The organism is Geoalkalibacter ferrihydriticus DSM 17813, assembly GCF_000820505.1.
Lineage (GTDB): Bacteria > Desulfobacterota > Desulfuromonadia > Desulfuromonadales > Geoalkalibacteraceae > Geoalkalibacter > Geoalkalibacter ferrihydriticus.
In genome coordinates this window covers 1-56741 of record NZ_JWJD01000010.1, presented here as the reverse complement: position 1 = coordinate 56741, position 56741 = coordinate 1, and the positions used below count along the sequence as shown (strand labels likewise).

Annotated in this window: 56 protein-coding genes, 2 pseudogenes and 1 riboswitch (1 of these 59 running past the window's edge); of the genes and pseudogenes, 14 read left to right on the top strand and 44 right to left on the bottom strand. The window is 51.7% G+C overall.

Features of this window, described 5'->3' with window-relative positions; translation table 11 throughout:
- The 3 genes from GFER_RS19250 to GFER_RS16275 all read left to right on the top strand — a co-directional run.
- Positions 1 to 569, top strand: partial view of a hypothetical protein gene (locus GFER_RS19250; RefSeq protein ID WP_200889359.1) — the 3' portion only. The gene continues 76 nt to the left of window position 1, outside the view; the window shows 569 of its 645 coding nt (coding positions 77-645); its start codon lies off the left edge, out of view; the stop codon is at positions 567 to 569.
- Entirely contained in the window at positions 524 to 661 is a 138-nt protein-coding gene (locus tag GFER_RS19245; RefSeq protein ID WP_200889358.1) for a PEP-CTERM sorting domain-containing protein, read from the top strand. Before GFER_RS19250 ends, GFER_RS19245 begins: the two co-directional genes overlap by 46 nt.
- 132 nt (positions 662 to 793) lie before the next feature.
- On the top strand, positions 794 to 1543 hold the full coding sequence (locus tag GFER_RS16275) for a PEP-CTERM sorting domain-containing protein (RefSeq protein ID WP_040101076.1): 750 nt from the start codon (positions 794 to 796) through the stop codon (positions 1541 to 1543).
- A gap of 86 nt (positions 1544 to 1629) precedes the next feature.
- Here GFER_RS16275 and GFER_RS16270 read toward each other — a convergent pair whose 3' ends face one another.
- Positions 1630 to 3384 (bottom strand): S8 family serine peptidase, encoded by a 1755-nt coding sequence (locus tag GFER_RS16270; protein ID WP_200889357.1) that lies wholly within the window; start codon positions 3382 to 3384, stop codon positions 1630 to 1632.
- A gap of 60 nt (positions 3385 to 3444) precedes the next feature.
- Positions 3445 to 3531: riboswitch (cyclic di-GMP riboswitch) on the bottom strand.
- A 391-nt stretch (positions 3532 to 3922) separates the two neighbouring features.
- On the opposite strand from GFER_RS16270, the gene GFER_RS16265 reads away from it, so the two are divergent.
- Positions 3923 to 6178: a GAF domain-containing protein gene (locus GFER_RS16265; RefSeq protein WP_040101073.1), complete on the top strand. Its 2256-nt coding sequence runs from the start codon at positions 3923 to 3925 to the stop codon at positions 6176 to 6178.
- 69 nt (positions 6179 to 6247) lie between these two features.
- Here the strand turns inward: GFER_RS16265 and prsR are convergent, their stop codons facing one another.
- The 13 genes from prsR to GFER_RS16200 all read right to left on the bottom strand — a co-directional run bounded on the left by prsR (position 6248) and on the right by GFER_RS16200 (position 19783).
- Positions 6248 to 7636: a PEP-CTERM-box response regulator transcription factor gene (gene prsR, locus GFER_RS16260; RefSeq protein ID WP_040101072.1), complete on the bottom strand. Its 1389-nt coding sequence runs from the start codon at positions 7634 to 7636 to the stop codon at positions 6248 to 6250.
- 46 nt (positions 7637 to 7682) lie between these two features.
- The gene (locus GFER_RS16255; protein WP_040101071.1) at positions 7683 to 8054 is read right to left on the bottom strand and encodes a GxxExxY protein; all 372 of its coding nucleotides are present in this window, start codon (positions 8052 to 8054) and stop codon (positions 7683 to 7685) included.
- Positions 8055 to 8119: 65 nt separating this feature from the next.
- Positions 8120 to 10141 carry an XrtA/PEP-CTERM system histidine kinase PrsK gene (gene prsK, locus GFER_RS16250; protein WP_040101070.1) on the bottom strand — a complete coding sequence of 674 codons (2022 nt, stop codon included), beginning with the start codon at positions 10139 to 10141 and terminating at the stop codon, positions 8120 to 8122.
- A complete protein-coding gene (locus tag GFER_RS16245; RefSeq protein WP_040101069.1) occupies positions 10141 to 10767 on the bottom strand; it encodes an exosortase C-terminal domain/associated protein EpsI in 627 nt (208 codons plus the stop codon). The genes prsK and GFER_RS16245 overlap by 1 nt, the downstream gene beginning before the upstream one ends.
- The gene (gene xrtA / locus GFER_RS16240) at positions 10760 to 11611 is read right to left on the bottom strand and encodes an exosortase A (RefSeq protein WP_040101068.1); all 852 of its coding nucleotides are present in this window, start codon (positions 11609 to 11611) and stop codon (positions 10760 to 10762) included. The genes GFER_RS16245 and xrtA overlap by 8 nt, the downstream gene beginning before the upstream one ends.
- Before the next feature lie 1018 nt (positions 11612 to 12629).
- Positions 12630 to 13892, bottom strand: coding sequence for a TIGR03790 family protein (locus tag GFER_RS16235; protein ID WP_040101066.1), 1263 nt, complete (start codon positions 13890 to 13892; stop codon positions 12630 to 12632).
- A 44-nt stretch (positions 13893 to 13936) separates the two neighbouring features.
- Entirely contained in the window at positions 13937 to 14311 is a 375-nt protein-coding gene (locus GFER_RS16230; RefSeq protein ID WP_040101065.1) for a helix-turn-helix domain-containing protein, read from the bottom strand.
- A complete protein-coding gene (locus GFER_RS16225) occupies positions 14308 to 14565 on the bottom strand; it encodes a type II toxin-antitoxin system RelE family toxin (RefSeq protein WP_040101064.1) in 258 nt (85 codons plus the stop codon). The genes GFER_RS16230 and GFER_RS16225 overlap by 4 nt, the downstream gene beginning before the upstream one ends.
- A 225-nt stretch (positions 14566 to 14790) precedes the next feature.
- On the bottom strand, positions 14791 to 15390 hold the full coding sequence (locus GFER_RS16220; protein ID WP_235264114.1) for a transposase: 600 nt from the start codon (positions 15388 to 15390) through the stop codon (positions 14791 to 14793).
- Positions 15391 to 15527: 137 nt separating this feature from the next.
- Entirely contained in the window at positions 15528 to 16877 is a 1350-nt protein-coding gene (locus tag GFER_RS16215; RefSeq protein ID WP_040101062.1) for a phenylacetate--CoA ligase family protein, read from the bottom strand.
- 263 nt (positions 16878 to 17140) lie between these two features.
- A complete protein-coding gene (locus GFER_RS16210) occupies positions 17141 to 17443 on the bottom strand; it encodes a CcdB family protein (RefSeq protein ID WP_040101060.1) in 303 nt (100 codons plus the stop codon).
- On the bottom strand, positions 17443 to 17676 hold the full coding sequence (locus GFER_RS16205; protein ID WP_040101059.1) for a type II toxin-antitoxin system CcdA family antitoxin: 234 nt from the start codon (positions 17674 to 17676) through the stop codon (positions 17443 to 17445). Before GFER_RS16205 ends, GFER_RS16210 begins: the two co-directional genes overlap by 1 nt.
- A 355-nt stretch (positions 17677 to 18031) precedes the next feature.
- The gene (locus tag GFER_RS16200; protein WP_459542346.1) at positions 18032 to 19783 is read right to left on the bottom strand and encodes an asparagine synthetase B family protein; all 1752 of its coding nucleotides are present in this window, start codon (positions 19781 to 19783) and stop codon (positions 18032 to 18034) included.
- 206 nt (positions 19784 to 19989) lie between these two features.
- Between GFER_RS16200 and GFER_RS16195 the strand changes: the two genes are divergently transcribed.
- From GFER_RS16195 to GFER_RS16180, 4 genes are all read left to right on the top strand, one after another.
- On the top strand, positions 19990 to 20226 hold the full coding sequence (locus GFER_RS16195) for a DUF6364 family protein (RefSeq protein WP_040101057.1): 237 nt from the start codon (positions 19990 to 19992) through the stop codon (positions 20224 to 20226).
- Entirely contained in the window at positions 20223 to 20624 is a 402-nt protein-coding gene (locus GFER_RS16190; protein WP_040101056.1) for a type II toxin-antitoxin system VapC family toxin, read from the top strand. Before GFER_RS16195 ends, GFER_RS16190 begins: the two co-directional genes overlap by 4 nt.
- 235 nt (positions 20625 to 20859) lie before the next feature.
- Complete coding sequence (locus GFER_RS16185; protein ID WP_040101055.1) at positions 20860 to 21255, top strand: HEPN domain-containing protein; 396 nt, start codon at positions 20860 to 20862, stop codon at positions 21253 to 21255.
- Complete coding sequence (locus tag GFER_RS16180) at positions 21236 to 21589, top strand: nucleotidyltransferase domain-containing protein (protein WP_040101053.1); 354 nt, start codon at positions 21236 to 21238, stop codon at positions 21587 to 21589. The genes GFER_RS16185 and GFER_RS16180 overlap by 20 nt, the downstream gene beginning before the upstream one ends.
- Positions 21590 to 21646: 57 nt before the next feature.
- On the opposite strand, the gene GFER_RS17975 is transcribed toward GFER_RS16180, so the two are convergent.
- Positions 21647 to 22411: a class I SAM-dependent methyltransferase gene (locus GFER_RS17975; protein WP_052446517.1), complete on the bottom strand. Its 765-nt coding sequence runs from the start codon at positions 22409 to 22411 to the stop codon at positions 21647 to 21649.
- A 198-nt stretch (positions 22412 to 22609) separates the two neighbouring features.
- Entirely contained in the window at positions 22610 to 24139 is a 1530-nt protein-coding gene (locus tag GFER_RS17970; protein WP_161807424.1) for a right-handed parallel beta-helix repeat-containing protein, read from the bottom strand.
- Positions 24140 to 24637: 498 nt separating this feature from the next.
- On the opposite strand from GFER_RS17970, the gene GFER_RS16165 reads away from it, so the two are divergent.
- Positions 24638 to 24925, top strand: a complete 288-nt coding sequence (locus GFER_RS16165) for a type II toxin-antitoxin system Phd/YefM family antitoxin (RefSeq protein ID WP_040101052.1) — start codon at positions 24638 to 24640, stop codon at positions 24923 to 24925.
- The gene (locus GFER_RS16160) at positions 24922 to 25380 is read left to right on the top strand and encodes a type II toxin-antitoxin system VapC family toxin (RefSeq protein ID WP_040101051.1); all 459 of its coding nucleotides are present in this window, start codon (positions 24922 to 24924) and stop codon (positions 25378 to 25380) included. The genes GFER_RS16165 and GFER_RS16160 overlap by 4 nt, the downstream gene beginning before the upstream one ends.
- Positions 25381 to 25550: 170 nt before the next feature.
- Here the strand turns inward: GFER_RS16160 and GFER_RS16155 are convergent, their stop codons facing one another.
- Positions 25551 to 28385 (bottom strand): beta-L-arabinofuranosidase domain-containing protein, encoded by a 2835-nt coding sequence (locus tag GFER_RS16155; protein WP_040101049.1) that lies wholly within the window; start codon positions 28383 to 28385, stop codon positions 25551 to 25553.
- A 279-nt stretch (positions 28386 to 28664) separates the two neighbouring features.
- Here GFER_RS16155 and GFER_RS16150 point away from each other — a divergent pair, with 279 nt between their 5' ends.
- Complete coding sequence (locus GFER_RS16150; RefSeq protein ID WP_040101048.1) at positions 28665 to 28949, top strand: nucleotidyltransferase family protein; 285 nt, start codon at positions 28665 to 28667, stop codon at positions 28947 to 28949.
- A 165-nt stretch (positions 28950 to 29114) separates the two neighbouring features.
- Here the strand turns inward: GFER_RS16150 and GFER_RS16145 are convergent, their stop codons facing one another.
- The 4 genes from GFER_RS16145 to GFER_RS18400 form a co-directional block, all read right to left on the bottom strand.
- Positions 29115 to 29375 (bottom strand): DUF2442 domain-containing protein, encoded by a 261-nt coding sequence (locus tag GFER_RS16145; protein ID WP_040101047.1) that lies wholly within the window; start codon positions 29373 to 29375, stop codon positions 29115 to 29117.
- 232 nt (positions 29376 to 29607) lie between these two features.
- Positions 29608 to 30543 carry a D-alanine--D-alanine ligase gene (locus GFER_RS16140; RefSeq protein ID WP_040101046.1) on the bottom strand — a complete coding sequence of 312 codons (936 nt, stop codon included), beginning with the start codon at positions 30541 to 30543 and terminating at the stop codon, positions 29608 to 29610.
- A gap of 146 nt (positions 30544 to 30689) precedes the next feature.
- Positions 30690 to 31877, bottom strand: coding sequence for an ATP-grasp domain-containing protein (locus tag GFER_RS17965; RefSeq protein WP_052446515.1), 1188 nt, complete (start codon positions 31875 to 31877; stop codon positions 30690 to 30692).
- Positions 31878 to 31921: 44 nt separating this feature from the next.
- Positions 31922 to 32857 (bottom strand): polysaccharide pyruvyl transferase family protein, encoded by a 936-nt coding sequence (locus GFER_RS18400; RefSeq protein ID WP_074669606.1) that lies wholly within the window; start codon positions 32855 to 32857, stop codon positions 31922 to 31924.
- Positions 32858 to 32988: 131 nt separating this feature from the next.
- Between GFER_RS18400 and GFER_RS16120 the strand changes: the two are divergent.
- A pseudogene (locus tag GFER_RS16120) lies at positions 32989 to 33981 on the top strand (IS30 family transposase).
- Positions 33982 to 34040: 59 nt separating this feature from the next.
- On the opposite strand, the gene GFER_RS16115 reads toward GFER_RS16120, so the two are convergent.
- The 8 genes from GFER_RS16115 to GFER_RS16080 all read right to left on the bottom strand — a co-directional run bounded on the left by GFER_RS16115 (position 34041) and on the right by GFER_RS16080 (position 42447).
- A complete protein-coding gene (locus GFER_RS16115) occupies positions 34041 to 34997 on the bottom strand; it encodes a glycosyltransferase (RefSeq protein WP_052446513.1) in 957 nt (318 codons plus the stop codon).
- Positions 34998 to 35264: 267 nt separating this feature from the next.
- Positions 35265 to 35876: a M15 family metallopeptidase domain-containing protein gene (locus GFER_RS16110; RefSeq protein ID WP_040101041.1), complete on the bottom strand. Its 612-nt coding sequence runs from the start codon at positions 35874 to 35876 to the stop codon at positions 35265 to 35267.
- On the bottom strand, positions 35876 to 37405 hold the full coding sequence (locus tag GFER_RS16105; protein WP_052446512.1) for a UDP-N-acetylmuramoyl-tripeptide--D-alanyl-D-alanine ligase: 1530 nt from the start codon (positions 37403 to 37405) through the stop codon (positions 35876 to 35878). Before GFER_RS16105 ends, GFER_RS16110 begins: the two co-directional genes overlap by 1 nt.
- Positions 37406 to 37457: 52 nt before the next feature.
- Positions 37458 to 38540: a sugar-transfer associated ATP-grasp domain-containing protein gene (locus tag GFER_RS16100; protein ID WP_040101040.1), complete on the bottom strand. Its 1083-nt coding sequence runs from the start codon at positions 38538 to 38540 to the stop codon at positions 37458 to 37460.
- 20 nt (positions 38541 to 38560) lie between these two features.
- Positions 38561 to 39730 carry a carboxylate--amine ligase gene (locus tag GFER_RS16095; RefSeq protein ID WP_139172196.1) on the bottom strand — a complete coding sequence of 390 codons (1170 nt, stop codon included), beginning with the start codon at positions 39728 to 39730 and terminating at the stop codon, positions 38561 to 38563.
- 7 nt (positions 39731 to 39737) lie between these two features.
- Positions 39738 to 40325, bottom strand: coding sequence for a GNAT family N-acetyltransferase (locus GFER_RS16090; protein ID WP_040101038.1), 588 nt, complete (start codon positions 40323 to 40325; stop codon positions 39738 to 39740).
- On the bottom strand, positions 40322 to 41440 hold the full coding sequence (locus GFER_RS16085) for a glycosyltransferase family 4 protein (protein WP_074669607.1): 1119 nt from the start codon (positions 41438 to 41440) through the stop codon (positions 40322 to 40324). Before GFER_RS16085 ends, GFER_RS16090 begins: the two co-directional genes overlap by 4 nt.
- On the bottom strand, positions 41440 to 42447 hold the full coding sequence (locus GFER_RS16080; RefSeq protein WP_040101035.1) for a polysaccharide deacetylase family protein: 1008 nt from the start codon (positions 42445 to 42447) through the stop codon (positions 41440 to 41442). Before GFER_RS16080 ends, GFER_RS16085 begins: the two co-directional genes overlap by 1 nt.
- Positions 42448 to 42681: 234 nt before the next feature.
- Here GFER_RS16080 and GFER_RS16075 point away from each other — a divergent pair, with 234 nt between their 5' ends.
- A complete protein-coding gene (locus GFER_RS16075) occupies positions 42682 to 42957 on the top strand; it encodes a DUF2281 domain-containing protein (protein WP_200889353.1) in 276 nt (91 codons plus the stop codon).
- The gene (locus GFER_RS16070) at positions 42954 to 43355 is read left to right on the top strand and encodes a type II toxin-antitoxin system VapC family toxin (protein WP_040101033.1); all 402 of its coding nucleotides are present in this window, start codon (positions 42954 to 42956) and stop codon (positions 43353 to 43355) included. Before GFER_RS16075 ends, GFER_RS16070 begins: the two co-directional genes overlap by 4 nt.
- On the opposite strand, the pseudogene GFER_RS19820 reads toward GFER_RS16070, so the two are convergent.
- The 15 genes and pseudogenes from GFER_RS19820 to GFER_RS16000 form a co-directional block, all read right to left on the bottom strand.
- Positions 43306 to 43473: pseudogene (locus GFER_RS19820) on the bottom strand (helix-turn-helix domain-containing protein); the annotation flags it as partial. The gene GFER_RS16070 and the pseudogene GFER_RS19820 sit on opposite strands and share 50 nt — an antisense overlap.
- A gap of 55 nt (positions 43474 to 43528) precedes the next feature.
- On the bottom strand, positions 43529 to 44131 hold the full coding sequence (locus GFER_RS16065; protein ID WP_040101032.1) for a transposase: 603 nt from the start codon (positions 44129 to 44131) through the stop codon (positions 43529 to 43531).
- Positions 44132 to 44309: 178 nt separating this feature from the next.
- Positions 44310 to 45407, bottom strand: a complete 1098-nt coding sequence (locus GFER_RS16060; protein ID WP_074669613.1) for a glycosyltransferase family 4 protein — start codon at positions 45405 to 45407, stop codon at positions 44310 to 44312.
- A gap of 167 nt (positions 45408 to 45574) precedes the next feature.
- Positions 45575 to 46897, bottom strand: coding sequence for an O-antigen ligase family protein (locus tag GFER_RS16055; protein WP_052446510.1), 1323 nt, complete (start codon positions 46895 to 46897; stop codon positions 45575 to 45577).
- Between the two features lie 4 nt (positions 46898 to 46901).
- Entirely contained in the window at positions 46902 to 47873 is a 972-nt protein-coding gene (locus GFER_RS16050) for a polysaccharide deacetylase family protein (protein ID WP_082048137.1), read from the bottom strand.
- Between the two features lie 3 nt (positions 47874 to 47876).
- Complete coding sequence (locus tag GFER_RS16045) at positions 47877 to 49355, bottom strand: oligosaccharide flippase family protein (RefSeq protein ID WP_040101029.1); 1479 nt, start codon at positions 49353 to 49355, stop codon at positions 47877 to 47879.
- A gap of 15 nt (positions 49356 to 49370) precedes the next feature.
- Positions 49371 to 50606 (bottom strand): DegT/DnrJ/EryC1/StrS family aminotransferase, encoded by a 1236-nt coding sequence (locus GFER_RS16040; protein WP_040101027.1) that lies wholly within the window; start codon positions 50604 to 50606, stop codon positions 49371 to 49373.
- A gap of 167 nt (positions 50607 to 50773) precedes the next feature.
- The gene (locus GFER_RS16035) at positions 50774 to 51088 is read right to left on the bottom strand and encodes a hypothetical protein (protein ID WP_040101026.1); all 315 of its coding nucleotides are present in this window, start codon (positions 51086 to 51088) and stop codon (positions 50774 to 50776) included.
- Between the two features lie 41 nt (positions 51089 to 51129).
- Positions 51130 to 51903 (bottom strand): class I SAM-dependent methyltransferase, encoded by a 774-nt coding sequence (locus GFER_RS17960; protein ID WP_052446509.1) that lies wholly within the window; start codon positions 51901 to 51903, stop codon positions 51130 to 51132.
- Positions 51904 to 51917: 14 nt separating this feature from the next.
- A complete protein-coding gene (locus GFER_RS16025) occupies positions 51918 to 52754 on the bottom strand; it encodes a ThiF family adenylyltransferase (protein WP_040101024.1) in 837 nt (278 codons plus the stop codon).
- A 522-nt stretch (positions 52755 to 53276) separates the two neighbouring features.
- Positions 53277 to 53762: a ribonuclease toxin HepT-like protein gene (locus tag GFER_RS16020; RefSeq protein WP_040101023.1), complete on the bottom strand. Its 486-nt coding sequence runs from the start codon at positions 53760 to 53762 to the stop codon at positions 53277 to 53279.
- On the bottom strand, positions 53759 to 54133 hold the full coding sequence (locus GFER_RS18390; RefSeq protein WP_082048135.1) for a nucleotidyltransferase family protein: 375 nt from the start codon (positions 54131 to 54133) through the stop codon (positions 53759 to 53761). The genes GFER_RS16020 and GFER_RS18390 overlap by 4 nt, the downstream gene beginning before the upstream one ends.
- Positions 54134 to 54609: 476 nt before the next feature.
- Positions 54610 to 54819, bottom strand: a complete 210-nt coding sequence (locus GFER_RS16015) for a DUF2283 domain-containing protein (protein WP_040101021.1) — start codon at positions 54817 to 54819, stop codon at positions 54610 to 54612.
- 924 nt (positions 54820 to 55743) lie between these two features.
- The gene (locus tag GFER_RS16005) at positions 55744 to 56160 is read right to left on the bottom strand and encodes a HEPN domain-containing protein (RefSeq protein ID WP_040101017.1); all 417 of its coding nucleotides are present in this window, start codon (positions 56158 to 56160) and stop codon (positions 55744 to 55746) included.
- The gene (locus tag GFER_RS16000; RefSeq protein ID WP_040101016.1) at positions 56153 to 56473 is read right to left on the bottom strand and encodes a nucleotidyltransferase domain-containing protein; all 321 of its coding nucleotides are present in this window, start codon (positions 56471 to 56473) and stop codon (positions 56153 to 56155) included. The genes GFER_RS16005 and GFER_RS16000 overlap by 8 nt, the downstream gene beginning before the upstream one ends.
- Positions 56474 to 56741 lie beyond the last annotated feature (268 nt).

Genomic DNA, 56741 nt, shown 5'->3' with positions numbered 1-56741 from the left:
GCGGCAGCCATGAAAGTGGAACCGGGTCGGCCGTGATGGAAATCAGCATCATCGGCAATACGCTTTCCCTGGCCCTGCAAAACACCTCTCCGCTCGCTCTCGATGATAATTCGGGGGGGGATAACGCACCAGGCATCGCAGGATTCGGGTTTTTTCTGGAAAACCTCGTTGACTACAGCTCCTGGTCGCTCATAGCTCACACAATCGCAGGGGATCCGGTTCAACTGGGCGGCACTTCGGAAGACCTGGCATTATGGGGCTTGATGGATGGACAGGCCGGCGCCTCCCCAGACTATCACGCAGCGTCCCAGGGTGGCAGTCAATATGCTCTTTACAATCCTCTCCAACGCGACGGATTGGCTGCAAACGCTTACTTCACAACCGCGTATTTTGACATGATTTCACGGACAACATCGCCTTGGCGCCAAATGACCAGTTCATCACCAACGACCATGACCCCACGCACGGCGTCACCTATGTGCGCTTTCAAAACGTCGGCAAAGATGGCGAAGGAAGCCTTAAGTTGTTTGGAATTTTTCAGGAAGAGGACGAAAGCGGCGGCGGCGTGATTCTCGATCCCATCCCCGAACCCAGCACCATCATCTTGCTCGGCGCGCAACTTCTCGGCTTGGGCCTGTGGCATCGCAGAAGAAAAGCTTGATTGTCGGATTTTTTTACAGTGAAATGGCGGGATTTATGTTTTTCCTTGCAAATTTGAGCACTTGAAGATTGGCCGCAATCTTGCACCACTGTTCTGAAATACTTATTCTCACGAGAGAAGAGAGGCATTCTTATGAAAAGTTTTGTTATTGCCGTTTTGGTCGTTCTTTTTTGTGCGGGCCAGAGCTGGGCTCTGACCTTCAACTTCAGCGGCAGCAATGAGGGCGGAACCGGATCCGCCACGATGGAAATCAGCATTATCGGCAACACCCTTTCCCTGGCTCTGAATAACACCTCTCCGACCAGCCTCGATAGCGGTTCGGGAGTAAACGCACCGGGCATCACGGGGTTCGGCTTTTTTCTGGAAGAACTCGTCGCCTACAGCTCCTGGTCTCTGGCAGCTTTCACAGCCACAGGAGATCAGGTTCAGTTGGGCGGCACCTCGCCTGACCCGGGCAATCTGAACTATTGGAATTTAGCAAATAATCAGGCCGGCGTTTCCCTGGATTATCTCGCCGCGTCCCAAAGCGGCCAGTATGCCCTTTACAACCCCGCCCCCGACCAAAGCGGAGGATTTGCAGCCAACCCTTACTTCACCACGGCGTATTTCGAAATGATTTTTGTAGAGGACATCGCCCTGGCGCAAGACCCGCGGCACATCACGAATGATCATGCCCCAAGCGACGGCCTCACCTATGTTCGCTTCCAGAACGTGGGCTTAAACGGCGACGGAAGCCTTAAACTTGTCGGCACCTTTCAGGAAGAAGAAGACGGCGGTGGCGGCGGCGTAATTCTCGACCCCATCCCCGAACCCAGCACCATCGTCCTGCTCGGCGCCGGCCTGCTTGGTCTTGGGCTTTGGCATCGGAAGAGAAAAGCCTGATCGTCGGAGAACTTTACACCACAAAATAAAAGGGGCGGCGTCATTGACGCCGCCCCTTTTATTTTTAAGAAGTCTAATAAAGTCAACTACTTGTAAACAGTAATCGTATCCTCTGAAGCATTTCCAGCAGCGTCGTAGGCCTTGACGCTCACCTCAAAAACACTCGAGCGCTCCTTATGGGTCATCCAGCGCCATGCAAGAGTGTCGGAATTGTTGACAGTCATCAAAGAACCGTTGATATACAGCTCCATTCGAACCACACCCACGTTGTCCGAGGCTGCGGCACGCACCCATTCCTGCTTGTTGAGCTTTGCGCCCGGCAGAGGGTTGCTGATGGCAACCTGCGGGGGCACCAGATCACTCGCCTGCTCGACGTACACCATGATTTCTTGCGAAACGCCGACATTCCCCGAGGTATCAACCGCCTGAGCGTTCAGACGATGCCAACCGGCGGGTACCTGATCGGCATCCCAGGAGAACATATAGGGGGTTCCGGTATCCTGACCGAGGCGATTGCCGTTCACAAAGAATTCCACCCGGTCCACACCCTGGTCGTCCTCAACCTCGGCGACGAGCGTCACCAGGCCCGCCACAGCGGAGCCGTCGGCAGGGGAAGTCAGTGCGACAACCGGCGGCGTTACATCGGTTTCGGCAACAATTTTTTCTGCAAGAGACAGAGAGCCCAGCACGTTGATGCGCCCATGACCGAACATGGGATCGAAGCCGACCGCACCCAAATCATCGGCGCCGGCTTTTAGGATTTCAAGAACCTCAACGTGCGACAGGTCGGGATTGAGTGACCAGATCAATGCGCCGAGCCCAGCGGCGATGGGCGAGGCCAGTGAGGTGCCGCTGCGTGCGCCGTATCCGCCGCCGCGCAGCGTGGTGTAAATGGAGGACCCCGGCGCGGCAATGGTGATCCAGTCGCCGTAATTGGAATAGGACGCCTTGTTGTCGTTCTGGTCCGTGGCCGCAACGGCGATGGCGTTGGGCAAGGCGGCCGGATAGAAGGGATCATCGGTGTTGTTGTTGGCCGCCGCGCAGAACACCAGGGCGCCGCGATTCCAAGCATAGTCGACGGCGTTTTGCAGCGTATACGAGAAACTCGTGCCGGCAATGCTGACGTTAATGACTTTCACGCCACGGTCCACCGCGTAAACAATGGCCGAGGCAATGTTGGAATAGCTCGCCGAATTACTGCTGTTGAGTACCACCAGGGGCATGATGGTGTTTTCCCAGGCCACCCCGGCAATGCCTCGGCTGTTGTTGGTGATAGCGGCGGCGGCCCCGGCCACCGCGGTGCCGTGCCCCTGTACATCGTTGGTGTCGGTGTTGAAATCCAGCCAATTATAGCCGGGCAGCAGTTTGGCACCAAGATCCGGATGGTTGGGATCGACTCCGGAATCAACAATAGCGATGGGGATATCGCTCGAGCCCGTGGTCAGTTGCCAACCGTTCGGGGCGTTGATGCGCGGCAAATGCCATTGGCTTGAATAGGAGGTATCGTTGGGTACCAGGGTTCCTTGCCCGATAAAGTTGGGCTCGACAAACTCAAAGTTCGGATTGCGCGCCAGAGCGGTTCGCACCTTCTCAAGAGCGTGCTCAGGAACACGAATTCGCTTGACCTTGATGCCGGGAATCTCTTCGATCTCTCCTGCTCCTTGGGCCTGGAGAGCAGCACGCACACTTGCGGCGGAAGCCCCTGCTTTTTGTCGAACCAAGAGTTCACCGGAAACAAATCCTTTACCCTGCGCTGCGTCAATGGGTCCACCGACAAGCATCACCCCAAAACACAGGGCAAAGGCAGCAACAATTTTTGTTCGCCATGAAAGCCTTTTCACGATTATCCCTCCGGATTAATTTTGTGGTGAAACAGGTCGCCCGAAGGGTGAGCCCGTTTCTTCGGTAACCCGGCCCTCCTGAAGCCGCATACCCAGGAGCCGTAGGCTTTGTGCCCCCCGGTCACCCGGGGTTTACCCTTTCGAAAACAAGAGACTTAACCGATTGTTATCAGAGAATCAATGAATTACTTAACAACCTCCTTTCCATAATCCAGTTTTGTATGCATAGAGTCTTGGCAACGTCCCCCATCTCTTTGTTTTTATCAATTAAGCAAATCCCATACCTGAATTTAATATTTCGACATTTACTGTCGAAATATTTTACATAAAAGAGAAAAACGACTTTTTAAAAAGCGTCATTTTTTTAAGGCAAGCAATATTTTTTCAGCCTATTTAATATTAAAAACAAACACTTAAAAGCTCTGCCCAGCCAAACAAAACCGTAATCAGGCATGTGTTTTGCAGCCTTACTCGTGTAGTACCTTGCGTCGCCAGAATAATCGCGGGGCCGTCGCCACTTCAAACCTCCGAGTAACCTATGGCTGACTTCGCCTCCAAAGACCTCTGCGAAAAAAAACTGGAGATCCTGCAAGAGATCTCCAGCGCCATTATTCTTTCCGACAACATCAGTGCCATCGCCAACATCATGCTCGACCTGGCCATCAATCATACGGGGGCCGAAAAAGGTTCGCTGATGCTGGCCAACGATCAACAGCAGCTCTCTATCTTCACCTGTCGCGGGCTGGATGAAAATCTGGCGCGCAGCTACCGCGCAGCCATCGGCGAAGGCATCGCCGGCCAAGTGGCCCAGACACGCGAGGCCGTACTGGTTGCCGACATCGCCAGCGATCCGCGCTTTTCCAAGACGCGCGACCGCTACAAAACCCGCTCCTTCGTCTCCTGCCCCATCATCGGTAAAACAAAACTGCTCGGGGTTCTCAACATCAACGACAAGAAAAGTGGCGAACCCTTCACCGAAGAAGAGTTCATCCTTATCCAGATCATCGCCAACCAGGCCGCCATTGCTTTGAAAAACGCCTTTCTCGTCAATCAGCTCAAAGCCAAGGCCGCCGAGCACGAAGAGGTCAATCGCAAACTCATCGAAGCGTCCCTGGCCAAAACCGAATTCCTCACCCGGGTGAGCCACGAATTGCGCACCCCCCTTAACTCGACCAAAGGCGCGGTCTATTACCTGCGCAACTCAGACAAGCTCGACGGCGGCGACTTTCGCGAGTTCATGGATATTCTCACTCTCGAAATCGATAAAATGATACATATCGTTGAGAACCAACTCGATTTCCTGCGCGTTGAAGACGAGTCACGCGTCATGCACCGCACCATCATCAACATCGAACGGGCGCTGCGCGAGACCCTCGAATCCCGATTGCTCAAGGCCAAGTTCAGTCGCAAGGACATCAAGGTTCAGGTTGATTTCGCGGCGGACATTCCCGATGTTGCCGGTGATAAGGTCATGGTGGCGCAATTTTTCATCAATCTTCTCGAAGGCATCCTGCCGCACTTGGAGAGCGGTTGTCACCTGAAATTCACCGGCCGACAAAACAGCCATATTCTGCTGACCATGACCACCGACCGCAAACTTCCCGAGGAAACAGCCGATTACTTTTTCTCCTCGCGCACCATGTTCGATCCTGAGCGCTCCGATGAAAACCTCAAGCTCTATCTGGCGAAGAAATCCGCCGAAGTCCACAACTGGCAATTCGAGGTCGCCAATACCGCCGAAGGGTTTTCCGTAAGCATCCATATTCCCCGAGGCGCTCGCCAGCGTATCGAGGCGGCCGTCAATACAAGCATGGATCTGTTTCTCGATTTCATCTCCGAATTGCTCGCCGTCAACACCTGCTCGATCATGCTCAGCGACGAACTCACTCAGGATCTGATTATCCGCAGCGCCCGAGGACTCGACGCCGATATTATCAAAAAGACCCGCATCCGCGTCGGCGAGCGCATTGCCGGCTGGGTTGCCCACGAAGGCAAACCCCTGCTGGTCAAAGATATCCGTGAAGATCCCCGCTTCGCCGCAAGCCCCCTGGCGGCTCAATACACGACACCCTCTTTCATGTCACTGCCTCTTATAATCGGCGGAAACACCGTCGGGGTCATCAATCTCAACAATAAAAAGTCAGGCGATCCCTTCTCGGAAGCCGACCTTCAGATTGCCTCGGTACTCAGCCAACGCATTGCCCACCTAATCGAGACCTTACACGAAGACGGTCATACCGAAGAAGATCTGCGCCGCATTATCGCCTCTTTTGACAACCTGGTCGGCGCCGAGAAAAAATCCATGGGGAAAAATCTCCGCCGGCAAGAGCTGATGGGTCAGCTGCTCGACAAAATCGGCATCGGAGAAGAACAGCGAAGTGTGGGGCTTTATCTGTCCCTGGTCTATGACCTCGGATTGATGCTCATCGATGACAGCGTATTGGGAAAAACCAAGAAGCTCTCCGCCTCTGAAGTCAGTACCCTGCGCATCCATCCCCACGCCAGCGTCGATCTGCTCAAAGATATTGAATACGCGCAGGAGGTGCGTACCGCCATTCTGCACCATCACGAATGGTATGACGGCAGCGGTTATCCCGAAGGGCTCAAAGGCGAGAGAATCCCACTGTTCTCGCGTGTTCTCGCCATCATCGACGCCTGGTGCGCCATGACCGAAGATCGTCCTTACCGAAAAAAGATGTCTGAAGAAAAAGCTCTGGAGGAACTACGCAGAAAGGCAGGCAGCCAGTTTGATCCAGCCTTGGTGGAGGTCTTTGCAGAGGTGGTTGAACCGTAGGGGCTACGCATGCGTCGCCTCGGGCAAGGCAAGGGCGAGGCATGCGTCGCCCCTACGGGATGCATCGCGTCATTTCCCCGCAGCACCCTGCAAATTATGTTTTTTCAGCAGGTCATAAAGAGTCGGACGACTCACGCCGAGGATATCGCTGGTCTTGGCGATATTGCCGCCCTCGCGATTCAGAGTGCTCAACACCATGTCTCGCTCCACCAGGTCCCGCGCATCCTTGAGAGTCATTCCCTCAAAATTGAGCTCACCCAGTCGCACCGCTCCCCCCTCGCCTATGCCCAGATTCAGATCGCCCGGTTCAATCTGGCCTTTCTCGGCCATGATAACCGCACGTTTGATCTTGTTCTCCAATTCCCGCACGTTTCCCGGCCATTCGTAAGAGCGCAAGGCTTTTTGAGCCTCACCGCTGAAGCTCTTAACCGGCCGACCATACTCTTCGGCGTAGCGATGCAGAAAAAGACTGGATAGCAGCAAAATGTCCTCGCCCCTTTCGCGCAGGGGCGGCAGATTGATGGTAATCACGCCGATGCGGTAGAACAAATCCTCGCGGAACTCGCCTTGGGCAATAGCCTGATCCATATCGATATTGGTCGCGGCAACGATGCGCGCATCAACCTCTATGGTGTCGCGACCGCCGACCCTCTGAATGGTGTGATCCTGCAGAAAACGCAGCAGTTTCACCTGCAATAGCGGCGGCATTTCCCCAATTTCATCAAGAAAAAGCGTTCCCTTATGGGCGAATTCCACCTTGCCCTGAATGCGTGCCTGCGCTCCGGTGAAGGCGCCTTTTTCGTGGCCAAACAATTCGGATTCCAGAAGATTTTCCGGAATCGCCCCGCAATTGATCGGGACAAATGGTCCCTCTTGCCGCAGGCTTTCCCCGTGAATGGCCTTAGCCACCAGTTCCTTGCCCGTGCCGCTTTCACCCAGCACCAGTACCGGCACGTCGGCCGAAGCCACCTTGCGGATGGTGGTGAACACCTGCTGCATCTGCAAACACTGACCGAACAACCCGGCCATGACCGGCAACCCATGCACGGCGGATTTCTGCAGGCGGCGATTTTCCTCTTCAAGTTCGGCCAGATGAAAAGCGCGGCGCAAAATGACCTTGATTTCAGCCAGCTCGATGGGTTTCTGGTAAAAATCGTAAGCGCCGATCTCGATGGCTTTCAACGCGTTTTGGCGCTCCTCGTTGCCGGTGACCATGATCACCTTGGTACGAAAATTCTCTTTGAGAATTTCCCCCAGGCAACGCAGCCCTTCCGTCGCTCCATCGGCATCAGGCGGCAACCCCAGATCAAGAGTCAACACCCGCGGCCGATGCTTACGAAACAGCCCCAGCCCCTCCTCGACATCACCTGCAAGAAAAACCTGGTAGTCCTTACCCAGGCCCCATTTGAGCTGCTTGCGAATTTCTTCGCTGTCATCAATAATCAGTAACTTTTCCATTATTTTTCACCGCTGAGAGCGCAAAGAACGCTGAGCAAACCTGAGTTTAAAAATTATTTACCAAACGACGTATGCCTTGCTTGAGCATAGTGACGTTAAAGTTGATCAATAAGCCAATTTTACACCCTGACAACTTCAAATATGAGAGAATCTGAGCCTGATGGATAGGCAAAATAGCATCAACGGATTTCAACTCGACGACAACCTCACGATTTACTAGGATATCGATTCGGTAACCACATTCAAGATTTACCCCACGATAAAAGACAGGCAACTCTTTTTGCACCTCTACAAAAAGCCCTTCTGCCAAAAGCTCATGAACAAAACATTTTTCATATGTGGATTCCAAAAGGCCAGGACCTAATTCCTGATGCACTTTAATTGCGCACCCAATAATCTTTTCCGTAATATTTTCCATAAAAAATCAGTTTCCCCCTCCAGGTTTTTCTCCGCGTACTCAGCGCTCTCCGCGGTGAAAAAAATTCAAAACATTACAGTAAACTCCGTACCCTCACCCTCCGCGCTACGCACTTCGATTCGTCCGCCGTGGGCTTCGACGATGTGCTTGCATTGATAGAGGCCGATGCCGAAACCTTTTTTCTTCGTGGTCTCGAAAGGTTTGAAAAGGCGGGTGCGGATGAATTCCTCGCTCATGCCGCAGCCTTCGTCGCGCACGCGGATGCAGGCCTGGTCGTCGCCGACTTCGACCCATACGGGTTGGTTTTTGCCGCCGGCTTCAATGGCGTTCAGGACCAGATTGAGCACCACCTTCTGGATCTCTTCGGCATCGATATCGGCTTCGACACCGTTGCCGCTCACCCTGACATTCGATAAGCTCAGGCTGCCCAGCGCCTCATCCACGACTTGGCGTAGATTGCATTTGCGCCGCTCCAACAGGGGTTTTTCCTGCAAGGTGCGTAGATGCTGAATCAGTCCCTTCATCTTGCCCACGGTGCCGCGCAGGGTATCGAGCATGTCGACCTGGAACTCCGGATCATCCAGATAGTTTTCGGCGTTATCCACCACCATTCCCAGGTTCGACACCAGGTTTTTCAGATCGTGCATGACAAAAGCCGAAACGCGGCCCATAAGTTCCATTTCGCGAGCAGCTGAAAGTTCCGCGGACAGGCGCAGGTTCAGGATGGCAGCCGTCGATTGGCGAGCCAGAACTTTCATCAGGTCATAGTCTTCATAGGTCAGCACTTCGTCCGGATTTATTCGCCCCTCCAATGCAATAAATCCCTCCAGACGATGTTCGGACAACAGGGGGACAAGAAAGGCCAAACCAGAATCGATCAGAGGCGAAGTCACCCCCTCAAGGCGGATTTCGCCCAAAGCGACGATCCAGTCACCTTCTCTCAGCCGCTCAATCACCGGCCCATCCCCTGCAACCTTTTCACGCCAGGCGGCACGTTCAAAAAACCCGACAAGATCGAAAAAGCGCCCTTCATCGTCCGTCAGAAACAGGCTTGCCCCGCGAAACCCAAAGGTTGCACAGTAAAAACCCAATATGGCCTGGTGCAATTCGCGCGCGTCACGCGGTTGGGTCAAGCACTGAGTAAAATCCAACCATTGCTGCCGATAGTCGAATTTGCTGCGATAGAAATGCTTGTGCAGAAAAACGCGGATCTTGCGCCGGGCCTTCTCCGAAAGCAGGATAGCCAAAACCGCTACGCTGCCGATCAGAGTGACCGTAATGAAAAAGTTGCGCTGGGTAGATTCGCCGAAGTAGCGCAGTCCCTCGCCCAGCAGAGCGATAACGAGAAAATAAACACCGATGATAAACACGACCACCGAGCGATAGGCCATGTCGGGTGAAAGGCGAAGGCTAGGTGCCTCGCCGCGCCGCAAACGCGAATAAGCAATGAATCCAATGGCGGAGATGAATAAAACCGCCCGCGCCGGCGCAAGACTCATGTCGATGGAACGATACAGCAGGCTCTGGCTGTAGTAGACGAGGAAAAAGGCGATAACCAGGCCGGCGCCGATGATTTCGTACTTGATCTTCCAGCGCTCGGGCCGCGGCGAACTCATCAGAGTCACTTCGAGATTGACCAGAGCAACGATCAGAAAAAGCAAAATGCCGATAAAAAAGTAATAACCCGGATTACCCAGAAACAGGATCAATTCATCGCCGAAATCGGGAGAATAGAAAAAGTCGCCCACCGGCAGCAACAAAACCGGCAGCGGCATGAATGCCGCTGCCGCCAGCACAACGCGCTGCAACCAGGAGATATTGCGCCAGCCCGGCAGACGCCCGAATTTCAGGGTATACAGAAGCCAGGTAAAGGGCAGCAGGGACTCAGCCAGCAATCCCCAACGCTTATAGCTTTCAAGATTTTGCGGATCACGCAGGGCGAGCAGGTCGATGACTTCAACAGTCAGCGCCACGCAAAGAGCAGCGATCAAGGCGATGATCGCTGCTGAGGGCTTGCGCCGCAGCAGCAGACCGAAAAGAATCAGCGCAACGGTGATGGAAGCAATGACGAGAAGAAGATGGGACATCACTCGGGCAGATAATCATCCAGCAGGGGCACGAAATCCGCCATGAACGTTTCCATGGTGGCGACCGTATCCTCCAAGGTGGTGCGCACCGGTGCCGAAAGGCGAATAAACGCAGCATCATTGCGCCGGTATTTTAGTGAATTGAACACCATCTGAGCTTTAAGCAGATACTCGTTGGTGATGGTGGCATCCTTCATCTGATACCAGTAAAGAAAAACCTCGTGAAAGGAATCCTTCTCATAGACCGCCTGCACTAGATGGATGGGCCGCTGCCCTTCGATCTCAAAAGTGCGCGTCGTATGACTTGTCGGCACCCAGCCGCTGCCGGGCAGACAATGTCGAGGCGAATGGATCTGGGCGCCTTCGCGCTGAGTTTCATAATAGCCGATGTAGACATTGACCGATTCGTTGTCGCGGCGGTAGTCGCGCATCAGATAATTGGTGACGCGCAGTTGCTCCAAAACTCCCGGACTCAGCGAGAAATCAGCGGCCCGCCAATCCTCTATATGCATGGGAAAGGTGGCCAGATCCTGCTTGATCGGCACCCGGTCGTGAAAGGGGCGCGCCTGCACGTAAAGCGCAAAACCCAAAACAAGCAAACCCACCAGCAACAAACGCTTACCCATTGCGTGACCTCCCGATCCAACTCAATATCCCGGCGGCCCCAACCAGCATCGCCATGGCCAGGACAAACACCGCCAAGCCGGCGAATTCGTGAAAAAATCCCTGCGCCACCTCGGGGCCGAAACGGCTGGCGAGCACCCCGGTTCCGACCACGCGCACGCCATTGGCGAAAATCGCCATGGGGATAGCCAGAGCCACCAGGACGATGCGCTTCCACATGGGCTTGAAAAACATGTAGGCCATGGCCGTCGCCAAGGCCAGCAGCGAAATGATCGAACGAATGCCACTGCAGGCATCGGCCACTTCCAGCGAGGTGTTGGTCAGATGGATGATATTCCCCTCGCGCATCACTGCGATGCCGAGAAACTTTATGATCTCCACTGAATAGTTGGTAATCATCATGCGCAGGGGAAAAGCGACGCTGTCATAAAGAATGTAGGGCAGCGGAACCATGAACACCAGAAACCCCAGGGGAAATGCAAGCTCTCGAAAAATCGACCAACCGCAGGCAAAGAGCAAAGCGCCGCTCAAAACCACGAGCATGGACATGCGGATCGTAAAGGACTCCCCCGCCACGCTGCCCACCAGGAACATGGCCAGCCCGCCCAGGGCGACCAGCAAACCAAACAGCGAGCGGCGCGGGGTCATTTCCAGCAGGTGCTCACGCTTCATCCACAGGAAATAGCCCGAAATCAGCGGCACCAGAAAACCGTGGGAATAGTTGGGATCGATGCTCCAGTCGTTAACCATGGAAGCAATGGCATGGTGATACAGCAACCCAAAAGCCACCGTAAACAAACCTGCCCCTACCAATGTCGTCAAATCAATACGTCGAGCAATTGTCATGAAATTCTTGTCCGTTGTCAGTTGTTGAAAACCTTCAAACCCAAAGTATTCTTTACCGCTGAGAACGCCGAGGACACAGAGAAAATCCTTGAGATTTTTTCTTGCTTCTCTCTAGGCCCATTCTCTGCGATCTTCGCGTCCTCTGCGGTGAATTAAACTTGATTTGTAAGCTGTCCTTGGTCAGTTGTAGAAAACCTTCAAACCCAAAGCATTCTTTACCGCTGAGAACGCCGAGGACACAGAGAAAATCCTTGAGATTTTTTCTTGCTTCTCTCTAGGCCCATTCTCTGCGATCTTCGCGTCCTCTGCGGTGAATTAAACTTGATTTGTAAGCTGTCCTTGGTCAGTTGTAGAAAACCTTCAAACCCAAAGTATTCTTTACCGCTGAGACCGCCGAGGACACAGAGAAAATCCTTGAGATTTTTTCTTGCTTCTCTCTAGGCCCATTCTCTGCACTCTTCGCGTCCTCTGCGGTGAATTAAACCTGATTTGTAAGCTGTCCTTGGTCAGTTGTAGAAAACCTTCAAACCCAAAGCATTCTTTACCGCTGAGAACGCCGAGGACACAGAGAAAATCCTTGAGATTTTTTCTTGCTTCTCTCTAGGCCATTCTCTGCACTCTTCGCGTCCTCTGCGGTGAATTAAACCTGATTTGTAAGCTGTCCTTGGTCAGTTGTAGAAANAAACCTTCAAACCCAAAGCATTCTTTACCGCTGAGAACGCCGAGGACACAGAGAAAATCCTTGAGATTTTTTCTTGCTTCTCTCTAGGCCCATTCTCTGCGATCTTCGCGTCCTCTGCGGTGAATTAAACTTGATTTGTAAGCTGTCCTTGGTCAGTTGTAGAAACCTTCAAACCCAAAGCATTCTTTACCGCTGAGAACGCCGAGGACACAGAGAAAATCCTTGAGATTTTTCCATGCTTCTCTCTAGGCCATTCTCTGCGCTCTTCGCGTCCTCTGCGGTGAGTCGCCCTTGATCTCAAAACCTGTCCCTGGTGGTTGTCATTATTCGCCCACCTCACTCACCCCTGCCTTCTGCCCCAAAGGGCCGGTACAGGGGGTCGCCCACCATGACCATCTTCCATGAAAGCCAGGGAAGACTCATCATATAACATTCGGCCAGAGAATAGGAGCCCTCCACAAGCAGTCCGAAAAATATTTCCGGTACCGGATAAGCCTGCACGTAGGGCTCGCCAACGGGGCCGATAGTGACGGCCACCCCTTCATCGAGCATGCGCTTGCACCAGTATTGGCCGCGCCGCAGCGACTGGCACTCCTGACTGGCGATGTGGTAGCCGACAGCACCCCGCGTCCAGGTGAAGGCGTCCACATAACGTGCCAGACTGTACCAGCCCGCGTAAAGAGCCGCATCGGGGGCCTCTCCCGGCTGAAACAACTTCTGGGTATCTTCGACAATGACCGGCATCTGCGTTTTTTGGCGGACCCATCCGGCGGCCAGATGCAGGGATTGGTCATAAAAGGCATAACCGCTGGCGTTGTCACTTTGCGGCTTGGGCCAGCGTGCATCGAAATAGGCCTTGCCCGAAAGCCCGTGTTCCTCGGCATAGAGCGTATCGTCGATGACGCGCCGCACGATGTCTTGAGTCGCACCATCCAGGCGACTCACTGCCAGCACCTCGTCCCGGCCGACGGGCATCTCGGCTTGCTTGCTGCGGTTACCGTAGAAATAGGGATTGGGAAGCATGCCCGCCAAGGGATAGTCGCCGGCCATGACCAGGGAAAGCTCCGAGTCGACCGAAGCCGAAGACCAACCGGGGCTGAACCCCTTTAATGCCTCATCGATGACCTTGATCTGCCCCGTAATGGTGCGCTCGCGGACTTTAGGATCCTCTGTGGCTTCCTCATCCGTCAACTCTTGCAAAGCGCGCCGTTCCGCGCGCAGATCCTCACGCGCCTGTTCAAGCTGCGCTTTTTCCCGTTCCTGCTCGCGGGTAAGCACTGGTGCGGAAACTCGCAGGGGCATACCCCACATAAGCACAACGGCGCCCACCGGTTGTGCGGCGCCGCGTTTTTCCAGGAATTTGCGCACCGGCTTGGCGATTTCACTGTCGTAATGCCGACGACTAACCGTTTCTTTATCCGTAGTGCGCACACGGATCAGGTTCTCTGCGGGAATACCACGCTGCTCCATGTAATAACGCGCCAGCGGCACACTGCCTTCGACGAACCGATTGGCGACAACCACAACCTCCGCAGGAGCCAGGGCGTGGGCGGTCAAAGGAAAAAGCAGAACGAAAAGCAGCAAAAAAAACCTTGGCATATATCTCCTTCGTCCCCGTAGGGGCGACGCATGCTGCGCCCTGGTTAGTCAGTCAGCAATTCCAAAGACACATCAAGCGCGCGGGCAATGGCAGACAGGGTTTCTATGGTACCTTGACGTTTGCCGGACTCGATCTGGGAGAGATACGGCTTGCTGATACCAACCCTGTCGGCGAGTTCCTGCTGAGTCAAGCCACGATTCTCACGCCAGAGCTTGATGGGCGATTCACCCTCAAGCTCGCGCCGGAGAATTTCGGCGGGGACAAGCTGTTCGCGGCCGGCGACATAATTTTCGTGAAATTCAGCAACGCCCTGTGCATCCACCTTATCTTCCATGTGCGCAAGCATACGAAGGTAGTCTTCATAGGGAATGACCGCGTATTCCGGCTTACCGTTTTTTTCGATAATCTGTGCTTTCATTGATACACATCTCCCCGTGATGCGATACGCACGACGGCAATCAACAACGCCTCTTCCTGCACGAGATATACGACTCTCCAATCGCCGACCCTGAGCCGATACCCCGGATGTTGGGTCAATTTGCGAACATTATTGTTCGCAGCGAAAGGATCAACCGCCAAAGCCTCGATCTTTTCAAAGATAAGTTTGGCCGAATTGCGCGGCATGGCTTTCAGCGCCTTTCGCGCCGGCTTCGAATACTCAACGGTAAACATATGCAATGTTAGCAGAAAGCAAACCGGAATTCAATGAAGGGCTCCCGTTATAAGGTGCACCCACGGGGCAGGTGATCCAAAAAATCGCGTGAACCTGATTCGGCATCACGACAAATTCATCCAATTCGACGTAGGGGCGACGCATGCGTCGCCCTGGTTTGCGTACCCGATCAGGCCGGACTGATCGACCCAAGATCGGGCGACGCATGCGTCGCCCCTACGGGGTCAAATCCGCGCTGGATGATTGGTGTCCAATTCCCATTTTGCCGGATTGTCGGCGATATATTGCCGCACTGCGTGCAAATCACGTTCGTCTCGAATAACGTGTTCGTAATAATTGCGTTGCCAGACCGGGCACCCGACGTCATCGCGCATTGCGTTGATGCGTTTGGTGGCGGCGGATTTGAATGAACCGACAATGGCCCCAACGGAACGACGTTTCGGCCCGGGTCGCCGTAGGGGCGACGCATGCGTCGCCCTGGTTAACGCGCCCGTTTCGGCTGGATTGATCGACCCAAGATCGGGCGACGCATGCGTCGCCCCTACGGGGGAATTGTCATTCACAATCCAAAATACCCCATGTATGTGATTCGGCATGATGATGAATTCATCTAATTCGACATGCGGGAAATGTTGTGGAATGGCGGTCCAGCAATCCCGCACCACCATCCCCAATTCGTTCAACCTTACCAACCCATCGACCACATCGCCAAACAAACATTCGCGCCGCCAAGCGCATGCAGTCACGAAATACGCCCCGCCATCGTCATAATTAAAATCGCGCAACCGGATCGACCGACGATTGTGAACGTCGGGGTTGTACATAATTCCCCCCCTCCCGCAAACAAAACGAAATCAAAACCAATCCGACGTAGGGGCGACGCATGCGTCGCCCTGGTTTGCATACCCGATTCGGTCGAATTAATTGATCGACCCAAGATCGGGCGACGCATGCATCGCCCCTACGGGCGTGCAACCTTCGACACCACGTAGCGGAATTTGCCCGAGGCCTCGCGGGGAATGTCGGTCATGTGTTCCACGCTCACCCGCACGTCCTCACCCATGCGTTTGTGGAAACCGGCGACAATGCGGGCATCACCGTCGGCGGGGTACATCTCGTTGGTCGTGAGCAGCACCCGCACCTCATCCACCGCTTCCTGCACAATCTTGAACTGCTCGACGCCGCTGATATCACGCACCACGTAAATAACCGACAGGGCGTGCTGCCAGCGGCCGTCGGGAGTCACGATAAAATCCGTGGTGCGACCCTGGATTTTCTGCATGGTCGCAAGCCCTCGCCCGCAAGCGCAGCCGGCGGGTCCGGGTTGCGCCACATCGCCGGTGCGGTAGCGGATAAAAGGCATGCCCCAGTTGTCCAGGTGGGTCAAGACGATTTCGCCGTCCTCGCCCTCTTCCACGGTGCGGTCATCCTGCAAAAACTCGACGACGAAATTAGGGTCCAGGAGGTGATGGCGACCTTCACGGCATTGATGGCTGACAAATCCGCCCTCGCGGCTGCCGTAACCATCCACCACCGGAATTGCGCCGAATCCCTGCGATATCGCCTCGCGCTGATGGTCGTAGAGCACTTCGGCGGTAGAAAACACCACCTGTACGCCAAGTGCTTTGAGATCCACATTCTGTTGTGCGGCCATGTCGGCAAACAGGGCAATGGTGCTGGGATATCCGAAAACGCTCTTGGGCCGGAACTTTTCAAACGAAGCGTAAATTTCAGGAACCTTCTGCGCCGAAATCTCAAAAGCGCTGATCAGCAACTCATTGGTCAAGCGGTCGCGCAGATCCTTCATGCGATCCTGCTTTTTCACCTCCAGAGGCGATCCCCACAGATAAAGTTCCGGATCGCCGACATCGCAGCCCCACCAGCGATGCGTCAGCATACGCGCCGCTTTGTCCATGGCCTGGCGCCGCCGATCGAAATAAAAAATCAGCGGCTCACCCGATGAGCCCCCCGTATTGTACCGATACAGCCCGCCGGGGCAAGCCGCCCAGGTCATTTTATCGAGATTACGTTTGATCTCGGCTTTCGACAAGGGCGGTATCTTTTTAAAATCATTCAGATCCTGCATACGCGCGGGATCAAAACCGGCTGCAGAAAAACGCTCGGCGTAAAAGGGAATGTTGGCCTGGGCATGCAACAGCAGATCGCGCAGCTTGCGAAAACGCAAATCCTCCAGCTGGTTCGGACTCAGCCACTGTTGCTGTTCCAACTCCTCAAGATAGGCAAAGGTTTTGCGGCCGAAGACCTTCTCATGCAAAGGATAAATTATTTTTTTGACCAGCAATGGGTGCATGGATGGCGTCCTTTAAATCTACGAACCGTAAACCTCAATGGGACACGGATCAAGTCTGATATAAGCGGATAAAACGACACCGTCGTCCGCGCCGAGAAAATCACTGCCGCTTCATCATAACCCGCAACAGCAAGGATTTCACGCACTCAAGCGTCCCGGCAGCGACACCGGCAGAGTTTCTGGCCATGCAGTAAATAACCCCCCCCATGGAACATAGATTTTCAGGATAAACGCGGATTTCATGACTGGAATCCGGCCAAGTCTCAAATCCCGATAAAAAGAAAATCAATCGCACCGATGATTTCGTTTCTTTGGCCTTTTACGGAACCGGCAGGTTTTCCCAGAGATGCAATGGGGATAGCGGCCAGAAGATGCGTCAGCAAGACATAATCAACACCGCCGACGGAAATCCGAGGATTGACAGTTTTCATCGCAGGCCCCAGATTTTCCGGTAACACAAGGGGCGCGACCACCCGTGTCGATAGTTGCTCCAGCATGTCATCCTGAAGAACCAGAAGTAAATCAACGCCACCGCCCCTCGCCTCATAGACATCGAACTGTGCCATCAGAACTGCCTCAGACCGTCACTCCACAGACCGTTCTCAGCAACAAACCGATTCGCCGCATCCATGGCATCCCGGTTCTGCTCCAACCAGGTCTGCCGATCCTGCTCCTTCAGCAGTGTCTCAAGACTCTCCTCAAGGGTGCGCGACAGATTGATGTTCCGGGCTTTTGCCTGCCGCAAAAGATCGCTCCTGATACTCAAATTCGTCGCCTGTTTCTTCGCGGGTCTCGTCATCATCACCTCCTATGCGCACCTCATGCGCATATCGTAACGCCGCAGCAGGCTGGGGTCAAGGTTGTGATTCGCCTCAAGGTTTTGCTCTACGCGACATTGCAATCAGAGGCAGTGTATCCCTCTTGATGCATTAAATTTTCTCTTGTTTTTGCCTTTTCAAAAAGGCAGTAATGAAACATCCGGGCACGGCACGCCGTGCCCCTACGGCCGCGTCGGGTGGGTTTTATCTACCGGCAAACCGTGATTGACCAGGGCGACCCAGCGGGTCGCCCCTACATCCAATGCATTTCCGGCGCTCCCCGTAGGGGCGCACCGATGTGCGCCCTGTCCCCGTCATGCACCCCGTTTCGGGATTTCACCCCGAATTCTTAACCATTTTACGCCACAGGCCCAGCATCACCAACCCCCACAGGGGGGTGGCATTATCATGCCGGTTCGACTGATGCCTTTCCCATAAATCCGAGACATAATTCATATCGAACAGCTCTGCCAGATCCGCAGCACGTCCGAACAACGCCTCATGCGCCTTGTCCTTAAGGCCGCCGCGCAGCCATGCGGCCAGCGGCACGCAGAAGCCCTGCTTCTTGCGATAAAGGATGTCTTGGGAAAGGCGTGACTCGTTCATCTTCTTAAAAATGTATTTGCCTTCACTGCCGCGCAATTTCAGATTTGAAGGCAGGCGCGCGGCGTATTCCATCACTTTGTGATCCAGTATCGGTGCGCGTACCTCCAGGGAGTGGGCCATGCTCATGCGGTCAACTTTAACCAGAATATCCTCAGGCAGATAAGATTTGATATCGACATACTGCACGCGGCTGGTCACATCGGGGTTGCGGTTACGCGCAAAAGGCTGCGCCATGAAACCTTCAGCCCCGCCCCGCATCCGCTCGGCTATGTCCGGCTTCAGCAGGCGAGCCTTGGCCTCGGGCTTGAAGTAAAAAGACATATCGCGAAAATACGCCTGTTCGACCGGCAGCGACAGATTGGTCATGAACGATTTCAACCGCAGCGGCCGCGGCAGAGAATCGACCTGGGGATAAACCTTTGCCAGCGGACCCAGTAGGCCCCTGCGAGCGAAGCCCGGCAGCCGCCTGCGCCACTGGTCCTCGAAAAGGTTCATGGAGTAGCGCTGCACATAGCCGGCAAACGTCTCATCGCCGCCGTCGCCGGAAAGAGCCACCGTTACCTGCTGCCGCGCCATCTGCGAGACATACCAGGTGGGAATCGCCGACGAATCGGCGAAGGGTTCGTCAAAATGCCACACCAGCTTGTCCAGGATCCCAAGGGCATCGGGCTCTACGACAAACTCCTTATGAGCCGTATGGTAGCGTTCGGCAACCACGCGGGCATATTCAAGCTCATTGAATCTCTTTTCGGCAAAGCCGATGGCCGCCGTGCGCACCGGATCATTCGTCATCCCCGCCATCGCCGCAACCACAGCGGAAGAATCCNGCAGCTCTTCCACCGCACGCTCTTCGGAGATCGATTCGCCGCCATGGCTCATATCGAGATCCCAGTACGGCCGGATCTCCAGACGGTCTCCCGCGCACACGGCCAGGTGGGCCGGAGGCAGTTTGCGGATGGCCGAAAAGATCGACAGCGGCGAAGGCACATAACCAAAGCTCAAGTAGGCATCCAGCGCCTGCAGATCCATCTCCCGAGGGATCGAATCATCCGCCAGCAGCGCCTTCATCTCCGAGCCGAACACAAGACGACGGCCGTCAAAATGGTAATACAACGGTTTCTTACCCAATCGGTCGCGAACCAGAATCAGCTTACGCTCACGGCTGTCCCACAGAGCGATGGCAAACATGCCGCGCAAACGCTCAACAAATCCAAGACCCCACTCACGATAACCGTGCAGGAGGGTTTCTGTGTCACTGTGGGTGCGGAAAACATGTCCCCGGGCCTCCAATTCACTGCGGAGTTCAAGGAAATTGTAGATTTCCCCGTTGAACACCACCTGCACATCGCCCTCGGGCGTCGCCATCGGCTGATCGCCGGTATGCAGGTCGATGATGGAAAGGCGCCGATGCCCCAGGCCGATATTTCCATCCACGAACAAGCCGCTGCCGTCGGGACCGCGATGGATCAGAGTGTCGTTCATGCGCCGCAGCAAATCGCCGTCGACGGGACGCTGGTCAAGATTATATATACCGCTGATTCCGCACATTAAAAGAAGACCTTATTCGTCATTGTAGGGGCGACCCGTTGGGTCGCCCTGTTTCCGTCATTCAACCCATTTCCGAAAATTGACCTGGCCATACATTTCCCGTAAAATAGCCGTATCAATTCAATAAAAGGAGTTTACCGATGGCAACCCGCAAACTCACCATTCGGTTACCGGAAGAAGACATTGAATTTGCCAAAAAATACGCGTCTAAACACGGAATTACCATGACCGAGTTGATTGATCGCTACCTCAAACAATTACGCAGAGGGCCCGAAGGGGGTATACATCCTGATATTCTGCGTTTCAGCGGCATTGTCCCCGAAGAAATCGATACGAGCAAAGAATATCATGAGGCCATGAAGGATAAGCATCAATGAGACTCCTGCTTGATCTCAATATTTTTCTTGATGTTGTCCAGAAAAGGCAGCCCCACTATGAAGCTTCTGCCAGAATTCTCGATTTCGCGTTGAAAAAAAACTGCGGCTGCATCGCGGCGCATGCCCTGACCACCCTTCACTACCTCGTTCAAAAATACTCTGGTAAACAACAGAGCGATGAATTGATCGACTGGCTGCTACAGAATTTTTCAGTCATACCGGCCGACAAGGCAATTTTTCTCCGCGCCAGGAATTTACAGTTCTCCGACTTTGAGGATGCGGTCATCTGCGCATCAGCAGAAAAGAAAGCCTGTGATTTTATCATCACCCGCAACAGCAAGGATTTCTCAGGTTCAACAATCCCCGCTCTGACACCCGGTGAATTTTTTGCCCTATAGAGCAGGGCGACGCATGCGTCGCCCCTACATTCGATGCATTGCCGGCATTTCCCGTAGGGGCGCAGCATGCTGCGCCCTGCCCTCGCCGTCTATTTCGTCCCCAGGTGGAATCACCGGTTTCCGTACCAAGGTTGTTCCAAATTCACCCGGGTATCGTTTTTGACCAGTCTCTTTGACAATGGCCGGGAGTTCAAGTAAATTTACAATCTAACTGAAACCAAGGGATTTCAAGAAGATGAACAGGCACATTGATTGGCTTCGCCAAGCCGAAAACGATCTTTTATGGGCTGAGCATAGCTTAAACGGAAAATTCTATGCTCAAACGTGCTTTATCGCCCAGCAGGCCAGCGAAAAAGCACTCAAAGCCTACTGCTTTCATAAAGGCTTCGATACTGTTCGGACGCATTCCCTTTTCCAAATCGTCAAAAGTCTCGGCGAAAATGGAGACCTGGAAAAAAATTGCCGTGAACTCGATCTCTATTATATCTCCGCACGATACCCCGATGCTTTCCCCTCTGGGGCTCCTTTTGAAATCCTGACCGAGGAGCAAGCTCAGCGGGCCCTGAAATCTGCTCACGAAATTTTCAGTGCCATTCGAAAGCGACTGCAGAATGATGACGAAAATTCTTGATCAGAGTCGCCCCGCCAAAAGCATCCTCGATTATTCCAAGCAGGAAATTGAAGATTTTCTCCGCGAAAAGCTCATCCATCATGAAGTTAAAGAGGCTTATATCTTCGGTTCGTATGCCCTAAACAAGCTGACTGTGTGGTCCGACCTTGATCTGCTGATCGTGACAGAAAGCCAGCAATCGTTCATTGAACGGCCACGCCGGTTTTTCGATCTTCTGGATCTCGGCATTCCTATTGACATCCTTGTCTACACGCCTGAGGAGTTCCAACAATTACGGCACAGCGGTTCGGCGTTCTGGAGAAGTTTTCAAGAAAACCATCTGGAGATTTTGTGACTTAGCCTCTATTTTACCGGGGTGCCGTGTTTGACCAGGGCGACGCATGCGTCGCCCCTACGGGGGTTTTGTCCCTGTGATCATAAACGAACGGGCGGTCAGGTCGCCCAAAGCCGGCACGCGGCTCCATAAATCGATGACGGTTGACACGGGATTCAACCATTCCGGATAAATCTGCACCGGCCTTCGATTCAAATCAATAAAACCCACCTCAGCCAACTCGTCCTGAAACACTTTTGGGTCATAGGTGTTGAGCCGCGCCTGGGATTGACCTTCAACGACGATGATTTCCTCGCGGCCCAGCTTGCGATCCAGCACGGCCTTGAGATTGCGCCGGTTGAGGGTGATCAGGCACAGCACCCCACCGGGTTTGAGCACGCGATGAATTTCCGCCATGGCTTCGCGGTGCTTGTGCAGCGACTGAAACAGTCCGATACACACCACATGGTCGAAAAGGTTATCCGCAAAAGGCAGGCAGGTCGCGTCACCCGAGAGAAAATCGACGTTTTTAAGCGTCGTGCGCCTGCGCGCCTGCCCCGCCACCAGCCAGGCATAATCAACACCCGTCACGCGAAAGCCGGCTTCGCCCAAAACACGCGAATACGCCCCGGCGCCACAGCCCAAATCGAGCACCAACGCGCCCGGCTTCAGATTCAGCGACGGCAGCGCCTGCACATACGATTTCATGCGAAGGCTCAGCCCCTGGGGCGACCAGCCGGAAATGGCGTGGTCGGACTCCAGCGCCGAAAAGTCGTTGAACATTTCTCGCCAATAGGCCTCGCGCGAAGAGGTTTTTCGGCGAGGGGGAAGCGGTTTGCTCATTGATCAAAGCCTTGTTTATATAAATGAGAGTCGGACACGGATCAAATCTGATAAAAGCGGATAAAATCGTGAAATCCTTTTCACCGCAGAGAGCGCCGAGGCCGCTGAGAAAACTTTTCAAGCCACTCTCCGCACCCTCTGCGCTCTCTGCGCTCTCTGCGGTGAGCCAAGGTTTTATCAGACTTTATCAGTCTTCCTTCACCTTCTTACTGAATCACCCATAAAAAACGGCCGGCAGTCGGATTCGAACGGTCCCAGATTGGGCACGCCCTCGCGTGGCTGGTCGCAGAAATCGAAGCGGACATGTTGATTGGGAACACCCTTGTCCTGAAGCGGTGCGCTGTCGACAAGGGTAAAATCACCCTCGTGGGGGTTCTGAAAAATATCGTCAAAATCCTTCTTCAAAAATCCACCGGTAAGAATCAGGTTGTTTTCCATAATCGCCGTGCCGCCGTCGCGCTCGCGAATTTTGCCGTTGAGCACGTTGTTTTTAATGACGGCTGTCGAAACCGGGAAACGTACGTCAATGCCCATTGTCTGAAAAAGCAGGTTATTCAAAACCTGGGTATCTCTTGCCTTGTTAAGATAGACGCCGACATCACGGGTGTACATCACTACATTGTTACGCATGATGCCGCCAGTGCTTTCAATGGAATTGTCTTTGTGACGCGACGCACCCTTGCTGGTTCCCCCGCCGCCAAAAGACAGCCCCAGGCGCACTCCGCCCGAATGATTATACTCGCCCACCACCAGATTGTTCTCGAACACCCCGCCCGAGGCATTGCCCTTGATGAAAGCCGCCGTACTGATCTGATCGCCCAGCCCCTTGCTGTAATCGGCAATGAAGTTTTCGCGGATGATCCAGTCATCGGCGCCGACGACATCGATGGGGACCACCGGCGAGCGGGTCTGGCGAATCTCCGAATTAAAAAAACTGTTCCCTTCGATCAGCGCTCCGTCGGGAAAATTTCGGCCCCCGTCGCGGCTATCCAGCCCATTGGCCTTGATCATCGCGTTGAATTCGTGCAGACGGCTGTTTCTCAGCACAAACCCTCGGCCCACACCGACCACATGAAAGGCATGCTCACAAGAGCTATGGTTGCTGCATACGCCCTTGATATCGAGATTTTCAAATACCCAGAAGGGCGCATTGACCAGAAAACCCTCCAGGCCGTTCAACTCAATCCGCACCTGGCCGAGTTCCGCCGCCCGCACCTGGATGGGATGCTCGGCCGTTCCGGGTCGACTCACCCCGATGCTGCGCGTGTTAAAACGGTAAGTCCCCGGCGCCAGAGAGATCAAATCACCAGGCTCCGCACTGCGGATCGCCTGCAGTACCTCTTTAGGATTTTCCACCGCCACCTGCCGAAGCGCCTGCGGGCGCACATAAGCAAAGCGTTGCGCCTCGTTCAGCCAGACTTGCGGAACCGGCAGTCCATCCCGGGAATAGTAAAACGGAGCCAGCGTACGCGTCTTGCGCGCGCCCTGCCCCTTCCAGCCGGGATCATCAAGTGCCGGAAGGCGCACGTCTTCGGGTTTCAGCGGTTCAGCCTGCACCAGCCCAACCAGAAAAGAAGACCGATCAAGCCCGGTCTTCGCCAACACTTTTTCCGCAAAAACCCGCGGCGGCAGATTGTAGGATTTGGCCACCACAAACGCCCCGATTCCACCCGCCACCAGGCATAAAAGGCCAAAGACTGCCAGAAGATTGCGCAACAGATAAAACATTTTACGCCAAAACACCATCAAGAACCGCCTATCGTCTCTCGTAGGGGCGCAGCATGCTGCGCCCGGTTTTGCAATTTGTCATCAATACAATCAAGGCACACAACCAGGGCGCAGCATGCTGCGCCCTGGGCAAGGCATGCCTTGCCCCTACGACACCATTAAACCATAAACGATCAGGGGGCGCATGACAACCAGAGCGCAGCATGCTGCACTCCTACGATCAAACATCCCCGTGCATTGCGGATTCACACAACCCACCCATGTAGGGGCGACGCATGCGTCGCCCTGGGCGAGGTAGCCACGCCGGCGCGCTCGTCTCCTCCCGAGGGCGCTCCCCCGCCCTCGCCGGCCTTGGGCGCAAATCCCCACGTCAGCCCGTCTCGCTGCAATTTCTTCCGCAAGGTACTTTGAGTCGTACGCCACCCCACCCCAAGAAGAGGTATTGACAGGTCTTTTCAATAAGACCATAATGGTCACAAACGCAAGGAGGTGAACATAATGGAAAGCGCATCGGTGAGCGAACTGAAAAAGTCTCCGAGTGGATATTTCAGGAAGGTCAAATCGGGCGAGGAAATCCTGGTGACAGATCGTGGCCATCCATTCGCAAAGATCGTCCCGTTGCGACGAGACGAGGCCGGTGAAGGGACGAATATAGCGAAGCTAGAAGCCGCCGGCCTGGCACGGGTGGGCAAAGGCTTCCAAGCTGACTTTTGGGCACAAAAGGGGCCTGCCGACCCGGAAGGGGCTGTACGTACAGCGCTGATTGAAGAGAGGGAGGAGAGGTGAGATTTTGGGATAGTTGTGCGATCATCCCGTTGTTGGTGGAGGAGGAATTTTCGACCGCAGCGCGCCGGATGTTCGCAGAAGACAGGTCCATGATCGTTTGGTGGGGCACATCGGTTGAGTGCACCTCGGCTGTTGCAAAAGCGCGTCGTACTGGGAAAATCAGTCACGACGAAGAGAGAAAAGTCCGCGAACAGCTTGATGCGGCAGCAGAGAACTGGAACGAAATGGCGCCATCTAATGAGGTTCGCGATACGGCGCGACTCCTGCTCCGGAGACACCCCCTATCTGCTGCCGATTCTCTGCAGTTGGCCGCGGGTCTGGTTTGGTGCGAAAACAAACCACAGGGGGCGGTTTTTGTCTGCCTCGATCAGCGGCTGCGCGATGCAGCGGATGCCGAAGGTTTTACCGTGATCCCCTCTGCAACGGAGTTCGCATCCATAACCGGAAAAAAGTAGTCTCTACAACCCAAACAAAGGCTGCGGCTGAGATTTTTAATCAATTTATCAAGAACGTCCCCTTCTGGGGAGCCTAAAACCCTTTGGGACGCAGATATTCAGGATGATCGCAGATAGATATCATGGAGGGGCAAGGCGTTGGGTGGCCTTGGGCGAGGCATGCTGCGCCCCTACGGATTATTATTCTGTTGTAACCAGTACTCAGTGTGCAGATAAACATGGTTGGTGCGACCAATCCAGCCGTGCGCCTTGGTTTCGCTGCCGGAGTACATACCGTCGATAAAGCTGATGCGCGAGCGATGCCCAGGATTGACATAGCGATTGCCACCTACAGTGTAGTAAAACATGGCATCGCGAAAACTGTGCCTGGCCCAGCGCAGATATTCTTCATCGCCCGTAAGGCGATAAACGTAGGCAAAGAGATCAGGCCAAAAAACATTCCTGAGTAAACCGCCCTTTCTGTCTGCCTCGGCATCAGTTTCGCGCCAGGCATACGGACTCTGTAAAGGGCGATATTTGCCCTCGTCATCCATATCGCCGCCAAACAACAGCATATCTTTGGTAAAATCGGCCATACGGATCAATAAACCGGCAATGTCCTCATCTCCAGTTTCCAAATGAACCTGAATCAAAGGATCAATGGCATAGGAAAACATTACGCTGGACTGGCGCCCTCCGTCGATGTCATCGCAATCACGCCCCGCACCAAACAGCCCACGGCCTCCAGCCTGCTGCTCCCGATACACCACCCGATTGACGGCAATGTTGCGTGCGACTTCCAGGTATCGCGGATCACCATTGACCCGGTAAAGGTTCACCAAGTTGAGAATCGGCCATGTTTCCTGGCGTGTCTCATGGCTGGCACACCCCTGCGTTTGTGAACGTCGTTCCAGCCTGCTTAAAGCCGCCTGCCCATTGGCGACTGCCGCTTCCCAAGCTTTACGATCACCCGTCAGCAAATAATACAGCACCAGGCCGCCATTCCAAGTGTGGCTGTTCATCGACACCCGCGCGGGATTATGGGTATTAATACTCGGATCGGAATGCCGTTCGGACTCATAAAACGCCATGTGATTGGTCCACACATGATTGCCGCGACTGTCGCGTCTCTCGCCGTGATATTGATCGATGTCGTAGCGGTGCTTCGCCATCTCGACGCCGGCATCAAACAGGCCGCGATGTCCGGTTCGCAAATAATGCAGCAGCATGCTAAAAGGCCAGTCGTAATGTAGAGCACTCGGCGCCTGCCCCGCCCAGAGCAGATCGCCAAAACCCATCCAGCCGAAGTAGCGATATTGGTAGCTAGAACTCCAATGTGCAGGACTACGCGTCTTCAGGGTATTGATGGTCCATTCGTTTTGCGAAACTTCTTCATCCACCATAGCGATCTGCAAACGATCGTAGCGATCCATTGCCTCATCAAGTTCGGCATTGTCCATTGTCAAACCGCTCGGTGCCATCAAGCCCAGACCGCCGGTATCGCTGTACCAGGCGGGCGGCGCCAAGGCCATGAGTGGGTGTTCCACAGCTGCATGCAAGCCTTCTGGGTCAGGATTTTCTCCTCGCACGGAAAAGGCCAGCAACATTTCATGTGTTTTATGACGCCCCCCGTCAAAGAGGTACAATCCGGCATCCTGACCCGCCTCATGGCAATACATGGCAAATCTCTGGTCGAGAAAATCGTCACGACTGCAATGAGGGTAATACCCCTCCTCGGGCCATAAAACCAGGTTCAAACCCTGAGGAGCGGCAATAATTTTTTTGGGAAAATTCTGCCAGAGATGACGAAACGCGACACTCACGCCCCCCCTGTCGCCCTGCACGCTAAGCCATCCCGGATGGGTCCGCCCCTCGGCAATTTTCTCATCGTTTTGGAGCAGGACATAAAATGCTCCCTCGGCAAATGTGGGCACCAAGGTACCGTTTCTGGTACTTTCAGCTGCGTCCCGCCAGTTCTGCAATAAGCTGATGGATCCCTGATCCAGCCGCTCATGCAAATCTGCGCTGATTACAGTCGCCTGTCGCTGATTTATCAAATTCAATCCGAGGCTAACACTGTCAAAATACACCGACTGAATGGGCGCAAAATGCTGCTCCGGATTCGTGCGACCGTTAGCACCGTTGTTCTCAAGGGTGAAAAACACCCGTACATAATCTTTCCCGGCATAAAAATGTATGCGACAGTTGTAATAGACGAAGGAATGTTCGTAGGGCTGGCTGAAACGCGGCCAATCTTTACTATTGTTAACCGGCGGGGCAAAATAGGTGCCGTCATCGGCGCGCAGCACGCCACGCACCCGTATCACCGAACGCAACGGCCCGTACTCTTCGATTTCGATGGATTCCGGGGGCGCATTCAGCGATGAAAAACGTTTTCCGTTCCTATCAACCAACACCACGCCGCCGCGTTCCACCTGATCCACCACCAGTGAACCTTCTCCCTTACCGGCCCATACCTGATCGAACAGGTTAAAATAACTGCGGCTGATAGAAAAACGCGCAGCACCCGTATCTACGAGAAACCGATCGGCGCGTTCGATAATTTCAACCGGACTCTCAAACCCACCCCCAGCATGTTCGGTCTTGCTGAGTTCATACTCACTTGTACCACTCGCAGAAACATCCGCTTGAAAATCCACCAACACCCAGCGAATCGGAAGGGTTTCATCTGCAAGCGGCCCGTTCCAACGCGCCAGAACTGTGAATTGCGCGGGGACTGCCTGCCCCCGCACATCGGTCAGAACCAGGGATCGGGTGTCGACGATATCCGCGCTCAACGGCAAAGGCACCCCCGTTGTGACCGGCTCCTGGTCACGTTTCTGGCCGCCGGGGGCGGTATCACGGACAATCAACCGCACCGGCAGATCATCCGTGCGATCCGCCCATTGGATTGCAGTCGGGCGTTGATCAAGCCCTTCGCTCAAGGCAAACCGATTGCACGCGGGCAGAAAAGTGAGCAGAGTTAAACAGATAAGGGAAATGAGAAGATTTCTGGGTGGGGTCATACGCGCCTCCCGCCGGGGAAAACAATGGGGCACATTAATATGCACCTCTACACCTTAACAAAATCCCCCGGCCGCGCAAACGAGCGCATCCCGAGGTTTATGTTCGGGCGACCCATCAGGGCGCGCGTCAGTGCGCCCCTACGGCCAATCATTCCCGCGCATTAACCGATTCATCCAACCACAAACGGTAGGGGCGCACCGATGTGCGCCCGGTTTTATTTTGATTCAAGCCATGCCTTTTGATAACATCCAGATAATGCCGTAAATTCAGGAGAAACCATGATACCCCAGGATTTGGAATCAACACTCATCGCCATCCTAAAAAATCATGATGCCGCCCGAATCGGCATTTTCGGCTCACATGCCCGCGGCGAAGCCCGCCCGGACAGCGACCTCGACCTCCTGGTGGACTTCAAAAATCGGAAAAGTTTACTCACCCTGGTCAAAATCCAACGAGAATTAAGCGAAGCCTTAGGAATTCACGTCGATTTACTCACCGAAGCGGCCATAAGCCCCCGCCTGATTGATCGGATCAAGGCCGAGATGCGGGTTATCTATCAATGAAACGTGACGACTGGTTTATCTGGAACATATTCTCGAAGCGATGGACAAAATTGAACACTTGATCAAAACGCTTAAACGCTAATTGGGCCAACCCGCACCGCGTACCCCGCAGGGGCGACGCATGCGTCGCCCTGGGCGAGGCGCTGCCTCGCCCCTACGATGCATTCAACAACAGGCATGGTTTTCGGTCCGTTTTACCAAAACCGACAGGTCATAGAGAGTTTCCGGTGCGATATCCAGATCACCGGGCCAACAAACTGTGTCCATGGCAACATACGCCTGTTTGAACAAGGCAACGTTCTTTAATCGCTGGAACACACCTCGATCCAAATAAGGCCGGGCATCGAAAATACGATGCTCTCCACTTCTGAACCATAACTCCAAATGGAAATCATCACGTGCAACAACGCGGATCACTGATTCCATAAAACCTCCTAGCGCAGAGGGTCGATGGTAAAAAGGGGTTGGCCGTTGATCGCCAATTCCCAATCGCGCACGTTAACGGCGAAACCGCCCTGGGCAAGCATAACATGGGCGCAGCATGCTGCGCCCATGCGGTCAATCATCCCCGCGCATTAACCGTTTCATCCAACCGTTCCGCGTAGGGGCGACGCATGCGTCGCCCTGGGCTAGGCACCGGTGTACGACCGATTGCGGCTCAATCCACCTGCGCCAATTGCACCAACCGATCCACGAAGGTATCAAAGGTATATCCGCAATAAATGGCCTGTTCCGGGGCAAGGCTCAGTTCGGTCATACCGGGTTGGGTGTTGATTTCGAGAAAATACAGACCATGGTTTTCATCGTTTTCCCGGGCGGGGTCATAGCGAAAATCAGAACGGCTGATACCCCGGCAGCCCAACACCGCGTGCGCCTGCTCGGCATGGCGCAGCGCAGCCTGATAAACCACGGGCGGCAGGGAGGCAGGCAAAAGGTGCAGGGTTTTTCCGGCGGTGTATTTGGCCTCGAAATCGTACCAGCCCGATTCGGGTTTCAATTCGGTCACGGCAAACGCCTTGCCCTCCATGACGCCTACGGTCAATTCATGTCCGGCGATAAATTCCTCGACAAGCACCTCCTGGGCGAGATCGGCATCGCCGAACAAGGCGTCCAGATCCTCACCCGATTGCACAATCACAACCCCCTTGGATGATCCGTCGCACACCGGCTTGACAACATAGGGCCGCGCCATAAGCTCTTTCTCGCGCAGCGCGGAAAGGGTGCAGGTGATACCCCCCGGGCTCGGCACCCCGACGCCTGCAAGCAATTGCTTGGTCGCCACCTTGTCCATCGCAACCGCCGAGGCCATGACACCCGAATGCGTGTAAGGAAGTCCAACCAGATTGAGAAAACCCTGCACGCAGCCGTCTTCTCCCTGGCGGCCATGCAAGGCGTTGAAAACAACATCCGGGGCGATGCTCAGGATCTGTTGAACCGCATCGCGCATGTCGTCGGTATCCACCACGGACACCTCATAGCCAAGCCGCCGCAAAGCATCCGCGCACGCCTTGCCGCTCACCAAGGAAACGGAGCGCTCCGATGAGTTGCCTCCGCACAGAACCAGAACCTTTTTGATTTTTTTGGCGCCGTTCATGGCCAATCCTCCCTCCGTTAATTTCAGTGCAAAGGGCGCAGCATGCTGCGCCCCTACGGTCAAACATCATCGCGCATTGCGGATTCACCCAACCGCTCCGCGCAGGGGCGACGCATGCGTCGCCCTGGGCAAGGCATGCCTTGCCCCTACGTCCGCACCTTTTCCACCTGTTTCTTCCCATTGAGGGTCAAACCATACAACGTCATTGCGGCAGGCAGATCATCCCAGGCAAACACATCATCGCGCCAGGCGGCAAAACCGTAGAGGGCCATGACAATACGTTTCCAGCGTGGTTCGTCAGGGTAATCAAGGGGGGTGAGCTTGCCTTTAAGGGCGCTGAGAAGAAACTTGCCGATAGCTTTTTTGCTTGAGGCCGTCACGTCGGTGCGCGTGCGGCCAGGATCAACATCATAACCAAAAGCTTTCAGTGCCCAGGCCGGTTCATCGTAGCCGCACGACATCACCTTGGCAGTGGTGCCACCCAGGCGGCTGTTGAGTTCCAGAAACCAGGGTGTGCCGGTCGCCGGATCGTAAAGAAATTCGAAATGATAGGGCCCGATCACCTTAAACTCTTCGACAAACGCCATGCACTGGCGGCGCAGTTCGTCGCTGATGGCAAAGGGGCGAATCGTCAACGTCACCCCTTCGAACTTGCGCGCAACGATAAAGCCTTCTACGCCGCAGGCGGTTCCGTCGGGACCGCGCGCGCCATGCACGACCAGGTTGGGCACATTGGTAAAGGGTTGCGCCAAAACCGGACTGCCGAATTGCTTAATCCCCCCGATGAAGGCATCAAGCTCTTTTGTGCTGCGCGCAATCTGAACCTTGAATGAAGGCCGCACACCGCCCGGTTTGGCGGGGCGCAAACACAAAGGAAAATCTTCTGCACTGAATACAGAAAAATCAAAATTTCCGCCCCCGATTTCCCAAGTCGGCAAGAGGCACATCCCTAAACGTCGTGCCGTTTCGATCTGGCGGCTTTTGGACAGAACGGCACGTGTTGCCTCGGCGCCGGAAAACATCAGCTTGATGCCCGCAGGCAGCAGATGCCGATTTTCATCCAGAAGACAGGCGAATTGTTCGTTGATGGGCAGAAGAATATCGGCGCCGAAATCGCGCATAAATGTAATGGCACGTGCCAATCCGTCGCCGTTGAGCAGGTCATCCGCGGTCATGGCGATATGGTCGGCCAGATAGCGCGATTGAGGGACAGGCTCGCCTTCGGCGACGATCTGGATCAGTCCGACGCGAGCGCCACGGCGGCCCCAGCTGCGGATAGCGGCCAGGGCGGGGGGGCCAAATTGGGAGATGATTATGGGGTTTTTAATGCGCATAGAGCATCCAAGCCTGTCTTTTTCAAGCTATATGTGAGTAAGAGCTAGCGAGGCGCGAATTCTCGTCTGAATTGTTCAACTTTCTCTAAACACATATTTAGCTTATCTTCAAATATATTATCACGGCTCAAAAACCGCTGTTCATTATTAGCTAACCTTAAAAGTTGAGCACCTGCCTTCTCAACAACACCTGGTTTACTTCGCGGCATTTCAGGTGGCTCCCATCCCTCCCTCCAAACGCCAGAAGAATGCAGACCGCGCTTAATCAAGTTTTTGATTTGTTGCTTAAATGGTTTATGACAACCACCTCGCCAAACAGGATCGACATAATGGGGAGCGTATTCAAGGCACATTGATTGGGACCAGTCTCTCCATTTAAAATCGAGTATATGCCCATAATTGGGGTGTATCGGAATCCATGGAATCCTTAAAGAATCAGCAAATATAGCACCATGCATTGAATCAGTTATAACCAGTTCGCTAGAACAGATATCTAAAATAACTTTATCTACTTTTTGAAACGGACTTATGCATTTAATACCAACTTTTCTGCAAACTTCATCCCAGTCCCCCCACTTGTAAGAAGAATAATGTGGAGAAAATGAAATTTTATGCTTATTTACTATTTTCTTTTTTGTATCCTCAAGACAGGAATTAATCAGTATAGCAGGATCGGTTATAAACTTATCCTTACTTAACTTAAGCGCATCTGCACTTAGGGGGCCTCTAACAAAATATATACTGTAAGAATCGTCAATTGTAGGCAAATCACCATACCCAACACCAGCTCCAAAAATTATTTTATCTCGCTCTTTCGGTAGCTTATGATTTATTAAAGTTCCAATTCCAACAAACAATTTTCCACTATTATCCCCCACCTCACTTGATGAAAAAATTTCTGGCAAGATTTTTTTCCATAGCCAAGGGTTCAATTCATCCCCAAAATTTGAAGGGTTGACCTTCCAATAATATATTTCCACGGCATTTCTCCAAATTCATTTAAATAAATGACCTGAATTCAACTCGTAGGTGAACTCTACCAGGTTGGTTTGAAGTGTAAGCTGCGGTAGGCTCATGGCTTCCCTCACCGACCAAAGTTAGAGGAGCACAGATGAGTCACTACACAGATGCTTACTCGAGAAGAACGATATCAGATTTATGCCCTGAATGCAGCCGGGCAAAATCAGAGCGAGATCGCTCAGATTATCGGGCACCACAAGTCCACCGTCAGCCGAGAACTTCGTCGTAACCCCGGCCATAGAGGCTATCCAAGGAGGCGCACACTTTTGCCCTCAAGCGCCGTGGAAGGCAAAGCCTCGAATTTCATCGCAGGCCTGGGCTCGGGCTGAGAGGCTGCTGCGCGAAGACTGGAGCCCAGAGCAAGTCAGCGATTGGCTGTGCAACTTGAAGAATCAATCAATGTCAGCCACAAATGGAGCTATCGCTACATCCTTCGCCAAGCAACATGGCGGGGATATGCACCGCCACCTGCACCGCCACCTGCACCGCAGCCTGCGCTGCCAAAAACCGCGTAAAAAGCGCTATGGTTGCCCTGATCGACGCGGACAGCGGACAGATCAAAGGGCGTGTTTCTATCGACGGGCGACCTGATATTGTTAATCAACGAAGCCGAATCGGAGGCTGGGAAGTCGATACCGTTGTTGGCAAACGCGGCGCGGCCGCACTTGTGTCTCTGGTGGAACGCAAGTCACGACTGAGCGTCATTGCCAAGGTTGCCAGTCAGTCGGCCCAAAACGTTGAGGACGCTATCGTGACGCAGCCTAAACCGTTGGCCTCTGAGGGACAAACTCTGACGTATGACAACGGCAAGGATTTCGCCTACCATCAGCGGATTGGCGAAGATCTCGATGCCAGTGGATACTTTGCCCATCCCTACCATTCCTGGGAACGGGACCTGAACGAGAATACCAACGGTCTGATCCGGCAATATTTTCCTAAAGGTCAAAATCTTGCCGCTGTCTCTGATGCCGAAGTGTGGGCCGTAATGGAAAAACTCAACAATCGCCCAAGAAAATGCCATGGGTTCAAAACCCCGAATCAGGTATTTTTTGGAATTGATCCACCTATTGAACTAGCGAATTGAATCCGCGTGATTTTTTCAAACGCAATGCGACCATTATTAATTCGGATCGTATAATTCCATTATTTTTTCATAATTTTATTTTTATTTAAATAATTCCCTACAAGACAGGCAATGCAATAAAAATAAGTTTTCAAATTTAAAGGCCAATATCGAAGACCTGCCTTGAAATAATTGAACGAAAGAAAAAAATTACCGGCATGGTATTGAGACCACCCACTATCAAAATAAGGTTGGAAAAGCCTTCTCCTGAGCTTTACAATAGGAATTTGTTTTTTTAGGTCTTTATTCAAAGCGAGGTGCTTTTTAATAATAGACACAAGAACTGGCTCCCTGAATGTAGAGGTTGGTTTCCTTGTGGTTAAACTCTGGTGTCCACGCCTGTAAAAAGAAAGCACCTCTGGAACATACCCAACTTCGTACTGGCTAGCGATACGGAGCCACATATCGTAATCTTCCCCTATATTCAAGCTTTCATCGAATAACCCGACGTTATTGAAAACTTCCCTCTTTATCATTACAGTTATTGTTGAAATTATATTTCCAAGAACAACATTTTTAAATATAAATCCACTTTGGCAATTCATATTATTCTTTTTATGGTAACTTTTTTCAAAATTTTTTCCGCCATTGAAAATTGCCATATCTGTGTATGAAACACACAACTGTTCGTTCTCTTTATGAATCTTTAATTGTTTTTCAATTTTATTTTTTTCGAAGATATCATCTGAATCCAAAAAACATATAAAATCTCCAGTTGATACACTTATCCCTTTGTTCCTCGCTGCAGAAACACCTCTATTTTTTTGATATATATACTTGATCTTATTTTTATATTTTTCCAAAGCATACTGTGTACCATCTGTCGAACCATCATCGACAACAACTATTTCAATATTTTTATAACTTTGATTAATTACACTCTCCAAAGCATCCAATATGTATTCTTCATTATTAAAAGTCGGAATAACAATGCTGACTTTAAATTTGCAATCATCGTTTTTTTTAAGTTTTTCCATAAGATTTTTTCGTTCTAAAATAGACGTCCATGAGTTTGGTGCGCAGAATAAAAACTTTTCAAAAAATTCTTGACACAACATACAAAAGTTAACGAGAAAGTTTTGAAATATTTTTCAACATAAAAGTTTACAAAGGACATTCTTTCCCAATCACAAAGCAGATAAAAAAGGTTTCAACCTTTTAAATGAAAAAACGGACACAAGACAAGGTTTTCAGTTTGCGGGTTCCGATGACAACATGCCAATTATTTATTATTTTAGCCCTTTTTACTTGAAGCGGCGCAGTAGATACTTCCAAATGGCTACAAACAATTCCCTAAGCGGGACATTCATGCCATGGGCCTTATTCCTTTCAACATGCCAGCTTTCAGAGGTAACAGGACGACACAAGCCATAGCGCGCGATGAGCTCATCGGCCTGCGCGCTCCAAGGTCCACCCAATGCTGCCCACTCCACATTCAAATCTATAGCGCGTCCAGTGATATGCTTTGATATGGGGATTTCCGCCAGATTTGGCCGCCGCCGTGGGTCAGTCGACGCATATCCTTCTTCAGCATACACTGGCTTGCGCGGGCCAAGTTCATTTGCATTGGCCACGATCGCTGCAAACTCATTCGCCGGTGCGCGGTCGCCCGCCCCTGGCGCCCATTCAGGCTTAAACCAGAGATTGCCGTCAAGATCACGACCATCTGCAAGACAACGCAAATCGCCGACGTTGATTTTGCCGCTGAGAACACTATAAGCGGTACTCCAGCGGTGGGCGCGATCGGGCGTGCGGTAATGGGCCTGAATCCAACAGGGAATACCCTGCCCGCGCAAATGAAGAATCAGGAAGTTTACTCTGAGTTTGAGGCGCAACGGCTCAGGCAGAATAACCATTAGGCGTCTGCTTCTTCCTGCGGCAAATCAAACTTTTTGAGGATCGCCTCAAGGCCGATGCCGCGCGAGCCTTTGACCAGAACATACGCGTGGCGAAGGTCGTCATACGATAAGGAATCAGCAAGCTTTGCCGCCGATGAAAAATGCCGCCCGACTTTGTGTGCGCCGGCCCGTCCAAACTCTTTGCCCACGAATAAAACGGCATCGAGTTTCATAGCGGCCAGCTTAGCGACCATATCCTCATGCTCTTTAAGGCTGTAATCCCCCAATTCCAGCATGTCGCCAAGTATGGCGATTTTTTTAGGGGCTTCAAGTTTCCCAAAATCGTCAATAGCGGCATGCATACTGGTGGGATTGGCGTTGTAGGCGTCCATTACGAAAGTGATATCGCCCTTAGGTAGTATTTGCGAGCGGTGATTTTCCGGCTCGTAAGTTTCAATTCCTTTGCGAATGTTGTCGGGGCTAACACCGAGGTAGGCACCAACGGCAATGGCAGCGAGGACATTTGAGAGATTGTAGGTGCCAAAAAGATGCGTCTGAATGTCTAAAATAGGCCCCCCAGCTTGATCTTGAAATTTTTCTGGAACGAACCAGCGGACCTTGAGGAAAGGGGCACTTTCAATGGCTTCACCGCGAATATAGGCCAATGGGTGTTGTCCGTAGGACCAAACGGAGGGATAGTCGGCAACAATTTTGACGATATTGGGGTCGTCGATGTTGGCGAAGAAAAAACCTTGATGTTCAGAGATGTAATCAAAAAGCTGACGTTTTATTTTTACAATCCCTTGAACACCACCAAACCCTTTAAGATGCGCTTTACCAACATTTGTTATAAGCCCAAGCTGAGGTTGAGCAATCCGACATAAATCTATAATAGATTGCCCCCCTGAAGATCCAATTTCGATGACACCAACATCGACAGATTTGCCAATTTTTAAAATGGTGTGACCCACACCAATATTTGTATTAAAATTTCTCCTGGTTTTGACCGCTATTTTTTCGGTCGATATAACAGTTGCTATCAACTCTTTTGTTGTCGTTTTTCCACAAGAACCAGTTATAGAAACAACAGTTTTATTAATTTTTTCTCTATGAGAGATTGCCATACACAAAAAAGCATCGATAACATTTTTTACAAAAATTACATTTTCACCCTTAACAAGCTTGCTATTAACCACTACATATTTTGCACCGCTCTCTATTGCCAAATTTGCGCAAGCATTTGCGTTAAAAAATTTCTTTTTAAAATAATTTATTTTTTTTATAAATTTTTTATTTTTAGATAATTTTTCTAGATTATCTAAAAATTTAATTTTGAACTCTGGGAATAAAATTTCGAAAAACGAAATAATTTTATAAACTATTTTCTTTATTGAATTTTCTGGCTCTTCAAAAGGGACGCAAAAATGCATACAATCTTTACCAATTTCTTCCGGTTCGACAGAAATAAATTCTGATGCCAAATATTTCGAATACAATCCGTCTGGATTTATTTTTTCATGAATTTCATACTGTTTTCTTAAATCCATAATTCCTCAAATATCAATAGATCTGCATTCTCAGCAATTTAGATAGAAAAACTTACACCTTTTCACTATCCCCCATAGAACACATCAAAAATTCAATATTTCCAAACTTCGGGGGATCCCACCGCGCATTTCCTTCAATGATCAACGGCCCCTCCGGTGTCACGGCGACATCCCATCCAATTGCACGCATAGGCAAAAACCCTTTCGCTGCACTGCGCGCTAACCCACAAAGCTCATCCCAAAGCGGCATTTTCTGCCCCTTAAACACACTTCCCGTATCCGGATGCGCCTCTAATTTAATAACGCCTTCCTGCCCCACCATAACTAAATCCCCCAGAGTCCCATCTGAAAGGTTGATCTGGCAGAGAAGATTTCCCGTAAACCCCTTGCTGTGATTGTCAATCCGGTTTTCACCCACAATCGGCTTGAGGTAGGCCATGAGAATCTCAACGCTAAGATCTTCTTTCACAAATGTGATGACGCGCACTGTTTGCAAGCCCCGCTTGGGACTGATTGCCATGATCGCAGGGTGATTTTGCAGACATTCCTGAATAACAAAGGAGTGATATTTGGGATGGGTTTGTAGCGTGCGGAAAAGTTCTGCCCCGGAATACCCAGGGCTATTTTTTTCAACGAAAAGTATGCCTTCGCCATAAACACCGAGGCTTGGTTTAACGACAAACTCAGGCGGGCAATAATTATCAAAAAAATCTACCCACTGACTTTCACCGGCGAGAGGTCGTTGGCCCCATTGCATGCCTGATGACGCACTAAAGAACAATGCCAAAAGCCGCGGTGTGGGCAAACCCATTCGGGAACAAAACGTGTAGAATACGGCCTTATCTTCCGTCATCTCTTGAAAAGATGGATGATTAAGAAACTTCTGACGGGCCACCAACTGAATTTTGCTGATGAAGTTGCCTTCAACGCCATCCTTTGAATTCAAAAGTCCAAGCTTCATCGCCTCATCAGGAAGAAAACCATGCTTCCGGTAAAGGCTATAGCTCTTACACATGCAACCCATGTAGGTAAACGGATTGTTACGCGACGCGCCAACACTTGTTTTGTTGGCCAAAGAAAACAGCTTGACCCGCCAAGCCAATGACTTAGACAACCCACCGCCAGGGCTTGCCATAAGACCCCCCTTACTCACCGTTAGCGAAATTTTGACACTTTTTGCCAGACACAGCCCCAAAACGGCCGCAAATCCGTCAGCGAAAAAAGGGAAAATTCCCACTTATTGCGCCACACTTCCCTTAATTTACATTTCCTAGGCTGAAACAGGTTTTTCACGACGTAAATCATAAAACCAACATCATCAAACCAGATAAAATTGCGCGGCCGGCCATTCGCGTTGCCCACAAACTCTCGAACCTTTTCATCGTTTCCGGTACGGTAATAGAAGTCCAGCAAACTATAATTGACCCCTAACCGCGTCGACAACCGATGCTGCATCCAGTGCCGGGTGTTGATCTCAATAATAATAAGCTTGCCTGTGCGCGCATCACGGATAATTTCAGTTTCACAAACGCCATCGGCACCAAGGCGCTCAATGACACTTCTACCCAATTCATAGACTTCATTATCGTCCACCGTTTGACAAAGCACAGCGGTGCCGAAACCTTCGGGGTATTGAATAAGCTTCTGCGTGACAAAACCATGAAGCACCTTTCCGTCACGGTCCGAGTAGCTGCAAAAAGAAAAAATGCCGCCTTCGGCCGGCTCAATAATTTCCTGAGCAATCAATCGAGGGCTAATTCTTTTAAATTTTTCAAAATATAATGCGAGTTCCGCAGCGTCATTGACAACAACAGCTTTGCTTTCACCCACAAGGGTACTTGACTTTTCGTTTTTCCAATCGCCTGCGGAAGCAGATTTTATAATGCAAGGATAATCAAGCTTTAAATCGGTTTCAAAACCGTCACTTAAAAGGGCTGTTTTAGGATAAGTGAAACCATGGAATTTCAACAAATCTTGAATGTTAAATTTGTCTATTACATTTTCAACAATATCTTTTTTTGGATTGCTTATTGTGTAATATTTTTCAATAATTTCGGAATTTTTATATAAGAACAAAACCTCTTCATCAGTAGCCGGAACAATAAAGGGTTTTTTTTTAAAATTTCCCCCTAACGCCAACAACCCAGCCAAATAAATTTGGGTGTCGATATCACCATCCGCTTTAATATGTTCAAATTTTATTGCGGTATTGTGAAATATATTTCTTGAATTCGAATATACAGCTATCCTGAATAGCGTTTGATTGAAATTACGCATTATCTGGAAATGATTAAATTTCAAGTCTAGCAGAACTATTTGCTCCATAATTTCTTTAATGCCTTTTTGTTTTTACAAAATCTAAAAATAACAGCTTTCCATGAAAAACTCTTCCAACGTGTTTAAATCCGATTGACTCTAAAGACTTAATAGAAGATTTATTCCATGTATGTATGTAACCATAAAATTGACTATAACCATCTTTCTTTAATCTTGAAATCAAGGCATTCTTCAGGAAGCGGTTTATTTTTTTACCCCTGTAGTCACTTCTCACAAACGCGTTATAGGTGAAAGCTTCTTTGCTATTTATTTTTAAATTTCTATTAAATTCCGAAAAATATACTTTGTTGACTGCCGCCCATGACCACCCGACAACCTCTCCTTCGGGCGACAAAGCATAAGAAAAATAATAGCCATTAGCTAACCTTTTTTTTGCTTCACTTAGATCGAATGTTTTTTTTAAATCCATTTCATCAATTGTTTTTTCAATTTTTTTTTCTAAAATCCGATCAATTACCCTAACAACCTTAACGTCAAATTCAGGTCGCGCTATTTTCAATGCAGACAGATCTTGAGATAGATCCATCGACATTAGTTCCATAACGTCCAATGCAAATATATGGTTCTTAATAAACCATTTCATCTGCAAGATTTCTCATAGATGAATTTATAATTTGCGATCATTTTCTTTTCAGAAAACTTTTCCGCAATCCCTCTTTGCTGCGAGGCGAACTTTTCGGCAACATCCCGGTTTTCATAAACCCGCAACACCTTGGCCTCAAAATCCCCTTCTTTATCCAGATCAAACAAAAAGCCGTTCACCCCATCCTCGACCAGATTCGGATTGCCCCCCACGTTGCTCACCACTACCGGCAGGTTGGCCGCGATGGCTTCAATCAGGGCAATAGAGGTGCCTTCCGAAAGAGAAGTCAGCACAAAAAGGTCCATCGCCTTTAAAACCTGTGGGATATCCTCGCGGTAGCCAAGCAACACTATATTGCCCTCAAGCCCGCGCTCAGCGATATCCGCCTTGATCTTTCTTCCAAGGTCGTTGGCAATTGGCGCAACGATGAGGTGTTTGAGCTGTGGGATACGGTCTTTTAAACGCTCAACCATATCGATCTGCAATTCGACATTTTTTACCGGATAAAATCTCGTGACGGTGCCCGTGACAAAACTGCCGGCGTCCAATCCCAATTTGTTTTTTGCGGCCTCTTTACTGCCGGCAACGGCAAAGGGTTCCAGGTTGATTCCGTTGTAAATCACGTCAACCTTGCTTCCCTTGATAAACTCCCGTTGGACCAAATCGTCCCGCACTTCGGGAGAAACCGCAACGATGCGATCGGTCAGCAGGGATAATATTTTGTTCAAGGCTATGGTTTTCCATCGCCACTCTTCGAGTCGGCCATGCCTAGTGACGACGACTCGTTTAGAGATTTTCTTTCCCACGATCGCGCCAAAAAACCATGAACTGCTGTCATGACAATGGATCACATCGATTTGCCAGCGGGCTACCAGTTCGGATATTTCAGCGATGGTCGCACCTATGCGCTTTTTCTTTTTTTTCCGGTCAACATGATGTAGAGGCACGCCTTCTTCAGCGACTGCCTTGGCAAAGCGGCCCGCCATGCTCAGGACGCACACATGCGGCTGAAGTTCACTGCACGGCGTCAGAACAATTTGGCGAATCACGCTCTCAAGCCCACCAACACCAAAATTATTGACCAGATGTAAAATACGAAGCTGTGACTGTGACATCAGCGGGCACTTACCTCACCATATTGTTGTTCAATACCCCGCAAAACCGACAGCCCGGCAGAGATGCGCGGAAACACCTGCGCCGCCCCCTCTCCCACCGGCTCCATCCCCTCCGCGGCCAGATCGGAAAAGCTGCGGCACCGAACCCTATCGCCCAATTCGGCAAGAGTACGGCACAACCCCTCAAACCGCTCGATCACATATTTGCGTACCGAACACTCGCGATACTGCACGTCCCTGGCCTTGAGAAAGCTGAAGGAATGCAGAATCAGGGTGAGGTTGCGCGGCCCGCGGTCATCGAGTGCCTGGTGGATGACCGCTTTCATTTCGGCCAGGCTCACGCCGTTTAGGTCCAAGGGCTTGAGGCGTTCGCCGCGCAGGGGGATGTTTTCGGTAAAGTTGGTGATGGGCAGCTCCCACACCCCGTCGATCTCAGCCGCGTCGTTGAGCGCTTCGGCGTGAAGGCGTCGGCTGTGTTTGGGAAAAGCGGCATTGTATGAGCTGTCCATGAAAATACCGTTGCTTTTAAGGGCCTTGAGGGTGTTTGCGTCGGCGCCGTAATTGCCGGCGCGAAAGGCCGTCGGTGCGCGGCCGCAGTAGCGGGTCAAAAGCTCTTTTCCTTCGGTGATCAAGGCCTTCTGCGCATCGAGATCGTAAGCCGACATATTATCACGATATTGTCGCGCCGCCGTGTCGGAATCTTTAAAATTGAGAAAATTGGGGTGCAGGTGCAATTGGACATCGTGGCCGCGTCCGAGAATGTATTCGCACACCTCGCGGGTTTCTTCCTCACCAAAATAATACTTGTTGAGCACTTCGACGAAAAAAGTGAGGGGAATGCCGTAGCGATCGGCGATGTCCATAATCAACGGGATACCGTATTCCTGGCCGTTAATACGCCCATAGATGCGCTTGTCGTTGCCTACGGGCTTGAGGGCCGGGTCGGCAAAGGCGCCGCCGATGCTGTGTTCGGTGTCGATGGTGATGAAGACGTTGGGTTTGGGCATGGTGTTGGTGTTGTCTCCCGTAGGGGCACGGCGTGCCGTGCCCTTTCTCTATTTATTTGCAACCCGCAACCAGGGTACGGCAAACGGCCAGAATCGGGCACGGCGCGGTCAAAACAGGGCACGGCGCGGTCAAAACAGGGCACGGCACGTTCCGAGTCGGGCATGGTAGGCCAATTCAACTCAAGCCCGCGATAATCAATCCCAACGAATCGTTTTTGACAGGATTTCAGACAAATGCTAGATTTTATTTACAAATCCAGCAAGGGGGCTCTCATGTCCACACAATCGGCCGAAGAAAAAAAAATCATTGAATCTCTCCGCGCTCTTCCTCCTGAAAAAAAAACCGAGGTCATTGATTTTATTGAATTCCTCAAAACCAAAACCGCCAGTGCTGAACGGCGGAGCCTGAAGAACCTCTGGAGTCGATTTTCCGTTCACATTTCAGACGGGGAAATCTCAAATCTCCGCAAGGAAATGTGGGGTAATTTCCCCGGCAGGGACGAAAAATGAGTGACATTTACCTCGATACCCATACCTTGATTTGGCTCTTGTCCGAACCTGAAAAGCTGTCACCAAGCGCCGCGGCGGCCATAGACCATGTTGGACAGACCCATTCCAAAATGTATATTTCGGCCATCACAATTGTCGAAATTGTCTACCTCGTCGAAAAGAGCAGGATTCCACAAGAGGCCCTTGAATTATTACTGGAAGCCATTGATGACCCTAGTACCGGACTGGTCGTTGATACCGTCGACCTTGATGCCGCACTTGCCATTCAACAGATCCCCCGCAACGATGTTCCGGACATGCCGGATCGCCTGATTGCCGCATCGGCGCTTCATTTCGAAATACCATTGATTACACGGGACGAAAAAATCCGCAAATCCCCAACCCAAACGATTTGGTAAAATCCACATCCCCCGTAGGCAGAATTTCCTTCAAGCCGTCAGGGCGTTTGATTGCTATAGCAATCAATGATTTGGCGGCCCCCGAAGGCTGCCTGCGGCCTTGTTCCCATTCCTGGAGCACTATTCCCAGAAATCCAGGGCACGGCACGCCGTGCCCCGACGGGAACCATCCGTTAAATCCGGTCAGGGTGGTTGGTGTCCAATGCCCATTTAGCCGGGTTGTCGGCAATATATTGCCGCACCGCGTGCAAATCGCGGTCGCCGCGGATCACGTGTTCATAATAATTGCGTTGCCATACCGGGCATCCGGCGTTGTTGCGTAATGCGTTGATGCGTTTGGTGGCGGCGGATTTGAATGAACGAACAATGGTTGCCAATGAACCCGCAACAGGCCGACCGAATTTTTCGACCGTAGGGGCACGGCGTGCCGTGCCCTGGTTTTGTGGTGCGGGGTTTGGACCGGGGACGGCAGGATCAAAACCGGGCACGGCACGCCGTGCCCCTACGGGGTCGGTGATCCATAAAATCGCGTGAAAATGATTCGGCATCACGACAAATTCATCCAATACAACGTTGGGCCGTACCTCCGGGGTGCGCAACCATTCGTCCCGCACCAACACCCCCAATTCATTCAACCGCACATCGCCATCGACCACATCACCAAACAAACATTCGCGCCGCCAGGCGCATACCGTCACGAAATACGCCCCGGCATCGCCATAATCAAAATCCCGCAACCGGATGGATTGCCGGTTGTGAACGTCGGGGTTGTACATGGCCCCCCCTCCCTTTCTTCAAATAAACAACATTTCATCGTAGGGGCGACCCGGTGCGTCGCCCTGATTTGCGCCATTGGTCGACGGTCATGGGCGACCCACCGGGTCGCCCTTTCACGCGGGGTGATGCAAATCAACATTCCGGGTACGCCAACCAGGGCGACCCACCGGGTCGCCCCTACGGCCGCGCATGCTGCGCCAATAAATTCACCAATTGCGGTGCCACGTTTTTGCGGGCATATTTTTGCGACTCGGCGTATGCGGCATCGGCAAGGGCCAGACCCAACGCCGGGTCGTCGATAATGCGCAAGACCTGTTCGGCAAGGGCCTGGTGGTCATCCACGGCGACCAGCATCCCGGTGACGCCATCTTCAACCATGTACGGAATGCCGCCGGCGCGGGTGGAGACCACCGGCAGGCCGCTGGCGAAGGCTTCGAGCAGCGAGCCGGGCAGATTGTCGATGCGTGAGGCGTTGACGTAAATATCGTATTCACCGTAAAGGCGCTGAATCTGGGCGTGGCTGACAGGGCCGTGGAAGGTTACGGCATCGTCAACCTTGAGTTCGGCGGCCAACTGCTCAAGTTCGGCGCGCAGACTTCCGCCGCCGGCGATGACAAGGGTGGCGTCGGGATGTTGCTCCCGCACGAGCGCAAAAGCGCGCAACACGGTGTCGATGCCGTAGATCTGTTCAAGATTGCGCGTCACCAGCAGACGTGGGCGAAATTGGTCGCGCCGCCGGAATTCAAACTGATCCAGATCGGCGATGTTGGGGATGACTTGTGCCTCAAGGGCAAATGCGTCGCGGAAAACATCGCGCAAAAACCCCGATGGCGTGGTGATTTTATCAACCCGCCGCAAAACCGGGCCGACCAGTTTGCCGTATCGCCGGAAAAACCGCGCGGCATCGCCCCCTCTGGCGCTGAGCACCACCGGTTTGCGCCGGGCATAAATCAGCAGCAACGCCGGGAAAGTGACCCAAAAATAGAAGTTGAAAAATCCGCTGAGAAAATACACCACGTCCGTACGGCGCAGCGCCGAATCGAGATCACGCAGAAAACGCGCAAGATTGATGATCGAGCGCACTCCGGGAATTCGGGCCATGGCCCCGCCCTGCCCCGACGCGCCATTGGTGCGCACCTCGACAACCTCGCTGCCCTGTTCGCGCAGCAACGCCGCCAGTTTCTCCGCCTGTATCGCCATGCCACCATAAGGTGGAGGAAAGGGCGAGACCAGACAGACGGCGGGGCATTGTTGTTTTGTTGCAGTGTCATTCATAAAAAACCGGTTCATTCTTCAGTAGGGGCGCACCGACGTGCGCCCTTTGCGCTGGTCTCGCGATCGTTGTGGGGGCGCCCCGCTGGGTCGGCCTGGGCGAGGCGTTGCCTCGCCCCTACGGGAACATTCAATTACACTTAGAACCCTGGGCGCACGTCGGTGCAGCCCTACGCGTCACCAACGATTTGGCGGATTTTTTCCTCTGTCCGATTGTCCTCCACCTCATTTTCCATTGCCCGCTTGAGAAACACCGGCATCATCAGAAGCCAATACATTTCTTCGATGTAAACAGAGGATATAAACATCGCTGTGACCAGATAAACAACGAGTGCTAACTTTATGGCATAGGCATTAAGCAGAAAGAATCTCCCAATTTCAGGTGCCAATTTTGCTGATTCGATTTCGATACGGCGGCACATGAGAAACGAGGTGAAAATCATCAGAATCAGAACTAGTAGGCCATGAAAACCGAGTTCTGCAAGGCAGCGAAGATAAGTATTGTGAGTATCGCGGCCTGCTGCTTCAGGTACATAGACACCAGCATGACCGAAGAACTGGCCAACCCCAACGCCAAGTGGGTAATCTCGAGCCATGGCCAACGCAGCATGCCATGCCTCTACCCGACCTTCCGCTGACCGGTCGCGCACGCCGTCTTCTTCGATTTGAATTGTCCGCATTCTGTTCCAGAAATTGTCGTCGGCAACGTAAACGACACCAAGCAATCCTATAAAAATTAAAGCTAGAACCTTTTTGCGGTACCCTTTCAGGCGCATGGTAAAAAAAACAGCTGCTAGCAAACCTGCCGCCAACCCGACGAAAATCCCCCGCGATTGGGTGATAACGATAGCGTTTGCGACAAAGGCGGCAGCTAGAACACAGACAACTCGGACTTTCCAATTGCCCTTGATCAGCATTACGCCGATAAACGGCAGCAAAATCCCGAAATGAGCGGCCAGAAAATTTCCCTCGCCAAAATCAGAACCACCGACCCCGGCATGAAATCGACCGCCCCGATAGGCGCCAGAGCCACTGTATAGTTCGTATCCCAGATAAAGGCCGGACAGAACAAATACCCAGATCATCCCTTGAAAATAGCGACGTGTGGTAATGATGTGGCTGGCCATCAAAAGAACAATGGCCACCTTGGTCATCTTCATGACGTTATAATCAATGCCGCTGCCCTGTCCGAGAAAAACCGAGGCCCAAATCACTCCAACGAACAGAATGAGCAGGAGCTCCTGGGTTTCGAAGAACCGCTTAAAACGAAGCTTTGAATAGTTGAAAGCAATGCCCATCGCGATGGCCAGCGCCAGCCAGAAACTGTAGCGTGCCGCCCAGCCAGGCAGGAACCTGCCCCACCACTGGCCAAGGGGGTTGACATTGTAGGTGGCCAGGTAGCCGTAAATGCCAACGATGGGATTCTGAAAAACGCTCACCACCAAGGCAAGGCAAAACAGAGTCAAATAAAGGATAGTTTTCAACGGCAACATACGATCATCCAGCCCTTCTAGCTGCCAAAAACTTATCCAGACAGCCACTCAGTTCAAACAAATGCATGGCGACCGGGAAACGGCTGCGGACCCCTTGATAATCAGACATATTGCGCCGCTTGAGCGAGAAGGGATCTGCTTGCGCGTCATTACCACCAAAACAGGTCGTAACGGCATAGTCATAACCAGCTTCCCGCACCAAGCTTGAATGGTCTGCCGTAAAAGCGCCACGAGGAAAGCAGAAACCGGTGGGCCATTGCCCAAGGCGTTCACGCAGAAGCCTTGACGACGCAACGATCTCGTTTTTCGCGGTACGGAAATCGAGGTCGGTTAAAGGGATATGCGATACGGAATGCGAGCCAATGGCGAAACCATCCTTTTGCATTTGCCGGATTTCGTCCCAGGTCATAAGGAGCCGGTCTCCCCGGACAGAACCGAATTCTCCAACGAGCCCTTCGGTGAATGCATGGCGCTCTCGTTGGCCCAGGTTATTGAGTGCCTGGACCAGCCTGCGACAGCGCTCACCGACAGGCTCGTTTGTCGCCACTGCAGCGGTTTCAAGGGCATGCTGCAAAGGCTGCGGATTGGGCTGCTGCAATGCCCATTTGAAAAGGGCCACTGCTTCTGACTTCAACACCTCAAACAAGTGGTCCCACCAGTAGGGCAACTGTTTGTCTATAGGCGTCACAGGCACGAAGAAACTAGCGTGCACTCCTACCCGTTGCAACACGTCGCGAGCCAGGGTGTAATTGTCAATATATCCGTCATCGAAGGTAATGGCCACCTTGTGACCCGCAAGCCGACCTTCTTTCAGTTGCTGCACGCCTTCGTCCAGGGCTATGACCCTGCCCGCTGCCGCCAGCCTTTCGACCAGCCGCGTAAAGGTTGTTCCCTCCATAGCCATGGGGGGAATAAAGTACCGCTCCCGGCGAGGCATAATGCGATGAAAAGTCAGAATATCGAGACGTGCGGCCACAGGTTAACCTTTCGCCGCGGAACGGCCCCTTCGCAGACTAAATTTGTGCAACAACTCCCGGCCCTTGGCAATCTCTGCGACACTGAAAAATCCGATCACATAAAGGAGGCCGGGATACAGACTCAGCAAGCCGATCTTGGCCGCCAATGAGGGCCACAATGACAAATCAATGGCCCGGGAAAGGGCGTATAATGCGATGGAAAGTGTAACAAGTTTGACCACTCTGAGATATTCGTATTTCACCGGGAGCAGTTTCTGCGAAACGAGATAGCTTAGAAACGCAAGAGAGAAAAAGGTGAGCATAGTCGATACCGCAGCGCCCATAATCCCAAATCTTGAAATCAGGACCAGGTTCATCACAACATTCAGAAGTGCGGTGGCGAAATTAATATAGGCAACATACTTTGTCTTATAGTTGATGAACATGCCAAGTTGCGTAAAGGACGCACAGCCAAAAAGAATGTAGCCACACACGATCAGGGCCACGACAGCCGCCGCCCCCTGGTACTGCGCAGGGGCCATAATGCCGATAATCTCGTCGATGAGAGTGCTGATCACCAAACCGGCCCCCAAAAAAGCGAAGAGGATATAGGTGAACATGCGGCCGAAAACGATGTCGGCGTCAGCTGATTTCGCGATTTCGTAACGCTGCGTATTCCAGATGCGAAAGATTGGTTGGGTGACTAAAATAGAGATAATCATGCCGAATTTATAGCCGAGCGAATATATACCCAAACTTTCAAGACCCACATATTTTTGGATAAAAAAACGGTCTGAATAATGAATGGCAAACATACACAAGCCTGCAGGAATCAAAGGCAGGGAATAGGCCAGCATTGCCTTGAATTTCTCAACGGAAAATGAAAAGGAGAATTCACCCCGCGTCACCGCGAACAGCATTGAGACGTTAAAGATCTTGGTTATCACCGTACTGAGCACCATGCCCATAACGCCCATCTTCATCCCTACGATGAAGAGAATGTTGAGGGATAGATAGGACACGAAAGTGAGCAGGGTGATCGTTGAAAAAACAACGGAGCGCTTTTGCGCAAGCAGGAGGCTCTCGGGCACGACGGCCACCGTCTGCAGAGCCATGGAAATGAATATGATTTGAAAAAATCTGTAATATTCGACACTGCCGAGAAGTAACCCCGAAATGGGCCGAGCCAGGGCTTCGAGAACTAAAGCCATGCTCAGAGCAAAAATGGTTATGCCGATCAGCCCGGTGGAGAGGACTTCGCGCTTTTCTTCTAAGGAATCGTAGCGAAAATAGAAACGAATGACGGCGCCGCCGATTTTCATGCCGGTGATCATCGACAGGACCATCATGGTGAGGTCCATCATTTCCAGGACGCCGTATTCCGCGGGTGAGAGAAAATGCGTATAAACGGGGATCATGAGAAAGCCGACCCCCTTTTGCACCACGTTGGCAAAGCTGTAGACCGCGGAATGCCTGAGGGTCTGTTTCAGATACTGCAACATAAGGATTGACCCAGCTTAAAGGTGGCGCGAAAGGGATTGAACGGCTTGCGCCATGCGGGCGACGGCGTCTTCACCCTGAGTGTACGGATTGGGCAACAATATAATTTCCCGGTGGCATTTTTCAGCATTCGGCAAAGAATGCGCGGCATATTGTTGAAACGACGAGCCAAGGTGCGCGGGACGGTAGATTCGTTCAGCGTCGATTTTGAGTTCTCGCAAAAGGGCAACGACCTCCTTGGCGTCGTGGCCTCTTTGGAGGCGAACGGGGATTTTGACATAAGGGAGGTCGGGCGCCCCGATAAAACCAAAGAGCCCAGTATCGGACAAACTCTGAAAAACCTTTTCGGCTGTCAAGGACCGGGCTTGTAAAATTTCTGCGTGTCTTAGGATGGTGAGGCGGGTCAGCGCCGCATCGAACCCGGTCAAGGAGTAACCACCGGCGTAAGCAGGCACACTTTCCTTTGGGCCCCGGGGAGTTTTTCCGGATTTAGTATTTTCACGCTTTTTTTCCAAAAAATGCCGGCGCCTGAAATACTTGAAGTATCCACTGATACAACGCCTGAAAGGAGCATAGGCTTTTTCCTTATGCACAAGCTGTATCCGTGCTTTTTCAATAAGGCCGGGGGACCGACTGACCAGGGCACCCCCGCGAAGAGAAGCAATCCCCTTGAAGGGGCCAAAGCTCAATATACCCACATCGCCGAAAGTGCCGAGATATTGCCCCTGGTACCGCAGTCCAAAGCTTTGCGCGGCATCATCGATGAGAAAAACCCCCTTGGCCTTGCAAAAATTTTCAATGTCAACCATCGGCGCACTCAAACAATACAAATGTGGCACCAGAACCGCGCGCACCTCTGGAGTGAAAAAAGGTAGTAAAGATTCCGCCGAGACCGTTATTTCACCCTCTGCCACATCGGCAAAAACGGGGCGACAGCCGGCATTGAGAATGGCGCTGATGACTGTGGGGCAAACCATGGCAGGCACCAAAACGCCCTCTCCCCTTCCAAGGCCGAGGGCTGTCAGACCAAATCTTATCGCGGTGCGCCCGACCTCGGTGGCAAGGACAGAAACACCCAGTATACCGGCCAGATATTCTTCCAGACGCAGCACCGCCCGCTGGGAAGAAAAGAATGCACCAGGGGCGGCTCGCACAATATCCAGAACTCGCCAATCGGCACCTGCGAGGGGCACCCATTTGGTGGGGGAAGGTTTCTGGAGTGCGCTATGCTTAATATCCACCACCGAAGTCATTAATCCTGCCATCAGTCCTAACGACCCACGCGAATCATCGAATCGAACGAGCATTCGGCAAAACCGGCACGGCGCATGCCGGCCTGTCCGGTTTTCACTGCAACTACTTTTTGATAACCTAAATACCTGAGCCACTGCACCACACGGGAGCTGTCTTCTTCAGCCGGTCAGGGGCAGTAGGCGACCAGCCAGGCATCCTTGGGAAAAACCGGCTGCACCTTAGTTCCATCGCCAAAGGGCGGCGTCAATTGATATGGAATATGGATGGATCCACAGATGACCCTATCGGTTTGAAATCCGGCATAAATCAGCACCAGTTTTTCCCCTTTGAGCATGAGCTCCTGAATCTGGTCGGGGGTCATGGTCGGCACTCTGGGGTGGCTGGGCCAACTTCGGTAGTCCGGCGGGGCAGAAACCATTTGAGCTGAAGCCAACTGCGCCACCAGAAGCAAAATGCAGAGCAACAAAAATATTTTTTTCATCTTGCGCCTTTCCCGACTATGGAAAATCATACATACCCCGATCAACGTTCAAAAACCAGTACAGTGTTCCAGCAAAATCGCCTGAAAAACCGTACCTTGCTCAAAAGAACATCATCGATTCGTTTGAGGGTCTCATATTTGAAAAGTTTCCATTTCAACACTGCTTCGCAAAAAATCCCGACATTCGTTACGAGTGAAAACTCGAAATGTTCTATCTTTTCAAAGTTCATCCGTTGGAACAAATCAAACTCTTTCCTGTTAAACGGCTTTTCGTCGGGTGTGCGCCTGGAGGGCGTTAAATAACGAAACAGGTTGATAAGGGGATTCATCCCAAGGGGCTCGATAAACACCGAGCGCCCACCCTTTTTCAAAATCCGTTGAATTTCCTTAAGCGACTTTTCGACATCAAGGTGATGCAAAATCGCTCGACCGAAAACAAAATCGAAACTGCCGTCCTCGAATTCCAAATTCTCACAATCCATTACGATTGCAGAAATTTTTTCGCCAAGGTTTCTTGACTGGATTATCTTGTTTAGGGTTTCAACGGATTTTGGCGAGATATCAATCATCACGACGGTTGCACCTGCATTGACGAAATCTATGGCGGGTCCAAGGTTGACCCCGGAACCATAGAGAAGGACTTTTTTACCGTCAACATTGCCAACTTTGTCAATGGCAAATCTGACAATATCTTTCGCCAACTTTGATACAAAATCGGTGTCATAAAAAACAACTTCTTTACTGCCACCCGAAACCATTTTGTCGAAATGCTCGGCTTCGCTTTTCTTTTTTTGTTGATCTTCGGAACTTGCCATAAAAAATCCTGTTATTAGCGAGCCAGTTTACTCTTCACCAACCCGGAAACCCGCTTGATGTTGATCGGATCGATGGGCGAGAGCGAATTGCGCAGACGCATACTTAGTTCAAACGTATCGAAATCCAGATATTTCGGATAATGCGCCACCTTACCCTTGCCGGTCAGCACCTTAATGGCCTCGGCCACAATCCAGCACCCCACCATATTGGTCACGAAATTCAATGATGGCGCCATAGGATGAACAAAGTTTTTGTCGTACTCCTGAACCTCTTCGGGATTCATCTCGGTAATGGGCTTGCCGCCTTTGAGCTTGATATTCTGCCACAGACGCTCAAGGGCGGTTTCGCACTCGGACTTGCGATAATCAAACACCTGGATGCGTCCACCGGTGACGGTGGCATGGCCGTTGACCAGAGGGATTTTGCAATCGCGCGCCGCCAGGTAGAGCAGTTTGGCCGAGGGCCGATCGGCGGTCTGGATGACGACGCCGCAGCCATCGAGAAAGGGACGGGCGTTGGTGTTGTTGACCATCTCGATGACGACTTTTTCCACCTCGGCATGGGGATTGATCGCCTTGATGCGCTCGGCGGCGACATCGACCTTGTTCTGGCCGAGGGTTGTGGAGGTGGCGAGCAACTGCCGGTTGAGATTGGTGGGTTCGTACTTGTCCATGTCGAGCAGGCGGAATTTCTTCACGCCCCAGCGCGCCAGAAGATCGACGGTGATGGAGCCGACGCCACCCATGCCGGCAATGGCGACGGTGGTGTTTCGGACTTTCTGGATGGACTCTTCGTCGATGAAAAGCCGTGTCCGAGTGAGCATACCGTCGATGTAGGTTTTTTCGTCCATGGTGTTCCTCCCTTTTTCCTGTTGACAAGATTTTGGTCGACAACCGACCAGCGGATAAACAAGCAATGCGATAAACTTTACCCGCGACTTGTCAGAAATCAATCAACTAATTCAAAGCAAGATATCGTTCTTTAACTACCCAAATGTGAAGGTTGAATAAAAAAATCAAAAGCCCCTTAAAGCGACAGGATTTACAGGATGAAAGCGGTTTTAAAACCCATACCCTTTTTCACCGCTGAGTACGCCAAGGGCGCTGAGTAAACCCTTACAATCAACAATCTTTTCTCAAAGTCTTTCCTCCGCGCTCTTCGCGTCCTCTGCGGTGAATCCAGCCTTGCTTTTGCCTGATCCGCNAGAACGCTGAGGGCGCTGAGTAAACCCTTACAATCAACAATCTTTTCTCAAAGTCTTTCCTCCGCGCTCTTCGCGTCCTCTGCGGTGAATCCAGCCTTGCTTTTGCCTGATCCGCCTTGATCAGATTTGATCCGTGTCCCCAAGCCTTCGCTTGTGCCCTATCCGCTCTTATCCGGTTTCATCCGCTCTATTTTTCATAAAGTCCACAAATGCCTGAATCTCTTTTTCCGCAGTTGTGAACACAGAAGGAAGTTTTTTGACCAGTGGTTCAATTTTTTCTGGTTTCATGTGGTATGTATACACATTGCGCACTACATGACGAAAACCACGATACATCTCAAAATTTTTCTTGAGATCCTCTGATATAACAGCAGGTCTTTTACCAGGGATTTCCAATGTCATTTTGTTTAGCAATTCCTGATGCCAATTGGCACCTTCAGGAATATTTTCATCAATCAATGAAGAAATTCGCTCGAAAATTCTTTCGAATCCTGAATAGAAACCGTGAAGGTTCAAGGCCACACTATCCAGAAAAAAATCGTCCTGACTTTTGCTCGCCTTTGTCCATCCTTGTTCAACGCGCGCGACAAGAACGGACAACTCCACCAATTCAGAAAGGATTCTCTCAGTTGGGTCAATGTTTTTGGCCGTCACAGCTCAATACCTTCTGTATCAATGCTTTGCAGTAATGCAGGTGAGCAATCCTCACCGTCAACCAAATCAACAGACCATGAAATACTCGCTCCAGTAACAAAAGCGACGGCAGAGTAAAATTTTTCAGGTGGTATTCCCCACACAGCCAGGTCGATGTCAGAATGTGCTGTGAGTTCTTCACGGGCCAGTGAGCCGAACAGGACAACCCTTTGGGCACCAAACCGTTGACGCAATTCTGTCGCTAACTTATTTGCCAGGTTTCGTGCCTCAACTGTTTTATTGGCCTGTAGAGTTTTGTCTTTTCTCCCACGAAAAGGATGGTAACGCTGCCACTCAGCGGGATTCATTTCTAAAGCTGTTTTTCCTGACATGATATCAGCCCCTATTTGAAATGCTGCTTTTCAACACCAAGGCACCAAGGAGGCTCCAAGACACCAAGAAAAATGGATTCGGTCAAAAACCTGAAATGCCAATGGAACGCAGATTTACAGGATCAAAGCGGATTTAAAACCCAGAACTGCCTTTCACCGCTGAGAACGCTGAGGGCGCTGAGTAAACCCTTACAATCAACAATCTTTTCTCAAAGTCTTTCCTCCGCGCTCTTCGCGTCCTCTGCGGTGAATCCAGCCTTGCTTTTGCCTGATCCGCTTTGATCAGANCTTACAATCAACAATCTTTTCTCAAAGTCTTTCCTCCGCGCTCTTCGCGTCCTCTGCGGTGAATCCAGCCTTGCTTTTGCCTGATCCGCTTTGATCAGATTTGATCCGTGTCCCCAAGCCTTTGCTTGTGTCCTATCCGCTCTCATCCTGCTTTCATCCGCTCTTTCCGCGTTCCAAGGCCTCTGAGTCTAAGAGAGCTGCGATCCGGTCATCTGGATGAATGACAATTCAGCGATATTGGCTTTTTCCTTGGCATGCTCGATTGTCATCGAGACCAAGCTGCCGTCACTGTCGAGGTCAATATAAATATTCTCGTTGATCTCCCGGGTTTCAGCGACTTCCTTGTCAGAAAATTCAACCAGGGCCGTGTCAGTATCTGAAAAATATTTTATTTTCATGGTGTCATTCCTCTTTATATCCTCGGTCGAAAAAGGCATTATGCACTGTTTCACCATCTTCAAGGAGGATCACCCGCAAATTCTTATCGATGTCCTTGATTTTACCCCACATTCGGATGCGCAGATTTTCAGGATGAACGCGGATATAAAAACCTTTAAGTCTTCTTTACCGCTGAGAACGCTGAGGGCGCTGAGTAAACCCGCATAGTCATACACCTTTTCTCAAGGTCTTTGCTCTGCGCTCTTGGCGCCCTCTGCGGTGAGCCAAGCCTTGCTTTTGCCTTTTCCGCGTCCTCAAAACCAATGGAACGCAGATTTACAGGATGAACGCAGATTTAAAACCCGCAACTTCTTTTCACCGCTGAGTACGCCAAGGGCGCTGAGTAAACCCGCATAATCATAAATCTTTTCTCAAGATCTTTTCTCCGCGCTCTTCGCGCCCTCTGCGGTGAATCCAGCCTTGCTTTTGCCTTTTCCGCGTCCTCAAAACCAATGGAACGCAGATTTACAGGATGAACGCAGATTTAAAACCCGCAACTGCTTTTCACCGCTGAGCACGCCAAGNGCCTTTTCCGCGTCCTCAAAACCAATGGAACGCAGATTTACAGGATGAACGCAGATTTAAAACCCGCAACTGCTTTTCACCGCTGAGCACGCCAAGGTCGCTGAGTAAACCCTTACAATCAACAATCTTTTCTCAAGGTTTTTTCTCTGCGCTCTTCGCGCCCTCTGCGGTGAGCCAAGCCCTTATCCGCACTTACGCGGCATCATCAGTTCTTTCCGCGTTCCAATCTTTTTCTGGTCCACGGAATGCACTGAAAAAACGGAAAAAGTTCAAAGTCATCTCACGCCCGTTCGCTGTGCTCTCTTAAGACGCGAAGACGCGAAAAAAACCGCTTAACACCAAGACTCGAAGGTTTAAGTTCAAGACACAAAGGTTGAAATCTCATGTGGCATTCTCTGCATCACAAAGTTCAGTGCAAGATCCGCCAGCTCTATCGCCTCCTGGGCTTCGGTGTCGCTTGGCTCCAGGTAGTCGCCGGGGTAGCGGAATGCTGTTGCGTAAGGTGTCAATATCTCAGCGGCATCTCTCAACTCTTCAAAATCGTGGTCAACCTCAATACATTGTTCGAGAAGGATTGTAAGAAGATGCGTTTTAGGGAAAACAGTTTCATTCAAAGTCAAAAACGCTTTCAAGGCTTTCTCCATTGCCTGTTGGCAATGATATACTGCGGTGTCTCGCAATGGGGGCTCATCGCTGAATAGCCTTCGAGCAGATCGAACATCATGAATGGATTTGATGAGCCATTGACTGACTTCATGCTTTTTCAAATCATCCATGAAGAATCCTCCCATTTTCAACAACTTTGCGCTCAAGTGATGTATTGATGTGCATTCCGCGAGCAAGTTCTTCACCTGTCCGTACAAGCACTTCGACGGGTAATTTCAAGCCTCGAAGGCTGCGATAAACGTCTCTCGCTCTTCGATAAGCAGGCTGGTCTGATTTGTCGACGATGACCATGATGTCAATATCGCTATCCTCGGACGGATGCCCCCACGCATGCGAACCGAACAGGATAATTTTTTCCGGATGCACCGCTGCAACAATTCGTTGAGTAATGACGTCAAGATCTTCCTGTTTGAGTTGTTTCATGGTTGATTCCTTTTTTCATCCACGAAATGTTGATCTTATGTCTTCTGCTATCAAGATCTTTTTCTGGTCCACGGAATGCACTGAAAACACGAAAAAAATTCAAAGTCATCTCACGCCCGTTCGCTGTGCTCTCGAAACCAATACAATAGGACGCAGATTTTCAAGATGATCGCGGATTTAAAACCCAGAACTGCTTTTCACCGCTGAGTACGCCAAGGGCGCTGAGTAAACCCGCATAGTCATAAATCTTTTCTCAAGGTCTTTTCTC

What these genes read in the sequence shown, in the direction of transcription:
- xrtA (WP_040101068.1), bottom strand. Translation starts at nt 11,611, where the DNA reads ATGACAATTGCTCGACGTATTGATTTGACGACATTGGTAGGGGCAGGT.
- GFER_RS16090 (WP_040101038.1), bottom strand. Translation starts at nt 40,325, where the DNA reads ATGAAATGGTTTATTAAGAACCATATATTTGCATTGGACGTTATGGAA.
- GFER_RS16025 (WP_040101024.1), bottom strand. Translation starts at nt 52,754, where the DNA reads ATGGACGAAAAAACCTACATCGACGGTATGCTCACTCGGACACGGCTT.
- GFER_RS17975 (WP_052446517.1), bottom strand. Translation starts at nt 22,411, where the DNA reads ATGAGCAAACCGCTTCCCCCTCGCCGAAAAACCTCTTCGCGCGAGGCC.
- GFER_RS16070 (WP_040101033.1), top strand. Translation starts at nt 42,954, where the DNA reads ATGAGTGACATTTACCTCGATACCCATACCTTGATTTGGCTCTTGTCC.
- GFER_RS16165 (WP_040101052.1), top strand. Translation starts at nt 24,638, where the DNA reads ATGGAAAGCGCATCGGTGAGCGAACTGAAAAAGTCTCCGAGTGGATAT.
- GFER_RS16105 (WP_052446512.1), bottom strand. Translation starts at nt 37,405, where the DNA reads ATGGATTTAAGAAAACAGTATGAAATTCATGAAAAAATAAATCCAGAC.
- GFER_RS16065 (WP_040101032.1), bottom strand. Translation starts at nt 44,131, where the DNA reads ATGTACAACCCCGACGTTCACAACCGGCAATCCATCCGGTTGCGGGAT.
- GFER_RS16275 (WP_040101076.1), top strand. Translation starts at nt 794, where the DNA reads ATGAAAAGTTTTGTTATTGCCGTTTTGGTCGTTCTTTTTTGTGCGGGC.
- GFER_RS16190 (WP_040101056.1), top strand. Translation starts at nt 20,223, where the DNA reads ATGAGACTCCTGCTTGATCTCAATATTTTTCTTGATGTTGTCCAGAAA.
- GFER_RS16000 (WP_040101016.1), bottom strand. Translation starts at nt 56,473, where the DNA reads ATGAAACAACTCAAACAGGAAGATCTTGACGTCATTACTCAACGAATT.
- GFER_RS16255 (WP_040101071.1), bottom strand. Translation starts at nt 8,054, where the DNA reads ATGGAAAATATTACGGAAAAGATTATTGGGTGCGCAATTAAAGTGCAT.
- GFER_RS16215 (WP_040101062.1), bottom strand. Translation starts at nt 16,877, where the DNA reads ATGCACCCATTGCTGGTCAAAAAAATAATTTATCCTTTGCATGAGAAG.
- GFER_RS16040 (WP_040101027.1), bottom strand. Translation starts at nt 50,606, where the DNA reads ATGACTTCGGTGGTGGATATTAAGCATAGCGCACTCCAGAAACCTTCC.
- GFER_RS17960 (WP_052446509.1), bottom strand. Translation starts at nt 51,903, where the DNA reads ATGGCAAGTTCCGAAGATCAACAAAAAAAGAAAAGCGAAGCCGAGCAT.
- GFER_RS16075 (WP_200889353.1), top strand. Translation starts at nt 42,682, where the DNA reads ATGCTAGATTTTATTTACAAATCCAGCAAGGGGGCTCTCATGTCCACA.
- GFER_RS16220 (WP_235264114.1), bottom strand. Translation starts at nt 15,390, where the DNA reads ATGTACAACCCCGACGTTCACAATCGTCGGTCGATCCGGTTGCGCGAT.
- GFER_RS16180 (WP_040101053.1), top strand. Translation starts at nt 21,236, where the DNA reads ATGATGACGAAAATTCTTGATCAGAGTCGCCCCGCCAAAAGCATCCTC.
- GFER_RS16235 (WP_040101066.1), bottom strand. Translation starts at nt 13,892, where the DNA reads ATGCCAAGGTTTTTTTTGCTGCTTTTCGTTCTGCTTTTTCCTTTGACC.
- GFER_RS16145 (WP_040101047.1), bottom strand. Translation starts at nt 29,375, where the DNA reads ATGGAATCAGTGATCCGCGTTGTTGCACGTGATGATTTCCATTTGGAG.
- GFER_RS16080 (WP_040101035.1), bottom strand. Translation starts at nt 42,447, where the DNA reads ATGCCCAAACCCAACGTCTTCATCACCATCGACACCGAACACAGCATC.
- GFER_RS16265 (WP_040101073.1), top strand. Translation starts at nt 3,923, where the DNA reads ATGGCTGACTTCGCCTCCAAAGACCTCTGCGAAAAAAAACTGGAGATC.
- GFER_RS17970 (WP_161807424.1), bottom strand. Translation starts at nt 24,139, where the DNA reads ATGTTTTATCTGTTGCGCAATCTTCTGGCAGTCTTTGGCCTTTTATGC.
- GFER_RS16230 (WP_040101065.1), bottom strand. Translation starts at nt 14,311, where the DNA reads ATGAAAGCACAGATTATCGAAAAAAACGGTAAGCCGGAATACGCGGTC.
- GFER_RS16045 (WP_040101029.1), bottom strand. Translation starts at nt 49,355, where the DNA reads ATGTTGCAGTATCTGAAACAGACCCTCAGGCATTCCGCGGTCTACAGC.
- GFER_RS16055 (WP_052446510.1), bottom strand. Translation starts at nt 46,897, where the DNA reads ATGTTGCCGTTGAAAACTATCCTTTATTTGACTCTGTTTTGCCTTGCC.
- GFER_RS16015 (WP_040101021.1), bottom strand. Translation starts at nt 54,819, where the DNA reads ATGAAAATAAAATATTTTTCAGATACTGACACGGCCCTGGTTGAATTT.
- GFER_RS18390 (WP_082048135.1), bottom strand. Translation starts at nt 54,133, where the DNA reads ATGTCAGGAAAAACAGCTTTAGAAATGAATCCCGCTGAGTGGCAGCGT.
- GFER_RS16150 (WP_040101048.1), top strand. Translation starts at nt 28,665, where the DNA reads ATGATACCCCAGGATTTGGAATCAACACTCATCGCCATCCTAAAAAAT.
- GFER_RS16005 (WP_040101017.1), bottom strand. Translation starts at nt 56,160, where the DNA reads ATGGATGATTTGAAAAAGCATGAAGTCAGTCAATGGCTCATCAAATCC.
- GFER_RS16210 (WP_040101060.1), bottom strand. Translation starts at nt 17,443, where the DNA reads ATGGCACAGTTCGATGTCTATGAGGCGAGGGGCGGTGGCGTTGATTTA.
- GFER_RS16060 (WP_074669613.1), bottom strand. Translation starts at nt 45,407, where the DNA reads ATGAATGACACTGCAACAAAACAACAATGCCCCGCCGTCTGTCTGGTC.
- GFER_RS16115 (WP_052446513.1), bottom strand. Translation starts at nt 34,997, where the DNA reads ATGGAAAAACTTAAAAAAAACGATGATTGCAAATTTAAAGTCAGCATT.
- GFER_RS16140 (WP_040101046.1), bottom strand. Translation starts at nt 30,543, where the DNA reads ATGAACGGCGCCAAAAAAATCAAAAAGGTTCTGGTTCTGTGCGGAGGC.
- prsR (WP_040101072.1), bottom strand. Translation starts at nt 7,636, where the DNA reads ATGGAAAAGTTACTGATTATTGATGACAGCGAAGAAATTCGCAAGCAG.
- GFER_RS16100 (WP_040101040.1), bottom strand. Translation starts at nt 38,540, where the DNA reads ATGGCAAGCCCTGGCGGTGGGTTGTCTAAGTCATTGGCTTGGCGGGTC.
- GFER_RS16095 (WP_139172196.1), bottom strand. Translation starts at nt 39,730, where the DNA reads ATGGAGCAAATAGTTCTGCTAGACTTGAAATTTAATCATTTCCAGATA.
- GFER_RS16225 (WP_040101064.1), bottom strand. Translation starts at nt 14,565, where the DNA reads ATGTTTACCGTTGAGTATTCGAAGCCGGCGCGAAAGGCGCTGAAAGCC.
- GFER_RS16110 (WP_040101041.1), bottom strand. Translation starts at nt 35,876, where the DNA reads ATGGTTATTCTGCCTGAGCCGTTGCGCCTCAAACTCAGAGTAAACTTC.
- GFER_RS16195 (WP_040101057.1), top strand. Translation starts at nt 19,990, where the DNA reads ATGGCAACCCGCAAACTCACCATTCGGTTACCGGAAGAAGACATTGAA.
- GFER_RS16205 (WP_040101059.1), bottom strand. Translation starts at nt 17,676, where the DNA reads ATGACGAGACCCGCGAAGAAACAGGCGACGAATTTGAGTATCAGGAGC.
- GFER_RS16185 (WP_040101055.1), top strand. Translation starts at nt 20,860, where the DNA reads ATGAACAGGCACATTGATTGGCTTCGCCAAGCCGAAAACGATCTTTTA.
- GFER_RS17965 (WP_052446515.1), bottom strand. Translation starts at nt 31,877, where the DNA reads ATGCGCATTAAAAACCCCATAATCATCTCCCAATTTGGCCCCCCCGCC.
- prsK (WP_040101070.1), bottom strand. Translation starts at nt 10,141, where the DNA reads ATGTCCCATCTTCTTCTCGTCATTGCTTCCATCACCGTTGCGCTGATT.
- GFER_RS16085 (WP_074669607.1), bottom strand. Translation starts at nt 41,440, where the DNA reads ATGTCACAGTCACAGCTTCGTATTTTACATCTGGTCAATAATTTTGGT.
- GFER_RS16035 (WP_040101026.1), bottom strand. Translation starts at nt 51,088, where the DNA reads ATGAAAAAAATATTTTTGTTGCTCTGCATTTTGCTTCTGGTGGCGCAG.
- GFER_RS16155 (WP_040101049.1), bottom strand. Translation starts at nt 28,385, where the DNA reads ATGACCCCACCCAGAAATCTTCTCATTTCCCTTATCTGTTTAACTCTG.
- GFER_RS16245 (WP_040101069.1), bottom strand. Translation starts at nt 10,767, where the DNA reads ATGGGTAAGCGTTTGTTGCTGGTGGGTTTGCTTGTTTTGGGTTTTGCG.